The sequence below is a fragment of the Aeromonas salmonicida subsp. salmonicida genome (assembly GCF_001643305.1).
Classification (GTDB): Bacteria; Pseudomonadota; Gammaproteobacteria; order Enterobacterales; family Aeromonadaceae; genus Aeromonas; species Aeromonas salmonicida.
Genome location: NZ_LSGW01000103.1, coordinates 1 through 57217, shown reverse-complemented (window position 1 = coordinate 57217; position 57217 = coordinate 1). Strand labels below are relative to the sequence as shown.

Here is a 57217-nt window from a genome sequence, read left to right as displayed (position 1 = left end):
ATGATCGTTCACCATCCCCACTGCCTGCATGAAGGCGTAGCAAATCGTGCTGCCGACGAAGTTGAAGCCGAGCTTCTTGAGCGCCTTCGACATGGCATCCGACTCCTTTGATGTGGCCGGAATATCGCCGTTGCCCTGCCGCTGGTTGACCATGGGAGCGCCACCGACGAAGCCCCAGAGGAAGTCGGCGAAGTCGATCCCCTGCGCCTGCAACGCCAGATAGGCGCGATGGTAGCTCTCGGTACGCTTCAAGATGGTGATCCACGACAGCCCCGCCTGCTGGCCATCGAGGCAGAGCTTGGCAAACAGCTCGCGGGAGTCATAGACCGGCCGGCCCCACTGCTTGTCATGGTATTCGATATATTCCGGGTCCTTGGTCACCCAGGCGCAGCGCAGTTCCATTCTTCGTCTCCTGTTATTTTTCTCTGCCCGACTCTCTGTCCGACAAGGGGATTTCATCGGCCACATGAGGGGGCTTTCATCCCGGGCCAACCAGGCCCGGCGCAGCCCCGCCCCATGAATCCCCTACAATTTCGCCTATTATCCGACCATGCCAGACGGTATACTCCTTCGGTTCACATTCAGCAAATCTTGCTCTGATTTCACTTCGCGCGAAAAACACTATGCAAAAATTCGATGTCAAAACCTTTCAGGGCCTGATCCTGCAGCTGCAGGACTATTGGTCCCGCCAGGGCTGTACCATTATTCAGCCGCTGGACATGGAAGTGGGTGCCGGTACTTCACACCCCATGACCTGTCTGCGCGCTCTGGGCCCGGAGCCCATCGCCTGCGCTTACGTGCAACCGTCCCGCCGTCCGACCGACGGCCGCTACGGTGAAAACCCGAACCGCCTGCAGCACTACTACCAGTTCCAGGTGATCATCAAGCCTTCCCCCGACAACATCCAGGAACTCTACCTCGGCTCGCTGAAAGAGCTGGGCATGGATCCTGAAATCCACGACATCCGCTTCGTGGAAGACAACTGGGAAAACCCGACGCTGGGTGCCTGGGGTCTGGGCTGGGAAGTGTGGCTCAACGGCATGGAAGTGACTCAGTTCACCTACTTCCAGCAAGTTGGCGGCCTGGAGTGCAAGCCGGTGACCGGCGAGATCACCTATGGTCTCGAGCGTCTGGCCATGTACATCCAGGGCGTGGACAGCGTCTACGACCTGGTGTGGTCCGATGGCCCGCTGGGCAAGACCACCTACGGCGATGTCTTTCACCAGAACGAAGTGGAGCAGTCCACCTACAACTTCGAACACGCCGACGTGGACTTCCTGTTCCACTGCTTCGAACAGTACGAGAAAGAGGCCCAGCACCTGCTGGCACTGGAAACACCGCTGCCGCTGCCCGCTTACGAGCGCATTCTGAAAGCTGCCCACTCCTTCAACCTGCTGGATGCCCGCAAGGCCATCTCGGTCACCGAGCGTCAGCGCTACATATTGCGCATTCGCACCCTGACCAAGGCCGTGGCCGAGGCCTACTACGCCTCCCGCGAAGCGCTGGGTTTCCCCATGTGCAAGCGCACTGAGAACAAGCAAGGTTAAGGAACGGACATGGCACAACATACATTTCTGGTAGAGATCGGCACAGCTGAGCTGCCGCCAAAAGCCCTGCGCTCCTTGGCCGAAGCCTTTGCCGACAACTTCAAAGCTGAGCTGACCAAGGCCGATCTGGCCTTCGGCGACATCGAGTGGTTTGCCTCACCGCGCCGCCTGGCGCTGAAGGTACACGCGCTGGCCAGCGAGCAGCCGAGCAAGAGCGTCGAGAAGCGCGGCCCGGCCGTCTCCCAGGCGTTCGATGCCGAAGGCAAGCCGACCAAGGCTGCCGAAGGCTGGGCCCGTGGCAACGGCATCACGGTTGAACAGGCCGAGCGTCTGGTCACCGACAAGGGTGAGTGGCTGGTTCACACCGCCAAGGTCGAAGGCCGTCCGGCCAAAGATCTGCTGGGCGAGCTGGTCGCCTCTGCACTGGCCAAGCTGCCTATCCCCAAGATGATGCGCTGGGGCGACAAGACCATCCAGTTCGTGCGTCCGGTCTTTACCGTGACCCTGCTGCTGGATGGCGAGCTGGTGCCCGCTCACATTCTGGGTATCGACTCTGCCCGCACAATTCGCGGTCATCGCTTTATGGGCGAGCCCGAGTTCACCATCGACAACGCCAGCCAGTACCCGCAGATCCTGCTGGAAAAAGGCAAAGTGGTTGCCGACTTCATGGCGCGCAAGGCCAAGATCAAGGCTGACGCCGAAGCGGCCGCTGCCGCCTTCGGTGGCGTTGCCGATCTGGACGACGCCCTGCTGGAAGAGGTCACCGCACTGGTCGAGTGGCCGGTCGTGCTGACCGCCAACTTCGAAGAGAAGTTCCTGGCCGTGCCGGCTGAGGCGCTGGTGCACACCATGAAGGGTGACCAGAAGTACTTCCCGGTCTACGACAAGAACGGCAAGCTGCTGCCGAAGTTCATCTTCGTCACCAACATAGAGTCGAAAGACCCGAGCCAGATCATCAGCGGCAACGAGAAGGTGGTGCGCCCCCGTCTCTCTGACGCCGAGTTCTTCTTCAAGACCGACCTGAAGCAGACTCTGGCCTCCCGCCTGCCGCGCCTTGAAACCGTGCTGTTCCAGCAACAGCTGGGCACAGTCAAGGCCAAGGTCGAGCGCATCGAGACCGTCGCCGGCTTTATCGCCGAGCGCATCGGCGCCAACGTGGCTCAGGCCAAGCGTGCCGGTCTGCTCTCCAAGTGTGATCTCATGACCAACATGGTCGGCGAGTTCGCCAGCACCCAGGGTGTGATGGGGATGCACTACGCCCGTCACGATGGCGAAGACGAAGTGGTGGCCGTGGCCCTGAACGAGCAGTACATGCCGCGCTTCGCCGGTGATGCCCTGCCGTCCGCTCTGGAAGCCTGCGCCGTTGCGCTGGCCGACAAGCTCGACACCCTGGCCGGTATCTTCGGCATCGGCATGCTGCCCAAAGGCGATAAAGACCCCTTCGCCCTGCGCCGCGCCGCCATCGGTGCCCTGCGCATCATGACCGAGAAGCAGCTGGATCTGGATCTGGTTGAACTGGTTGAAGAAGCGGTACGCGTCTACGGCGACAAGCTGACCAACAAAACCGTCGTCACCGACGTGGTCGACTTTATGCTGGGCCGCTTCCGCGCCGCCTATCAGGACGAAGGCATAGGTGCCGATGTGGTGCTGGCCGTACTGGCCCGCCGCCCGACCCGTCCGCTCGACTTCGATCGTCGCGTCAAGGCCGTCAGCCACTTCCGCAGTCTGGATGCCGCACTGGCATTGGCTGCTGCCAACAAGCGCGTCAGCAACATTCTGGCCAAGGTCGAAGGCGAACTGCCGACTGCCGTCAAACCGGAACTGCTGCAAGACGCTGCCGAGAAGGCGCTGGCCACCCAGGTTGCCGAACTGCAAGCCGAACTGGCCCCGCTGTTCGCTGCCGGTGACTATCAGGCTGCCCTCACCCGTCTGGCCGCCCTGCGCGAGCCGGTCGACACCTTCTTCAACGAAGTGATGGTGATGGCCGACGACGAAGCCCTCAAGGCCAACCGTCTGGCGTTGCTGAACAACCTGCGCAACCTGTTCCTGCAAGTCGCGGATATCTCCCTGCTGCAGTGATTCTGGTTGAGTAAGTGATATAAAAAACGGCGCCGCGAGGCGCCGTTTTTTATTATCAATACCGGGAAGCAAGTTCCTCACAAAAAGGCACCAGTGGCACCTCTCAATTAAATATTTTACTCTGGAGTGTATTAACTACTGCAAATACCTGATTTAGCTAGTTGCACGCTTTCCTTGGAAACTACACGCTTACCTTCACTTTCGGAAACCGCTTCAAGGTTGGCACCACCAACAAAAACGCCCATCTTGATATATTGACGGAAGAAGTAGTTTTTCCCAGGCTCAGGGATAATAGAAATCTTGTTATCGGAGAACTCGGATTCGGTGGAAATATCATGTTTGTTTCCGCCGGTAATTTGCTTATAGAGGAAAGTGCGATCGGCAGTCTCACCCAGACATGCGGAGTCGACATAAACATCTTTCTTCAGTGCCTTCCCAACAAAGCTGTCTCGGTAGATATAAAGACCCGCCATATTATTTTCCGGCACTGGGAATGCCTTGAGTTTGGCATTTTCCTGAGCATTTTCCATTGGAACACTGGCGCAGCCAGCGAGCAGAAAGGCTCCCAGCACAGATGAAACCAGTGCCAGTTTTTTTAAAATCATGAAGGATTCTCCGTACAAAATTTAGCCTTAAAGTTATTTTTAATTATCAAGAAATGCTATCCCTGACGGCCAAGGATTTGACCATACGAATCTTCATCTCACCAGTGGCATTTCAAATTTAAGTCTCTGAAATAATCACGATGTGACACACATCAAACTGGAATATAGAAAATTGTACAACATCCGAAACAACAGGCGATTAGAACTACAAGCGGTACTGGCATAGTTCACACCAGCGGTGTCATGCCATCTAATGATGCGTGAGTTATAGATCTTTATATAAGGCTATTTTAGGCAAACTAGAATAGCCCTGACGTTCGATTGGCGAAGTGCAATCGAACTTCCTTCTACCTCAACGCGGCGACAATCTTTTCCACGCTCTGGGCTACCGACAGGGTGGCGCTATCCAGTATCAGGCGATCCCTGTCCCAGGGTTCATAGTCGCGGGCGAGCACCGCCTGCCAGTCCGGCAATGCAAATCCCGCAATATCGGCCGTCCGGCTCTCGACCCGTTCGCGGTGCACACTCGGATTGGAGCAGACAACCTCTATATCGAGACAGGGAGCCCCGACCGAGAGGGCGATGTCGTGGTAAGCATCCCGGGTGATCTGTATGGGGTTAACGGAATCCGTGATGACGGTCGAGCCGAGTTTCAGGTTTTCTCTGGCCAGCCCATAGGCAACGAAATAACCGGCCGGCCCCATCTCTTCCCCCGTCCGTTCGGCGTCACGAATGGCCTGCTCTATGGTATCGATGCGCAGATAGACGGCACCCAACCGCTGGGCCAAGGCACGCGCAATGGTGCTCTTTCCGCTGCCCGGCAAACCACTGAAGATAATCAGCATCGTGTTCCCTTGTGATGAAAAAGCTTGCCGGCATTTTCCCCGCGATGGAGGCCCTGAGTCCAGCGCCGGTGTGCCGGCACACTCGCCCGATCACCACGACACAAAGCTGACCAAAACGGGGACACCCACCTAGTTCCAGCCTTTGACAACTCACTCCCCCTCCATGTCCTGCCGAGCCGGATCACGCCAGTCGCGCCGAGCCGTGACCGGGCGTAACATAGCTGGCCCACTCATCGCTTTTTCAGGCACGGTTAACCCCCGAAAAATCTGAATCGGCGACGACCGTGGACTAGGATGATGAAAACAACCTCCTGTTAATAGCCGCTGACCATCAGGGAAATTCATGCTGCAGAGACCCAGCTTCTGCCTCTTCTTTTCTGCCATGCTGCTCCTGCTGCACGCTTCATTGGTAATGGGCGCACCGACCAAAGGCACCATCACCCTGGTGAGTTCGCTGGATACCAAGGAGTCCATGTACGGACGCTGGCTGAAGCTGATTTATCAGGATGCCTTTGCACGCCTTGGCTACGACTTCATCTATGCCGGTTACCCGGGCGGGCGAGCCCCCCATATGGCCGAAAGCGGCGAGGTCGATGGCGAGATACATCGTGCCACCGAATATCAACTGCAAACCCGCCATCTGCTGAAAGTCCCCGAATCCCACTTCACCCTTTCCTATGAGGCGTATGCCGCCATTCCGGGTATTCAGCTCAAGGGGTGGAGCAGCCTGCTCGGCACCTCTTATCGGGTGGAATACCGCCGCGGGGCCAAGTTGCCAGAGTTGGCACTGTCCAGAGTGGTGGCGCCCGCCCAGCTGTTTGATATCAGCACTGTGGATCAGGGAATGGGCAAACTGCTCAAGGGGCGCAGCGATCTCTATATTGAGCAAACCATGGTAGCCAGACAGGCTATAGCCGCGCTGATCACCAGGTCTGAAGCCGGCACCAGGATCTATTCCGCAGGCATCATGGATACCCTTGACTCATATGTTTATCTGCACGAGAGACATAAAACCCTGGTGGCCCAGCTGGCGCTCGTTATCCGCCAGATGAAACTGGAAGGCGCCATAGCCCGTTATCAACAACAAGCGCTGCAAGAGAGCACACCCTGGCAACCGGCCTGGCCTCTTTCCGGCAGATAGCGTTTAGTGTTCAATGACAGCAAATTCACCTGTTGGCAGACCGTTTTCCGGGCGCCATCCAGGCTTGTTATCATTTGAGGCTGGATATAGGCTTGATATCGCGCTCCGGCTCACCAGTCCCCCTGTATGAGGAAAGCATGGACATACCTTCTGCTCCCCCCCAGCTATCGTGCCAACAGTGCCAGGAAAGCGGGGATCTCGGCTTCGATTTCACCATGGCCTTTCAACCCATAATCCGCTGTCGTACCCGTACCATATTTGGCTATGAAGCGCTGGTCAGGGGGATCAATAACGAACCCGCCCACTCAGTGATTTCACGGGTCAACGATGACAATCGCTACCGCTTTGATCAGCTTTGCCGGATCAAAGCCATTGCACTGGCGGCCAAACTCAAGATGCAGGGAATGCTGAGCATCAATTTCCTGCCCAATGCGGTTTATCGTCCGGAGCGCTGCATCCGCACCACCTTGCAAGCCGCGCGGGAGCACCAGTTTCCCATCGAGCAGATCATGTTCGAGTTCACCGAAGTGGAGCGCGTGGCGGATAACCAGCATATTCGCCACATAGTGGATCACTATCAGGCACTCGGTTTCAAGACGGCGATGGATGACTTTGGCGCCGGATATTCCAGTCTCAATCTGCTGGCAGATTTTCTGCCAGACATCATCAAGCTGGATATGCATCTGTTGAGAGGGATCGATAAAGACAAGGTCCGCCAGGCCATTGTGCGCCACTGTCTCGCCCTCTTTGAGGAGTTGAACATCACCCCCCTGGCGGAAGGGATCGAAACCCGGGATGAAATGGCATGTCTGCAGGAGATGGGGATAGACCTGATGCAGGGTTATCTGTTTGCCCGCCCCGGCTTTGAAACCCTGCCCGAGGTGGATTTCGTCAGCCTGTAAGTCATATCGGCCTGCACTGAGCACCCTCTGCCCCACTCCCGCCAGCATAAAAAACGGACACCCGAGGGTGTCCGTTCCCATAAGCTTTCGTGCTATCTGGTCACGCCAAATCGAGCCCGCGCATCTTCAGACGGATATCTTGCTCTTGCGGCTTGTCGGCACCGCCCGCTCCTCTTGCCAGATCCAGCCCGTCCAGCAGCCCCTTGCTGTGGCCGCTTTGTTCCCCCAGCGAGGCCTCTTCCAGTACCCGCCGGGTGACGCCCCGTTCATCTTTGGCACTGAGCAATACCCGCATATCAGTCTCTTTGTTATAGAGGATCTCCTGCTCGTCACCTTCAACGGATATGTCGCTGACATCGATCCCCGAGCGGCCAAATATCGTGGATATGGAGCCTGAACCACCAAAGTTGGTTGCCACCTTGGGATCCCGAGAGGTGGAAAGATAAGCGACATCATGACCGACTTGCCCCTCTGCCACCTCGTTGAACGCATCGCCGCCGTGGGTACCGCGGAAGGTCTTGATCAACTGCTCGGTGGGGGTACTTTTCTCAAAAGCGGTGGACATACCCTGATCGATCAACGCTTGCCCTGCATCCAGCTGCTTTTCCTGACGCAGCGAGCGATTCAGGTGCTGGTATTCGCCGTTGGTGTAGAGCCCAAGCGCCATCACTTCAGCATCGCTGTAAGTACCGTGGGGCTGTTCACCCAGATATTGCTCGGCCTCCAGGCCGAATTGCTCCTGCAAGCCCTCTGCCAGCGCCTTGTCGGCAGGCTCAACGTTAACTTCGCTCTCACCGCTTTGGAGCGGCGCCACAGCGGCCGCTGTGGTCGCGCTTCGCGCCGGTTCGCCAGCAACTTCTGCCTTTACAGCGCGCTGCAGGTCGGCAACTTCACCCATCGCGGTGTGTAGCTGGCTCATAGCCTCCTTCAACAGTTCGGGGGGGGCGCTGGTGAGCAGCTCGGTCACCTTGCCGCCTACCGACCCCCACTGCTGGAGCGGGATACCGGCGATGGGGCGGGCCAGCAGCCCGGTAGCCAACTCCCGGAGTTGCGGTTGCTGAGATCCTATGACAACGGCCTGCAACGCGGTGCAGAGAGAGCGCAGGGGGCCATTGCCGGTCGCCAGACTGGCGTGATCCTTGCCCAATTGTTCGCCTGTGATGTTGTTCAACACGTCCGCCTTGGCGAAGCCACCCAGCGAGCTACCAAATGCAGCCTGCTTCATCAGTCGCTGAAGATCCTCGGGGGAAACGGCGGTTTGCGCCTTCGGCGCAGCGGCACGCTTGTCCGTCCCCAGCAGGTTGCTGATCCACTCTTTGATGGCCACGAACGGGCGGGCCAGCTGGGCCCCCAGTCGCGAGAGCAGCCCCTGCCCTTTTTGCGGTTCGCTGCGACTGCCCAGCAGGATCGCATCTTGTCCGGTGGCGACCTGACGCGCCTCCATCTGACCCATCCGGCCAACTCCGGTCGTGGCATCACTGTGGTGAGCGACGGCCTGTGTGCCGACGGTGTTTGCTTGAATCTGCATGATGATTGTCTTCTTGTGATGTTTCGCCGCCAGTCTAGGAGAGGGTATCAACAGGGACTATCGGGATTGGTCGCGATTTTTGTACTGAGCGCGGCGCGCCATCCTGCTGACCGAAAAGCTAAAAAATGAGAGCCACCATTAACAGTGCCGCTGGCGGCGACCTGCTCTAATGGCGCCATCATCAATCTGGAGCCATCAATGAACTCTCTTTATCACGCCGCCATCCACCAGCTGTTTCTCTCCCTCTCGCTTCCTCAGCCGCAGCAGGAGGAAAGCGTCACCAGCCTGCAGATCGGCGAACTGACCTGCCACCTGACCGAGCACCCAGCCGACTATCTGCTGATGTTTACCCGTCTTGAGGTAGCTAGCGGCGCCCAGGCCGCCGCGCAAAACCTGTTTAGTCAGGACCCTTGCAAACCCGTTCTGGGTTTTGACCCCGACGATCTGACGCCGGTGTTGTGGAGTCGCCAGCCGTTGCAGCAGCTGGATCGCGCCCAGATCCATCACCAGCTGGAGCAACTGGTCTCTGCCGCTGACGAGCTAAGCAGGTGGTAACAGGCACGCCCGCAACCAGACCACATAGAATCCAGGGCAACTCTCAAAACTAAAGTACGGGTCTTCCATCAGCGGCACCTACAACAAAACGGCGCCCGAAGGCGCCGCTTTGTTGATCCCCACAAGTAAAAGCGGGGCTGGCCATGCTTGATCAGCCGGTATAGACAGGCAGCAGACCCGCCATATTGAGCAGGTGGAAGAGGGCGGTCAGCACACCGAACAGCAAAACCCCCACTATCATCGGCAGGCCGCCCGGCGCGCGGAAGCCATCGCCTTTGCCGCCTTGCTCGCTCTTGCCGGCGCGCACCTTCCAGGCCAGCAGGGCCGGTATGATGCAGGTCCAGAGGGTCGCCACTGCGCCTGCGTAGCCGATGGCCATCAGGAAACCGAACGGGAACAGCAGGGAGAGCAGCAGCGGTGGCAGGAAGGTCACGCCCCATGACTTGGCACGGCCCTTGGGGCTGTTGTCGAACTTGAACAGATCCGCCAGATAGTCGAACACACCCAGACCCACACCGATAAAGGAGGAGAGGATGGCGGCCATGGAGAAGAGGTTGAGGGCGCTGGAGACGGCCTCCGACTCGATCACCGAAGCCAAGGCCTTGAGCAGCACGTCGACGTTACCGCCCTGGGCCACCACGGGCCCGAACTCGCTGCGCGGCAGGTTGCCGAACACGCTCACCAGCCAGATGAGGTAGAACAGCAGCGCTATGGCGGTACCACCGAGAATGGCGTAACGGGCGCGGCGCTCCTCACCGTAATAGGCGCGCATGGAGGAGACAGAGTGGTGATAACCGAACGAGGTCAGTGCCACCGGCAGCATGGCAAGCGCATAGGGTGCATAGCTGGCGTGCTCGCTCAGGGTATCGAACAACAGGGTCGGCTTGATGTTGAGGGAGAGACCCGAGATACCGAACACGAAGCTCAGCCCCATGGCGATGACCAGCACGACCGAGATGCGATCCACAGCCCGGGTCGAGTGCCATACCAGCCAGGAGAAGCCCAGGGTGAACAGAACTGAGGCCCAGTGGCTGCCGATCCCCGTCATCCCATCTATGATGAGACCGGCCGAGGTGATGTAGGCATAAAGCAGTATGCCACCGACGAAGTAGACGGTGATGTTGTTGAGGGCGTTGACCTTCTCTCCCAGCAACTCCCGGGTCACGGTATCGAACGACACGCGCAGCGGATAGCCCTGATAGGATTCCAGCAGCATCCAGCCGGAGACCGTCATCACCACCATAGTCAGGGTAATTGCCAGGATGGACCAGATGGTCCAGGCACCCGCCCCGGCACTCGGCAAGCCCAGCATGCCGGCCCCCACACAGACGCCGGCAATGATGCATGCCCCGCCCACCAAAGATGGTTTCTGTCCCATTTACTTCTCCAAAGACGATTGTGGATCTGGTCGCGACCGCGGACCGTTGCATTTGCTACGCCGGTTGTCATGGTAGATCGCGCTCATCTATGCTGCCGGCGCCCAGTGCTTGCTGCTTCGAAAGCGCAGCAAGGTGTGACCAGGGCTAGCTGCCGGCACGACATGGCAGCAGGGCCATCATGTCGGGGAGGGGACTTTACCCTGCTACCCCTCAGGTATCAAATGCGGATGCATCCTCAGACAGCCCGGCGACCCCCTCAAAGGAGCACCTGCCACTGACTCATCTGTGCTCAATGAGCCAGTTGGGGCAACAGCTGCAGCAGCTGGGCCCGCACCGCCAGCGGTGTCTGGCTAACCCAGATATCCAGCAGGCCGTAGGAGAGCAGCGGCAGTATCAACAACAGCAGGCAGAGCATACCCAGCAGCCAGCGAGGCGTGAGCCGGCTCGTTTTGCTGCCAAGGTGCAGCGCATCGGCGCTTTTGGGGCAGGCGGCGACACAGCTCATGCAGCTGCTGCACTCCAGACTGCGCACCGCGATCAGCTGATGTACCTGAATGCGGGACGGGCAGGCCCGGCTGCACTTGTCGCAGTCATGGCCAGCGCTGCGCAGGCAGCGGGCCGGGTCGCGGCGAATACGCAGCGGGGTCAACAAGCCCAGCAGGGCGAGCCAGGCGCCGTAGGGGCAGAGATAGCGGCAGAAGCCCTGCCGAAAGAGGGTTGTGAGCAGCAGTACCCAGCCCAGACAGAGGCCGGAGATGAGGTTCAAATTGAAGAAAAAGGCGCCCATCTTCATGTCCGCCGCCTGATGATAGGGACTGGCGAGATAGCCGGGCAGGGCGGCAGCGGGCACCGCCAGCAGAATGATGAAGAGCAAAAAGCCGAGCACCAGGAATTTCTGGGAACGCAGCACGGCATCGAGCCAGCGCGGCGGCGTCCACTCCCCCGCCATCAATCGACTGCGCAGACGATGCAGCCACTCACCCACCAGCCCGATCGGGCAGAACCAGGCGCAGAAGGCCCGCCCCAGCAGCAGGGCCGACAGGCAGAACACCAGCACAGTGACGGTCGCCGCCGGATGATGGGGATCCACTATGCCCTGACTGAGCCAGGCCCGCAGCCCGAGCCCGCCGGCGATGGGCAGGAAGCCATCCACCACGTCCGGACGTACCAGCCAGGGGCTCATCCCCTGCCCCAGCTGCCAGATATGCAGGCCGTACTGCACAGTCACCAACCCCCAGCAGAGCAGCAGCAGATGGCGAGTCCGGGCCCGCAGCGGCTGGCTGTTGATCTCGCTTGGCATCGGTAGCGGCTTGTAGCGATGAAACAGGCTGAGGGTACCAACCACCAGCCCCAGTGCGAGCCAGAGGGTGAGATCCGCCGCCACCAGCCAGCCGGCGAACAGCAGGCCGAGGGCAAGATGCCACCGCCAGCCGGACCGCGCCTGCCACGCCAACAGGACCAGATAGACCAGGCCAGCCACCATGGTCATCGCTTCAATCAGGCTCATGCATCTCCCTCATAGCACTCATTCGGATAAGGGGGCAGGATAACGAACATCCGAGTTGATTATTTTGATCTGCATGGGCAGAGGGGGCCATTCACCCGGATTGGCCCCCACCCGTTCTCACCCTTTGCGGCTGTTGAACAGGGGCTGATCGGATTCTGCCTGCTCGGCCCAGAAGTGGATGTTGAAGCGGGCATCCTCCGACAGTTCGACCCTGTGCCAGTACCGGGGCTGGCTGGTGGCAAACTCCCCAGCCCGGATCACCAGGCTGACTTCGGGCTCCTCGGCCTGCTCGTCGGCAAAGCCGTGATAGGTGACTGTGCCCGCCATCACGCAGAGCTGGCCGAACACCCCGGCCGCCGTGTTGTGGTGGCTGAGCAGGGCCTGGGGCACATTCTCGCGGGTGAAGAAGGGGGTGGAACGACGCACCACCCAGTGAGACGGAATAAGTTGCATGGACATATCAGTTCTCCTCAAGTGGCCGGGTCAACCCGGCCTGGTGTTATCAATGAATCAACGGGGTAGCTGGCGCAGCAGCGGAAAGGCGGCACTCATCTGATCGCCCCCCACCACGAAGCCGCACAGCTCGCCATCCTCAGCGCGCGCCTCGGCCACCAGGCCATGGCTGTTCCAGCGGCACTGCCAGGCGAGATCCTCGCCCTTGGTGCGGCCCGCCAGCTGCAAGGGGTAACGCGGGGTCTTCACCTTCACCAGCATGGGCGGCAGGGTCAGTGGGGTCGGCGTGCCAAGCAGGGTGCGCGCCAGCGCATTGGCCCCCAGCACTATTGGTTGCAGGAAGGGGAGCAGCTGCCCTCGCCACTGGGCGCAATCACCCAGTGCGAAGATATGGGGAGCGCTGGTCTGCAAGCTGTCGTCGACCAGGATGCCGCGCTCGACCGCGAGCCCGGCGGCTTGTGCCAGTACCAGATTCGGCTTCAGGCCGATGGCGGCGATCACCAGATCCTGCTCGCTGGTGCGGCCATCGGTCAGGGTCACCCGCCAGCCGTCGCCGGGCTGGGCATCTATCCTAGCGATGCCCAGCCCGAACTGCAGGCTGACCCCCTGACTGCGCAGTGCCTGCTGCAGTGGCTGACTCAGCACTGCCGGCAACAGGGCGCTGAGCGGGCTGTCGGCCAGATCCACCAGAGTGACCTCGCGACCATCGCTCGCCATGTCCATCGCCAGCTCGCAGCCAATCAGTCCTGCCCCCAGCACCAGGATGCGGCGGGCCTGCTGGATTGGCCCCTCGGCAGCGGCGTACTCCTGCTGACTGTTGAGGGTCACCAACTGCTCACTGCCAGGCAGGTCGGGGCGGGCCGCACTGGCGCCGGTGGCCAGCACCAGCTGACCATAGGCAAACTCCCCCTGCACGGTCATCACAATACGACGAGCGGGATCGATGCCAAGCACGGGGCAATGGGGCACCAACGCGATGCGCTGCTGCTCGGCAAAGTCGCTGCCGCTCAGCCGGGTCATGGCCGCTGCGGTGCAACCTCGACTCACCACGTGGCTGAGATCCGGCTTGTTGTACTCGTCGCCGCTGTCGGCCGTGATGAGACGAATGGGCTGCTCGGCATCCAGCTTGCGCAGGCTTTTGACCAGTTGCTGGGCAGCGAAGCCGCTGCCGATCACCAATATCTCCCGGCTGACACCGGCCTCACTCAGAGTCGCAGCCTTCATACACAGGCCTCCACCGCGCAGGGCTCGAATACCTCCTTGCCGATGCCGCAGCCGGGGCAGAGGAAGCTGTCTGGGACCCGGGCCCAGGGAGTTCCCGGCGCCACCAGCTGATCCGGCTCACCGAGGGCCGGGTCATAGATCCACTGGCAGACGGTGCAGAGCATGGGCTGGTCATCGTCCTGCTCGCAGGTGGTCGGGGCCACGCCGCGAGATACCGGGAGCTCCATCGCACCAGAAAAAGCGGGGACACCCACCTCAACCACACCAGCAGAAGCTGGGACACTCATCTCAACCACAACTCCTGCCTCAACTACCGGAGCCGCTGCGGCGCTAGTTGTGATGATCGGACAGGGCGCCTCAAGCGGGTGCAGCGCCCACTGGCGGGCCAGCTGGCGACCATGCTCGCGGCACAGGGCCAGCGCCGATCCGTCGGGGCGCCACTTGGCCTTGAGGGAGATGCTGATGTCGAATCCCGCATCCATCAGCCGGGTCTGGATCCGGTCAACAGCACCACCGGTCCAGCCGTAGCTGCCGAAGGCCGAGGCGCGCTTGTTTCTGAAGCGCAGGCCGGTGATCTCTTCGAGCATGCCCGCCACCTTGGGCATCATGACATTGTTCATGGTGGAGGAGCCCACCAGCACCCCCTTGGAGCGGAACACCTGGGTCAGGATTTCGTTCTTGTCATGGCGCGCCACGTTGTAGATCTTCACCGCCACCCCGGGGTCCACCTCGTGGATGCCCTGGGCAATTGCATCGGCCATCATGCGGGTATTGTTGGACATGGAGTCGTAGAAGAGGGTGATGCGATCCTCCTGGTAGTGGTCGGCCCACTCCAGGTATTTCAGGATGATCTGGGTGGGATCGTCGCGCCAGACGATGCCGTGGGAGGTAGCCACCATGCTCACCGGCAGGTTGAAGCCCAACACTTCCTTGATCTTGGCGGTCACCAGCGGGCTGAAGGGGGTGAGTATGTTGGCGTAGTAGCGCTGGCACTGCTCCATCAGCTCGGTCTGATCCACCTCGTCGTTGAACAGGTGCTCGTCGCAGTAGTGCTGGCCGAAGGCGTCGTTGGAGAAGAGCACCGCATCCTCCGTCATATAGGTCATCATGCTGTCAGGCCAATGCAGCATGGGAGTCTCGATAAACACCAGCTGCTTGCCGTTGCCGATATCCAGGCTGTCGCCGGTTTTCACCGGGTGGAAGTTCCACTCTGGATGATGATGGTGGCCGGTGATGGAGTCGATGGCGTTGTGGGTGCAGTAGATGGGGGTGCCCGGGATGCGGGCCATCAGCTCGGTCAGGGCACCGGCATGATCCTCCTCGGCGTGGTTGATCACGATAACGTCGATGGAGGCGAGATCGATCTCGGCCGCCAGATTCTGCACAAACTCGCGGCTGAACTTGTGATCAACGGTGTCGATCAGCACGTTCTTCCCTTCGCGGATGAGATAGCTGTTGTAGCTGGTACCCTTGTGGGTCTTGTACTCGGTGCCGTGAAAGTCGCGCACCTCCCAGTCCCGTTGGCCGACCCAGTGAATGTTGTTTTTGACGTGAATGGTCATCAAGTTGTTCCTCAGAATGCAATAGCGAATGTGCGACTGAACGGACTATTGCAGTTGACGTGCCAACTCATAACTCATTGTTTTTATAGAAAACAGATTTCAGGCATTGTCATTTAGACAACTACCACTCATAGTCAAAAACACAAAGACACTGTCATTTGGACAATTCTCGTGATTTCAACCGACAGCCTGGCGCGCATCGCCCTCGACCTGCAACTCGGCATCTCCCATCAGGACAGGTTCCACCGTCTGATCCAGAGCGTGCGCAGCCTGCTGCACTCGGACGCCTCGGCCCTGCTGCGCTACGAGGGGGGCCAGTTCATACCGCTGGCCATCGACGGCCTGATGCAGGACGTGCTGGGCCGCCGCTTCGCGCTGGCGGACCATCCGCGCATGGAGGCCATCGCCCGTGCCGGTGACGTGGTGCGCTTCCCCGCCGACAGCAACCTGCCCGACCCCTATGACGGCCTGATCCCGGATCACGACGACTTCAGGGTGCACGCCTGTGTCGGCCTGCCACTGTTTTCGGATCAGACGCTCATCGGCGCCCTGACCATAGATGGCATGAACCCGACCCAGTTCGACGGCATCAGCGACGAGGAGCTGCGACTGGTGGGCGCCCTGGCCGCCGCCGCCCTCAGCAACGCCCTGTTGCTGGAACGGCTCGCCCGCCAGAGCAGCGAACCCCTCGCCCCCTCCACCCAGAATGGGCCGGGCCGGGCCGAGATGATTGGCCGCTCCCCGGCCATGGACCGGTTGCGCCACGAGATAAACGTGGTGGCGAGCTCCGAGCTGAACGTGCTGATCCTGGGGGAGACAGGAGTCGGCAAGGAGCTGATCGCCAAGGCGGTGCATCAGGGCTCACCCCGTGCCAGCGCGCCGCTGGTCTATCTCAACTGCGCCGCCCTGCCGGAATCGGTGGCGGAGAGCGAGCTGTTCGGCCACGTGAAGGGGGCTTTCACCGGCGCCATTCACAACCGGGCGGGTAAGTTCGAGCTGGCCGACAAGGGCACCCTGTTTCTGGACGAGATCGGCGAACTCTCCCTGTCGCTGCAGGCCAAGCTGCTGCGGGTGCTGCAATACGGCGATCTGCAGCGCATCGGTGACGACACGCCCCTCAAGGTGAACGTGCGCATCCTGGCCGCCACCAACCGGGATCTGAAACAGGCGGTGGTCGAGGGGCAATTTCGAAGCGATCTCTACCACCGCTTGAGCGTCTTCCCGATCCACGCCCCCGCCCTGCGGGAGCGGCCGGACGACATCCCCCTGCTGGCTGGTTATTTTTGCGAACGCTGCCGGGTCAGCCTGGGGCTGGAGCGGCTGCGCATCGAGCCCAGGGCGCTGCAACTGCTCGGCAGCTATGACTGGCCGGGCAACGTGCGGGAGCTGGAGCACGCCATCCACAGAGCCGCCGTGCTGGCGCGGGCCGAGCAGGGCAGTCAGGCCCCCGCGCTGGAATGCCACCACTTCAACCTGGCGGCCGCCGGCGCCCCCTCATCCAGCCGCATCCCTGTGGAACAGGTAGCGCAGCAGATGACGGCAGGCATGGGGCTGCGCACGGCTACCGATGCCTTCCAGCTCCAGCTGATCGAGCAGACCCTGGCAGCCCAGCATGGCAACTGGGCCGCCACCGCCCGAGCGCTGGAGATGGACGGCGGCAACCTGCACCGGCTCGCCAGACGGCTCGGCCTCAAGCCCTGAGACGCACCCCGCCCATAAACAAAATCCCCCTCTGACGAGGGGGGGGTTCGTGGTGCCTATGCGATGACAGGTGCAACGGCATGGTCCATCAGTCGCGGGCACGGCGCAGGTGGTAGTCCACGTGATAGTCGTTGGCGTTGCGAAACATGATGGAGTAGTTGAGAAACTCCCCGTTCTCGCCATAAGAGAGGGAGGTCAGCCGCAGGATGGGCGCCCCCTGCTCGATATGCAACAGCTCGGCCATCTGCCGGTCGGCCAGCACGGCGCTGAAGCTCTCGTAGTTGCCGGCGATGGGGAGCTGGCACTCGTTCTCGATATAGGCAAACTTGGATCCCTCCAGATGGGCCACCGACAGGGTGCGAAATAGCCGCACCGGCATGTAGCTCTCCTCCACCAGCAGGGCCCGACCATCCACAGAACGCACCCGGCTGGAGTAGTAGACGGGCTCGTTCACCTTGACCCTGAGCTGGCTGGCAATTGCCGGTGGGGCCGGCATGGTGCGAAACTCCAGCACCTTGCTGGTGAGCTCCCGGCCCTGATCGCGCATCAGCTCGGTAAAGCCGCTCAGCCCCTTGGTCTCATGCTGGACATCCTTCTTGGTCACATAGGTGCCGCTGCCGTGGCGCCGCGCCACCAGCCCCCATTCGATCAGCATGTCCACTGCCTTGCGCACCGTCATGCGTGACACGCCGAACTGGCTCGCCAGCATCTTCTCGCTCGGCAATACGTCTCCTACCCGGCAATCCGCGCCATTGACCCGGATACGCAGCCGATCTGCCACCGATTTATAGATCACTGCTAGACCTCTCCCGGCCTGTACCTACGGCCCCCTCATTCAGGGGCTCCAGGCTCAACCAATTGAAAATAAACAATTTTAAATTCAAATAAAACGACAAGAACGTCACAAAAACAAGATGTACAACAATATCTCAAAATTTAGATCTCTTTGTCTAAATAAGAGCATGCGCCGGATCACATAACCACCACATATTTCATGAGGGCTTTACCCATTGTTGTTAGGTTCAATTCAGCAACACAGACAACACCCTATCAAAAACTCTTTTAATAAAGGGACAATATATGCTCAGTCAAATTCAACGCTTTGGCGGAGCAATGTTTACTCCTGTACTACTGTTTCCATTTGCAGGTATGGTAGTGGGCATTGCAATCATGCTGAAAAATCCCATGTTTGTGGGAGAGGCGCTGGCAAACCCGCAAGGTTTGTTTTTTCAAATAGTACATATTATTGAAGAAGGTGGCTGGACCGTATTCAGAAACATGCCGCTTATATTTGCCATCGGCTTGCCGATTGGGCTGGCAAATAAGGCGCAGGCACGAGCCTGTCTCTCCGTATTGGTCAGCTTCATGACCTGGAATTATTTCATCAATGCCATGGGGATGACCTGGGGCGACTATTTCGGGGTCGATTTCAATCAGGCGGTCGGCGGCGAAAGCGGCCTGGCCATGGTAGCGGGGATCAAGACGCTGGATACCAGCATCATAGGGGCCATCGTTATCTCGGGTATCGTCACCGCCCTGCACAACCGCCTGTTTGATCGACAGCTTCCCGTCTTTCTCGGCATCTTTCAGGGCAGCTCGTTTGTCACCATCATCGCCTTCTTCGTCATGATCCCCTGTGCCTGGCTGACCCTGCTGGGGTGGCCCAAGGTACAGATGGGTATCGCCTCCCTGCAGGAGTTCATGCTGATTTCGGGCCCGCTCGGTGTCTGGGTCTACACCTTCCTCGAGCGCATTCTTATCCCGACCGGCCTGCATCACTTTATCTATGGCCCCTTCATCTTCGGCCCTGCCGCGGTGGAAGGCGGCATCCAGCTCTACTGGGCCCAGCATCTGCAGGAGTTCAGCCAGAGCACGCGTCCGCTCATCGAGCTGTTCCCCCAGGGTGGCTTCGCCCTGCACGGCAACTCGAAGATTTTCGGTGCCATGGGGATTGCCCTGGCCATCTACGCCACTGCCGCCCGTGAGAACAAGGCCAAGGTGGCAGGCCTGCTGATCCCAGCGACCCTGACCGCCATGCTGGTGGGCATCACGGAGCCGCTGGAGTTCACCTTCCTCTTCATCTCGCCTCTGCTGTTTGCCATCCATGCCCTGCTGGCTGCCACCATGGCCACCGTCATGTACCTGTTCGGCGTCGTCGGCAACATGGGCGGCGGCCTGCTCGACCAGTTCCTGCCGCAAAACTGGATCCCCATGTTCCACAACCATGCCAGCATGATGTTTACCCAGATAGCCATAGGCCTGGCGTTCACCGGACTCTGGTTCCTGATATTCAGAAGCCTCATTCTGAGATTAAATTTAAAAACCCCGGGACGGGAAGACAGCGAAATAAAGCTTTATTCAAAAGCAGATTATCAGACAGCCAAACAACAGCGGGGTGGTGATATTGCAACTCAAATTATTGAAGCACTCGGCGGCAGCAAAAATATAAGAAGCCTGAATAATTGTGCCACCCGATTAAGAATATCGCTGATAAATGCCAGCCAGGCTGCGGCAGATGAAGTTTTCAAACAACTGGGCGCCCATGGAGTGGTTCGTCATGGCGACAGCATTCAAATAATCATAGGTCTGCATGTGCCACAGGTACGTGAAAATATGGAATCGATAATGAACAACCCCACTCAATCCTCTTCTCTCGTAACGGAGTCATGATCATGAAAAAATTCTCTGTAGTCATCGCCGGCGGCGGCAGCACTTTCACACCGGGTATCGTCCTCATGCTGCTCGAGAACCAGCATCGTTTCCCGCTCAAGGAGATCAAGTTCTACGACAACGACGGTGCCCGCCAGGAAGTCATCGCCGAGGCATGCAGGATCCTGCTCAAGGAGAAGGCACCCGAGATTGCCTTCAGCTACGGTACCGATCCCAAGGCCGCATTCAGCGAAGTGGATTTCGTCATGGCCCACATCCGGGTCGGCAAATACCCCATGCGCGAGCTGGACGAGAAGATCCCCCTGCGTCACGGCGTGGTCGGTCAGGAGACCTGCGGCCCGGGCGGCATCGCCTACGGCATGCGCTCCATAGGTGGCGTGCTGGAGCTGGTCGACTATATGGAGCAGTACTCCCCCAACGCCTGGATGCTGAACTACTCCAACCCGGCCGCCATAGTGGCGGAGGCGACCCGTCGCCTGCGCCCCAACGCCAAGATCCTGAACATTTGTGATATGCCGATCGGGATCGAGGGCCGCATGGCCCAGATCGCCGGCCTTAAATCCCGTAAAGAGATGCGGGTGCGCTACTACGGCCTCAACCACTTCGGCTGGTGGACCCGCATCGAGGATCTGGCAGGCAACGACCTGATGCCCAAGATCAAGGAGCACGTCGCCCGCCACGGCTATGTGCCCGATCACGCCAGCCATGCCGAGGCAAGCTGGAACGATACCTTCGCCAAGGCCAGGGATGTGTGGGCACTCGATCCGGATACCCTGCCCAACACCTACCTCAAGTACTATCTCTTTCCGGACTATGTGGTGGCCCATGCCAACCCGGAACATACCCGCGCCAACGAGGTGATGGAGCACCGTGAGAAACAGGTGTTCAGCGCCTGCCGCGCCATCGTCAAGGCGGGTCACTCAGAAGCGGGCGAGCTGGAGATCGACGAGCACGCCTCTTATATAGTGGATCTGGCCACCGCCATCGCCTTCAACACCCAGGAGCGGATGCTGCTGATAGTCCCCAACCGGGGTGCCATCAACAACTTCGACCCCGAGGCCATGGTCGAAATCCCCTGCCTGGTGGGCAGCAGCGGGCCCGAGCCCTTGCAGGTCGGCGATATCCCCCTGTTCCAGCAAGGCTTGATGGGCCAGCAGGTGGCCGTCGAGAAGCTGGTGGTGGAAGCCTGGGTCGAGCGCTCCTACCAGAAGCTGTGGCAGGCGATCACCTTGTCCAAGACGGTGCCGAGTGCCTCGGTGGCGAAGGCCATCCTGGATGACCTGGTGGCCGCCAACAAGGATTTCTGGCCAGATCTGCAATAAACCGCCCATAAACAAAAACCCCCTCGGTAAAGAGGGGGTTTTTCGTTGTGCCGACTATGCCGTGCAATACGGCATGGCGGTCAGCGCAGGGATTTGACCGAGCGACGCACGATAAGCTCGGGCTCTACCGTCATGGACTCGACTTCCAGCGCCTTGTTGCGGATCCGGCTCACCAGATGCTTCACCGCCAGCAGGCCGAGCTCGGCCTTGGGGTGGCGTATGGTGGTGAGCGGCGGGCTGGAGAAGCGCGCCATTTCCACGTCGTCATAGCCGATCATGGAGATATCATCCGGCACCTTGACCCCGGCTTCCCAGGCAGCGCAGATAGCACCTATGGCCATGGGATCATCGAAGGCAAACACAGCCGTCGGGCGAGGCGTGAGGGCCAGGATGCGCTGCATGGCATCGAAACCGCTCTGGCTCTCGTAATCCCCTTCGAAGATCTGCTCCTCTTTCAGAGTCAAACCCTGCTCGCCCAGGGCATCGCGTACCCCGGCCAGTCGCTGCTGGGTGGTCGGCTTGGAGATTTGGCCCGTGATACAGACGATGTCCGTGTGACCCTGCTCCAGCAGATGGCGCACGGCCAGACGCGCACCTATGCGGGCGTTGTCATTGATCACGTTGGCGAAATCGCACTCGGTTCCCCAATCCAGCACCACTTGTGGCACATTCTTGTGGATGCGCAGCATGTCGCGCAGCGGGGTGTCGATGTCGGTCCCCAGCACCAGCAGGCCATCGACCCGCTTCTCCATCAGCATTCTCAGGTAATGCTGCTGGCGGGGCGGCTGGTTTTCGGTGTTGCACAGGATCAGGCTGTAGCCCTGCTCGAAGCAGTAAGCTTCGACTCCTTGCACCACTTCCGCAAAGAAGGGGTTGGCACTGGTGGTCACCAGCATGCCTATGGTCTTGGTTGAGTTTATCTTGAGGCTGCGCGCTACCGAGTTGGGCGCGTAGTTGAGTTCTGCCACCGCCTCAAGCACTTTTTGGGTTGCATCTTCGCTAACCCGACGGGTGTGATTGAGTACATGTGAGACGGTGGAGATGGATACGCCTGCGCGCGAGGCGACATCCTTGATAGTGGCCATCTCTGTCTCCTGAATATCAAAGGCGGAACATTAGCAGATTTCCCGAATAAAGGCTTGGTTTTAACGGGCACTGCCAATGATTTGTCAATGCTGGCTAATCTAGGCGGTCACCTCCATTTGCGCAAACGGATTTTGGTCAAATTGGGAGCAGCGTCAGAGTAAAATATCGTCAGTTTTTTCCTCTACTATTTGCCACCAGTACACCTTGTTGTGAAGATGTTAACTTGATAAATCAGCATCAACACCCACACGAACTAACAATATCAGTTATTTGTTTCAAAAAAGTCCTATTCCCCCCTCTCTGGTTAGTATCTTTAACAGCTTGTTATTGCCCAGCGAGGAATGATAGAACCATACCTATTGCCGGACTGGCGGGATCCTGGTTCGGAATGACACACGGAAAATGAAACAATCCACTGATTAAGGGACGAATCGATGAATAAGTTGAGCAAAATTGCAGTCAGGACAGCGGTTTCTATGGCTCTGTTCGGATCGGTATCGCTGGCCCATGCGGCGGACACCATCAAGATCGGCATCGCCGGCCCTGTGACCGGACCGGTCGCCCAGTACGGTGACATGCAGTTCACCGGTGGCAAGATGGCGGTCGAACAGATCAACAAGGCTGGCGGTATCGCAGGCAAGCAGATCGAAGCCGTCATCTATGACGATGCCTGCGATCCCAAGCAGGCTGTGGCGATCGCCAACAAGGTGATCAACGACGGGGTCAAGTTCGTGGTCGGCCACCTCTGCTCCGACAATACGCTGCCAGCCTCCGACATCTATGAAGATGAAGGCGTGCTGATGATCACCCCTGCTTCCACCAACCCCAAGATCACCGAACGTGGCTACCAGCTGACCCTGCGCACCATTGGTCTGGACAGCGATCAGGGCCCGACTGCCGCCAAGTACATCATCGAGCAGGTCAAGCCCCAGCGCGTGGCCGTCATCCACGACAAGAAGCAGTACGGTGAAGGCATCGCCTCCAGCGTGAAAGCCTCGCTGGATAAAGCCGGCGTGAAAGTGGTGGCGTTCGAAGGCATCACAGCCGGTGACAAAGACTTCTCCGCCCTGATCGCCAAACTGCAGAAAGAGAACGTCGACTTCATCTACTACGGCGGCTATCACCCCGAGCTGGGTCTGATCCTGCGCCAGGCGGCCGAGAAAGGGCTCAAGGCCAAGTTCATGGGTCCGGAAGGGGTAGGTAACAAGGACATCTCCGCCATCGGTGGCCCGGCTTCAGAAGGCCTGCTGGTCACCCTGCCGAACAAATACGATCTGGTGCCGGCCAACGCCCCGCTGGTCGCAGCGTTCAAGGCCAAGGGCCAGGACTCTTCCGGTCCCTTCGTCTGGACCACCTACGCCGCGGTGCAAACCCTGGCGGCCGGTATCGCCAAGGCGGGTGAAGATGACCCGGCTGCCGTCGCTGCCGCCATCAAGGCCACGCCGATCGAGACCGTCATGGGTACCCTGAGCTGGGCACCGAGTGGCGACCTGAAAGGCTTTGAATTCGGTGTGTTCCAGTGGCACGCCGACGGTACCTCCACTCAAGTCAAATAATCTGCCGGTCGGGGTGACGTGAGTCACCCCTCCCTTCTTGCGGGCAAGCACAGGGAACGTAGTATGTCCGAACACCTCCTTTACCTGGTTCAGCAACTGCTGAACGGGTTAACCATAGGTAGCACCTATGCGTTGATCGCCATCGGCTACACCATGGTCTATGGCATCATCGGCATGATCAACTTCGCCCACGGCGAGGTTTACATGATCGGCTCCTATGTCGCCTTTATGGTGATGGCCGGGCTCATGATGATGGGCATCGACAGCACCTTCCTGCTGCTGGGAGGCGCCTTCCTGGTCAGCATCATCATTACGGGAACCTATGGCTGGACCATAGAGCGGGTCGCCTATCGCCCGCTGCGGGGCGGCAATCGCCTCATCCCCCTCATCTCCGCCATCGGCATGTCGATCTTCTTGCAAAACATGATGCGAATGGCTCAGGGCTCGCGCGATATCGCCATGCCCACCCTGATCTCCGGGGGCTGGACCCTGGGTGGAGAAGACGGCTTTCAGGCCAGCCTCTCCTACATGCAGCTCATCATCTTCGTGGTGACCTTCATCACCATGCTGGCACTCACCCAGTTCATCGGCCGATCCCGCATGGGACGGGCCTGCCGGGCCTGCTCGGAAGATATCAAGATGGCCAACCTGCTGGGGATTGATACCCATGTGGTCATCTCCATCACCTTCGTGCTGGGGGCTACCCTGGCCGCCGTCGCCGGCGTGCTGCTCGGCATGTACTACGGCGTCATCAATCCCTATCTCGGCTTTATGGCCGGGCTGAAAGCCTTCACCGCGGCCGTCTTGGGCGGCATCGGCAGCATACCCGGCGCCGTGCTCGGCGGCCTGCTGCTGGGGGTAGTGGAAGCCCTCACCGCGGGCTATCTCAGCACCGAATACAAGGATGTGATGGCCTTCGTCCTGCTGATCGGTGTCTTGCTGTTCATGCCCACCGGCATTCTGGGTCGTCCGGAGGTCGAAAAAGTATGAAACATCAATTTATTCATGCCTGCATCGCCAGTCTGGTGCTGATGGTGCTCTCCTTCTGGTTGCTTGGTTTTCGGCTCGAGACGGAAGGCAGCCAGTTGCTGGTCGTGAGCCGCCTCGATATATCGCTGGCCTGGCTGGTGGGTGGCGCGGCACTGGTGTTCTGGTTCCAGCTGTTACGTGGCCAGATCGGCAGATTGTTTCAGGCCTCCATCAGCGGCTTCTCCACCGGTTTCACCAAGCTGGTGCTGCCAAGCCCGGAAGAGGCGCCACGGCTCTACAATGTCACCGCCATTCTGGTGCTGCTGTTTGCGGTGAGCTGGCCCTTCATGGCCTCTCGCGGTGCCATCGATCTGGCAACCCTGGCGCTGATTTACATCATGCTGGGGCTGGGCCTCAACGTGGTGGTCGGTCTGGCTGGCCTGCTGGATCTGGGCTATGTGGGCTTTTACGCAGTCGGCGCTTACAGCTATGCCTTGCTCAACACCTATTTCGGCCTGAGCTTCTGGGAGTGCCTGCCCATAGCGGGACTGATGGCCGCCACCTTCGGCTTTTTGCTCGGCTTTCCGGTATTGCGGCTACGGGGGGACTATCTGGCCATCGTCACCCTGGGGTTTGGCGAGATCATCCGCATCCTGCTCAACAACATGACCAGCCTCACCGGCGGCCCGAACGGCATCTCCGGCATTCCCAAGCCGACCCTGGCTGGACTGGAATTCAACCGTACCGTCAAAGATGGGGGCTTTGGTACCTTCCACGACTTCTTTGGCATCGCCTACAACGCCAACCACAAGGTGATCTTCCTCTATCTGATGGCACTGGTGCTGGTTGTCGCCACCCTGTTCGTCATCAATCGCCTGCTGCGCATGCCGCTGGGTCGAGCCTGGGAAGCGCTGCGGGAAGACGAAATCGCCTGCAAGTCCCTGGGGCTGAACCCCACCATCATCAAGCTGACCGCCTTCACCATAGGTGCCACCTTTGCGGGGTTCGCCGGCAGTTTCTTCGCCTCCCGTCAGGGGTTTATCAGCCCTGAATCCTTCGTCTTCATCGAGTCGGCCATAGTGCTCGCCATCGTCGTGCTGGGCGGCATGGGCTCCCAGATAGGGGTGGTGCTGGCGGCCATCGTCATGACTGTGCTGCCGGAGCTTGCCCGTGAATTCAACGAGTACCGCATGCTGATGTTCGGCCTCTTGATGGTGTTCATGATGATCTGGCGGCCACAAGGACTGCTGCCGATGACCAGACCTCACCTGGAGCTACAAAAATGAGCGCGAATCAGAAGAAGTTATTGGAAGTCTCTGATCTGTCGATGCGCTTTGGTGGACTGCTCGCAGTCAACGGCGTCAAGCTGGATGTCGACAAAGGGGAGGTTATCTCCATCATAGGACCGAACGGCGCGGGCAAGACCACCGGCTTCTACCGCCCGAGCGGCGGCACCATCCGCTACAAGGGCGAGGAGATCCAGGGGCTGCCCGGTCACCTCATAGCGCGCAAGGGAATTGTGCGCACCTTCCAGCATGTACGGCTGTTCAAGGAGATGACAGCGGTGGAGAACCTGCTGGTCGCCCAGCACAGGCACCTCAACACCGGCTTTATCGCCGGTCTGTTCAAGACAGCGGCCTTTCGCCGTGCCGAGCAGGAGGGGCTGGAACAGGCCGCCTTCTGGCTGGAGAAGGTAGGGCTCAAGGATCTCGCCAATCGGGCCGCCGGCAACCTGGCTTATGGTCAGCAACGCCGCCTCGAGATAGCCCGCTGCATGGCGACCCGGCCCGACCTGCTGATGCTGGACGAACCGGCCGCCGGCCTCAACCCGAACGAAACCGATGAGCTGAACGATCTCATCATCAGCTTGCGGGACGAGTTCGGCGTCTCCGTGCTGCTGATTGAGCACGACATGAAGCTGGTGATGGGCATCTCCAACCGCATCTTCGTGGTCAATCAGGGGACGCCGCTGGCCCACGGCAAGCCGGATGAGATCCGCAACAATCCGGCTGTGATCAAGGCCTATCTGGGCGAATCGTAGGACCCAAGGAGTCACGATGTTAGAACTTCGCAACGTATCGACCCACTACGGCAAAATTCAGGCGCTGCACGACGTCAGCGTCGAGGTAAAAGAGGGGGAAATCGTCACCCTGATCGGCGCCAACGGTGCCGGCAAGACCACCTTGTTGATGACGCTGTGCGGCGAGCCCAAACCCAGCAGCGGCAGCATCTGGTTCGAGGGGGAGCAGATAAGCTCCCTCAGCACGGCCCGCATCATGCGCAAGGACATAGCCGTGGTGCCGGAGGGGCGCCGCATCTTCGCCCGCCTGACGGTGGAGGAGAACCTGCTGATGGGCGCCTTCTTCGTCGACAAGGAAGAGCAGCACGGCCTGCTGGATCAGGTGTTCACCCTGTTCCCCCGCCTGCACGAGCGACTGCAGCAACGGGCCGGCACCATGTCCGGCGGCGAGCAGCAGATGCTGGCCATAGGCCGCGCCCTCATGAGCAAGCCGCGCCTGCTGCTGCTGGACGAACCCTCGCTGGGGCTGGCCCCCATCGTCATCCAGCAGATCTTCGACACCATAGAGCAGCTGCGCCAGAAAGGGATGACCATCTTTCTGGTGGAGCAAAACGCCAACCAGGCGCTCAAGCTGGCCGACCGGGGCTATGTGCTGGAAAACGGCCACGTGGTGCTGCAAGACTCGGGGGCTGCTCTGCTGGCCAACCCGGCCGTTCGGCAGGCCTACCTGGGTGGTTAACCCATGAGCAGGGCCAGGGCAGAGGCGGATCACCGCAGCTTCTGGCGTGACCCTGCCCTGCCGTTCATAGAGGCGCGAGCGGTGCAGGATGGCCGCCGCGTCTGCTATGAAAAACACAGCCACGCCCATTTCTCCATTGGCGCCATCACTGGTGGTCACAGTCACTATCTCAACCAGCAGACAAAACAGGAGGTCAACGCAGGCACCCTGGTACTGATGAACCCGGAAGAGGTACATGCCTGCAACCCCATCGCCGATCATCCCTGGTCTTATCTGATGTTCTACCTCGATACCGACTGGCTGCGCGGCCAGCAGGAGGAGGCCGGGCTGGGGGCCCATTTTCGTCCCTTCGACATGACGGCCAGCCGGGATCCCGTGCTGTATGCAGGTTTGCTACGCCTCTATCGTACTTTGCAAGATGACCAGCAAGATCGCCTCGCCAAGGAGGTCGTCTGTCACCAGTTCAGCCACCAGCTGCTGGCAAGGCTCACGCCCGCCAGATGGAGCGAGCCACCGCCCCTGCATCTGAAGCGCGCCGCCGAGCTGATAAAGGACGAGTATGCGACGCCCCTCACCTTGCAGCACCTGAGCACAGTCGCCGGGCTGACCCCATCCCATTTGGTGCGAGTATTCAGCCGCCATTACGGCATGACCCCGCACGCTTACCTGCTCAACCAGCGGATACGCCAGGCCCGAGCCCTGCTCGCTCAGGGACGGCCCCTGGTCGAGGTGGCATTGGCGACGGGCTTCTCCGATCAGGCCCACTTCCAGCGCCAGTTCAAGCGGCTGGTCGCCGCGACCCCGGGTCAATACCAGTCGCAGTGCCTTCCTCAAGGTTCCAGAACAAGGTAACCGGCACTGAGCAACAGCAACATGGCCATCGCCCGGTTGAACCAGCGCAAGCGGTGAGGCGAGAGCAAAACTGCCTGCAGACAGCTGCCGACATAGGCCCCCATCCCCATGCTGGCCGCCAGCCAGGCCTTGGGATTGAGCCACTGCATCAGGGCGCCGTATAAAAAAGCGGGTGGCGTGCCACCTTCACTCTCTATCTCTCCGCTGTCCATCATCAGCAGCCAGGCCATGTAGCACAGGAAGAGGATGCCTCCCCAGCGGATGCCACCGAGCGCCACTGGCCAGTGCGACAGGACAGCGCCAAGACCCAGTCCCATCAGCAGCAACAACAGGATGAAACCCAGGGTGGCCCCCACCACATGGCGCAGGCTGGCGCGAAAACCATATTGCGCCCCCGCACTGAGGGCGACCAGATTGACCGGGCCGGGAGAGATGGACATGGCCAGGGCAAACCCGGCCATGGATAACAACAGACTCATTTCCATGGATAATGCTCGTTGAAGATATCGAGATCTCACCCTACCCATGAGCCTGGTTCTGATATTGAAGAAAATTGCGATCTTCCCGGCGGGACGACCGGACACATTGCGGGCTTAGCACCAGCGCAGGCTTGCGGTAAACTGGCCTCCAGTTACCTATTCGCAGGACATGCAAATGGACCAGTTTGCCCATATCAGTGCCCATGATGCCCACCAGAAGCTCGCTGCCGGTGAAGCCCGCCTCGTGGATATTCGCGATCCCCAATCCTTCGAGACAGCCCATGCGGTCGGTGCCTTCCACCTCACCAACGGCACCCTGGTGCGCTTCATGGACGAGGTGGACTTCGACACCCCTGTCATCGTGATCTGCTATCACGGCAACAGCAGCCAGAGCGCTGCCCAGTACCTGCTGCAGCAGGGGTATGACGAAGTCTACAGCCTGGATGGCGGCTTCGAGGCGTGGCGCCAGGAGTTTCCCATCGAGGCAGGCGACGCATGATCCAGCTGCTGGTGCTCGACAACGCCCGCATGGCGCAAGCCCTGGTGGACTATCTCGCCACCCTCGGCATCTCGTGCGAGCTGACCCAGTCAGAGCTCGGCGTCTCGGTCTGGCTGGCGGATGAACAACGCCTCGCCCAGGCCCAGCTGGAGGTAAAGCGATTCCTGGCCGATCCGTCCCATCCCCGCTACATGGAGGCCTCCTGGCAGTCAGGTCAGGCGGATGCCCGCATCGATTACAGCAAGGGGATGACGGATCCCGTCACCGATTTCCTCCATCAGGCGGGCCCCCTGACCCTGGTGGTGATCATCGCCTGTCTGGCCATCTATGCCCTGGATGCCATCGGCCTGCCCATCTTCGACGAGCTGGCGTTCTACCCGACCCTGGCCCAGTTCACCGACTGGCAGGCGTGGCGTTACTTCACCCCGGCCTTTATCCACTTCTCGATACTGCACCTGGTGTTCAACCTGCTCTGGTGGTGGTATCTGGGGGGCCAGATAGAGCAACGCCTCGGCGGCGGCAAGCTGCTGGTCCTGTTGCTAGTGGGGGCGGCCCTGCCCAATATCGCCGAGTTCTTCGTCAGCGGACCGCTGTTTGGCGGCCTCTCCGGTGTTGTCTATGCTCTGCTGGGCTACTGCTGGCTGCGCAACAAACTGCAGCCGGCCTGCGGTCTCACCCTGCCACCGGCCCTGATGGGTTTCATGCTGTTCTGGCTGGTGCTCGGCTTCTTCGACATGCTTGGCACCAGCACCGCCAACATGGCCCATCTGGTGGGCCTGCTGGTAGGTCTGATCCAAGGCTGGCTGGACAGACACCACCAGCCTGCCTGACGGCCGGGCCCCGCCCCGCTCGCAGAAACGAGAACGCCGCCCCGAGGGGCGGCGTTTTTTATGGTCTGCAGCGTTATTGCTTGAGCAGAGAACTGTCGGTGACCTGCACCGCAGTACCGCCACTCATAAAGAAGCTGCCGAACTGGGTCTGCATCTCGGTAGTGACATCGCCGGTCGGATCGAAGTTCTCGTCCGGTGCCAGCAAGGAGCTGTGACCGCCAGCCACGAAACGAGCAGCATGGTGGTTGGCTGCGCCGGTGGCGGTCAGCGGTTGCAGGGCCAGCAGCTTAAACAGCGGCTCTGTGCCCCCCAGCGGAGCGGACGCTATGCTGTTCGGGATCACCTGATCCGACAGACTCAGGGCACCGTCACCCACTATCTCGGTGGCAAACAGCGGGAAGTCCGCTTTGATGCCGCTGGCGAGGTTGATCGGATCCGCCGAATCCAGTACCGACTGGGCCGCAAAGCTGTAGCTCTGCAGCGTGCTGGCTGCGGCCGCCTGAGTGGTTGCACCCAGGCTAGGCAGGAACTCGTTGACGAAGCAGGTTGGCACTGCCGTCTGGCAGTTGGGCGCATAGGCGGTGAAGGCCGCCTTCAGCTCGGCACTGCCACCGGTCAGCACGCCCATCTTGATGGTCGGGCCGAAGGTCGGCGAGTTCAGCAACAGCGGTGCTATGCCGCCACCCGGCATGGCCAGACCACCGGTATCGAACTTGAACAGGGCATCCGCCGTCGGGTTGCCGATCGGCTGGTTGGCAACCGCCAGCAGGTTGGCCCCTGCGATGGCGCCCAGGGAGTGACCCAGGAAATGTACCTTGAGGTTGCCGGCACTGCCGATGGCGTTCTGGCTATTGGCCAGACCCACCGCCATGCGCAGACCCAGCAGATCCGCCACGCTCTGTTTCAGGTTGTCCCGCGCCACTGTCAGGTAGCTCAGGTTCAGATACGGCGTCGGATTGTCGGAGGTGGTCACTGTAGCCATGCTGCCACTCAGGGCGAAGCCACGCTCACCATGCAACGGATGATCGATCACTACCACTGCGACATTTTTGCTGGCTGTGATGCCAGCGCCAATCTGCCCCAGTGCCAGCGCATAGGCGTTCTCTTTCACCGAGGTGACGCCGTGCTGATAGATGATCACGTCCGTGATGGTGTTCAGTGCATCCTTGGCGAAGATGCGCATCGGCACGGATTGCACCTCTTCCAGTGCCGGCAACGGATTGAAGCGACCAATGTTCTGCTCGGCATCCAGCGGCTTGCCGCCGGAGGTGAGGGTCACCCCGACCAGCTTGCTCGCCTCGGCCAGCAACTCGCTCTGACGAGTCGGATCGGCCATCAACTCTGCCAGCAGGGCTGGATCCACACCCGCGCCCACCAGACCGGCGATCACTTCGCTGTCAGATGCCTTCAGCGCATTGGCGATGGCGTACAGGCTGGGGATGGCACCGTGCCAGGACTGGGTCTTGGCCTTGCTCCAGGAACCTGCGGTCGCCGGTGAGGAGAGGAAATAGGGCAGTTTGACCGTACCGGTGTAGACCTTCGTCATGCCGGCGATGCCGGTCAGAGTCGGGCTGGCGTCGACGGCGGCGGCAATGGCATCCTTCTGCTCCTGCGGCAGGAACTGCTCATTGTCCAGCTGGGTCAGGAAGTCATCGTTGCCGGTCACGGCCAGGGTATAGGTGCCGGGCAGGCTGGTATTGCCCAACGCATCCTGCTTCCATACCTTGGCGGCATCCAGCCCCTGCAACACGACAGATGCAGCGGCGCCTTTCACGGCCACCAGCACATCGGCGCCGGACTGGGTACCGAACCAGTCGGAGAAGATCACGTGATCCGTGGCGATACCCGTTGCCGCCTTGAACAACCCTTCCTGCAGCGCGATCAGACCATTGATGGTCTGCTCCTGCGCATTGCTGCCCGCGTTGTTCTTGTAGTTGCTGTAGTCGCTACCTGCCCGTACCGGACTGCCGGTACTGTCTTTCAGCGAATCGGTGGCCACTATCATGTAGTAGGAAGAGGGATTGAGCGGCTTGAGCGGCACCAGATTCAACTTGCCAGCCGATGCGGCCACCACGAAGTCCACCCCGTAGGTCAGCACCTTCTTCACGCCATTCGGGCGCAGCGCAGCGCTGTCGAAGGCAAGCTCCAGCAGGTAGAGCGGCGCCACTGAGGCACTGAACTCGGCCGCAGTCGGTGCCTGAACCTGAATGCCGGACGAGGTGACGGGCACAATCTGGATAGCCTGGGTCGTGGACCAGCCATCCAGCGTTGACATGGCAGAGACCGGATTGGAGAGATCTGCCGTCTCGGTAGAGAACTTCAGGGTGCCATCGCTGGCCCGTGCCGCCAGGGCACTGGGGCGCACCGCATTGGAACCGGTCAACAGATAGTCGAGATAGCTTGAGGTATCGCCTTTGTTATCGTCACTGCCACCACAGCCAGCCAACAGGGCACTGACAACTGCGGCGTAAATTAGCTTCTTTTTCATATCCTTATCTCTTTTTAGTTGTTATCCATGATGTGCTGACGGGGGAGGGTGAAAACCCGACCGAACCATCTTAACAGCAACGCAACAATTGTTAAGCGTCTGGTCGGTCATCTGATCTGCTTTTTTTGTGTACAACATCAAGGAATTGGAATAGAAACGGGACTCGATAGGTTAACAGCTTCATTCCGGATACCAGACCCGACCAGCACGCCCTGTGCTCCTGATGGCAAAAAGCCACCCCGATCTCGGCAAAGGGGATGAATTGTCGGTAGAATGGCGCCATTGCTTAAGGAGAATCACATGATCGACCCGAAGAAACTGGAAGAGATCGCCAAACAGGTGCACAACTCCCTGCCGCCCGGCATTCGCAGCATGGGTGAAGAGGTTGAAAAGAAGATCCGTCAGGTGTTGCAGTCTCAGCTCAACAAGCTGGATCTGGTCAGTCGCGAAGAGTTTGACGTGCAGACCAAGGTGTTGCTGCGCACCCGTGAGAAGCTGACGGCCCTCGAGGCCAAGCTGGCACAGCTGGAACAGCAGTTTGGCGCCAAGGGCGAATAACCCGGCCGTCGCCGCTGGCCCGCACAGCACATAAAGCAAACCCCAGCCTGGCTGGGGTTTGTTGTTTCTGGCTCGCCGAGGAGAAGCCGGCAGGGTCGATTAGCTAAGCGTAATCGGCCGACATGTACGACTGCCGCCGGTTTGATACCTACCGATTCCCATTCTGAACTCAGATGAACTCGTAGGCGTCGCCGAAGATGCGCTCAGGCTCGGCACCGAGGATCTTGAACTCCTCCCGCGCAGCGCCCGCCATCTCGAAACGGCCAGCTACATAGATGTCGTAGTCATGCAGACTGACGAAATCATCCATGATGGCCTTGTGTACCAGCCCGCTCTTGCCGGTCCAGCCGCTTTCCGACTCCTGCACCACAGGGATGAAGGTCAGCGGCGCATAATCGCTCGCCCACTGCTGCATCTGCTCCAGTTCGTAGAGCCAGTGGGCCTGACGCACACCCCAGTAGAAGAATACAGGACGCTTGCTGCCGGTATCGATCAGATACTCCAGGATGGAGCGGGCATAGGAGAAGCCGGTGCCACCCGCCATCAGGATCAGTGGACGCGGCGACTCTTCCCGCAGGAAGGCTTTGCCTGCCGCCAGTTCAACCTCTATTTCCCCCTGTTCGCGCATACGGGCCAGCACCTGGCCTGCGTAGGCATTCTCCGGGGTTGCACCGATCTGCAGCTCCAGCACACCGGGGCGAGTCGGTGAGTTGGCGATGGAGAAGGGACGCTTGTCCGAATCACTCATCACCACCAGCAGATACTGACCGGGTTTGAAGCTGATCTCTTGCAGCGGCGTCAGGGCCACGTGCCAGATGGTGTCGACATATTCGCGCAGTTCCTCTACGCGGCACTTGATACGTTGCATTCTTATCCTTGTGACGGGCTCGCTCGGCCCGCTTTCGCTCATTGATTCACTGTGGACTGACGACCAGTGCATCTGGTCAGGTTCCCCGAGCATACCCAATTCCGCCCGGAGATCCTCAACCTTTTGCACCATGGCAGCCGTGTTTAGCCGAGAATATTCAGCTCGGCCCAGATGGAATCCACCTTCTGCTTCACCGCTTCGTCCTGGACTATGGGCTGACCCCATTCACGGTTGGTCTCCCCCGGCCACTTGTTGGTGGCATCCAGCCCCATTTTGGAACCCAGACCCGACACAGGCGAGGCAAAGTCGAGATAGTCGATGGGAGTGTGTTCGATCAGTGTGGTGTCACGGGCAGGATCCATCCGGGTGGTGATGGCCCAGATCACGTCCTTCCAGTCACGGGCGTTGATGTCGTCGTCACAGACGATAACGAACTTGGTGTACATGAACTGGCGCAGGAAGGACCAGACACCCAGCATCACCCGCTTGGCATGGCCGGGATAACGCTTCTTGATGGTGACCACCGCCATCCGGTAGGAGCAGCCTTCCGGCGGCAGGTAGAAGTCCACGATTTCGGGGAACTGCTTCTGCAGCAGCGGCACGAACACCTCGTTCAATGCCACCCCCAGCACGGCAGGCTCGTCGGGTGGACGGCCTGTGTAGGTGCTGTGATAGATGGCATCGCGGCGCATTGTCATGTGAGTGATGGTAAAGACCGGGAACTCATCCACCTCGTTGTAGTAACCGGTGTGATCCCCATAGGGTCCTTCCGGCGCCAACTCCCCCGGCTCCAGATAACCTTCCAGCACGATTTCGGCACTGGCGGGTACTTCCAGATCGCAACTGAGGGCCTTTACCACCTCGGTACGGCTGCCACGCAGCAGACCGGCAAACGCATACTCCGAGAGGGAGTCGGGCACAGGGGTCACAGCACCGAGTATGGTCGCAGGATCGGCGCCAAGCGCCACCACCACGGGGAAACGCTCCCCCGGGTGTGCCTCCTGCCACTCGCGAAAATCGATGGCGCCACCGCGATGATCGAGCCAGCGCATGATCAGCTTGTTCTTGCCGATCTTCTGCTGGCGGTAGATACCGAGGTTCTGGCGCTTCTTGTAAGGGCCACGAGTAATGGTGAGACCCCAGGTGACCAAGGGCGCCACATCACCGGGCCAGCAGTGCTGGATCGGGATCTGGTCCAGATCGACCGCCTCCCCTTCCAGCACCAGTTGCTGGCAAGGGGCGGAGGAGAGCCGCTTGGTCGGCATGTTGAGCACCTGCTTGAAAATGGGCAGCTTCTCCATCAGCTCCTTGAGCCCACGGGGCGGCTCGGGCTCCTTCAGGTAGGAGAGCCAGGTGCCCACCTGGCGCAGGGCGCCGACGTTGGGCTGACCCATTCCCATGGCGACCCGATCCGGGGTGCCGAACAGGTTGGTCAGCACCGGCATGGAGTAGCCTTTGGGATTCTCGAACAGCAGGGCCGGGCCACCCGCACGCAGGGTGCGATCGCTGATTTCGGTCATCTCCAGATAGGGATCTATCTCGCGAGTGATGCGCTTTAGTTGTCCGTTTTGTTCCAGCTGCGCGATGAAATCACGCAAATCCTTGTATTTCATGCAGGTACCCTACCGGGTTCAGGAGGTGCCGCATTATAACCCTGGCTGGGCAGCGGGTGTACCCGTATCAGGCAGCATCACTGAACTCGAATGGCGCTTTTCCTGTCGTGTGAGCCGATCGGCGAACTGGGCAAGCAACCTGGGTTCATCCATCTGCAGCAAGAGGCTGGCGACCTGACCGCTGTAATGGCGATTGCCAAGCTCGGCCAGCAGGAATTGCTGCGCCGCCTCGGGCAAGGGGGAGAGCTGGCTGAGCTGGTGCAAGGCTGGCTGCTTCAGGCGACTGTTGCGGCTGGCGGCGATCAGCAGGCTGCTCGCATCCTGACCCTGGTGAAAACGAGCCACGCTTTTCAGGGCGGCCACGCTGTCGTGATCCACAGGTTGACGCCACAGCTTTAGATAGAGAGCGCTATCGCCGGTGCGTTCTACCAGTTGTCGCAGCAGCTGGTTATCGGGCAGGAAAATGTTCATGGCGGCCAGTCGATGGGCTTCACGCTGCAAAACAGAGGCAGGCTGCTGATCGAGCACCGCCAGCAGCACCTCTTGCTGCAAGGCAAGTTCAGGGTTGCGGCTGTTGTATATCTGCTTGAACTGGAAGCTGTCCTGCGCCAGCAACTGGCGATAATTGCCCTGCCAGGCCTGCTGTTGCCAGCGGTTCAGCACCAGCCGCGCCGCAGCGGCAAAATCGTAGGCGGGCAGCTGGACCAGAAAGCCATCCACCTCTTTTTCTACCAGCCATCGGGGTGCCTTGACCGCCTGGGCGCGCACCCAGGCAAGCTGCTCCGGGGTACTGGCCCCGGAAGTCTTGTCGAGGGTGGCCAGCAGCTGGCACAGCAGATATTCCCGCTGGCCCACGGCCAGGGAGTCCAGCAGCGTATCGATGGCGGCAAACTGCCCCTGCTGCAATCGGCCAGCCAGAAAATCGAGATGGCCCTGCAATCCTTCATCGGCCACCAGCGCAGCCCTGGGTGGGGAAGGAGGCGAGGCATGTGCCGGCAAGGCCATCAAGCAGCCCAGCCATATCCAGAATACAAGCTTCATGACGTCCCTATCCTTGTGACATCGAGGTTTCATACTACTCAGGCGACCGGAAAATAGATAAACAAAAACCGCGACATGAGCTGCGGTTTTTCATTTTCCAACCAGATTACTTCTGCTGACGCCGCATGGAGTCGAAGAATTCGTCGTTGGTCTTGGTGGCCGCCAACTTGTCGATCAGGAACTCTATGCTGTCGATCTCACCCATGGGATGAATGATCTTGCGCAGGATCCACATCTTCTGCAGCTCATCACCGGTGGTCAGCAACTCTTCCTTCCGGGTGCCGGAACGGGTGATGTCGATGGCCGGGTAGATGCGCTTCTCGGCAATCTTGCGCGAGAGGTGCAGTTCCATGTTGCCGGTACCCTTGAACTCTTCGTAGATAACCTCGTCCATCTTGGAGCCGGTATCCACCAGCGCGGTCGCTATGATGGTCAGGCTGCCGCCTTCCTCAACATTGCGAGCGGCGCCGAAGAAGCGCTTGGGTCTGTGCAGGGCGTTGGCATCCACACCACCTGTCAGTACCTTGCCGGATGACGGGATGACAGTGTTGTAGGCGCGGGCCAGACGGGTGATGGAGTCCAGCAGGATGACCACATCCTTCTTGTGCTCGACCAGACGCTTGGCCTTCTCGATAACCATATCGGCAACCTGAACGTGACGGGAAGCAGGCTCGTCGAAGGTGGAAGCAATCACTTCACCCTTCACCATGCGTTGCATCTCAGTCACTTCTTCCGGACGCTCGTCGATCAGCAGGACGATCAGTTCACAGTCCGGGTGGTTGTAGGCGATGCTCTGGGCGATGTTCTGCAGCAGCATTGTCTTACCGGCCTTGGGCGGCGCCACGATCAGGCCACGCTGGCCTTTACCGATGGGGGAAGCCAGGTCCAGCACACGGGCTGTGATATCTTCGGTAGAACCGTTACCCCGTTCCATGCGCAGACGTTCGTTGGCATGCAGGGGGGTAAGGTTTTCAAACAGGATCTTGTTGCGGACGTTTTCCGGACGGTCGTAGTTGACCTCGTTGACCTTGAGCAGTGCGAAATAACGTTCGCCCTCTTTCGGTGGCCGGATTTTGCCGGAAACAGTATCGCCGGTTCGCAGGTTGAAACGGCGGATCTGGCTCGGGGAGACATAAATATCGTCCGGGCCAGCCAGATAGGAGCCATCTGCACTACGCAGGAAGCCAAAACCGTCGGTCAGGATTTCCAGCACACCGTCGCCAAAGATATCCTCGCCACCCTTGGCGTGCGCCTTGAGGATTGCGAAAATAATATCTTTCTTGTGCGCCCGAGCCAGATTTTCTAACCCCATGGATTCGCCAAGCTTTACCAGCTCGGACACAGGAGTGTTCTTTAATTCAGTCAGATTCATAGTGGTGAAAGTCTGTAAGCAAGGATTGAAATGAGGAGACAGTCTGCTGGATTGATGCTGATCGGATTTGACTTGCCAGGCTGCTGCTAAGCAAAGAGTCAGGCAAAAAGGTTAGCAAACGAACGATAAGCTAGCACCAATCGGGATGAGCGTCTAGGTGATAAAACACAAGGAGCGCATTATTGCAATGCGCTCCTTTTTGATTATTACAGGTTAACGTCCAGAAACTCTTTCAGCTGAGTCTTGGACAGGGCGCCGACCTTGGTCGCAGCCACTTCGCCATTCTTGAACAGCAAGAGGGTCGGAATACCGCGAATGCCATACTTGGGCGGCGTGTCGGCGTTATGATCGATGTTCAATTTCGCCACTGTCACACGACCGGCATACTCTTGGGCGACTTCGTTCAGGATAGGGGCAATCATCTTGCACGGACCACACCATTCGGCCCAGAAGTCGACCAGAACGGCGCCATCGGCTTTGATTACATCTGCCTCGAAGCTGGCATCGCTCAGCTGAACAATCTTGTCACTCATCTCCAACTCCAGTCAGTAATTAAGGCTTTATTGACGTATCAACAAAGGCAATAGTTGCCCTATTTGAAATGATCCTGTTTATTATTGCAAGCCTAACCTGATAACCTACCGCCATGAGCAAAACACACTTAACGACCGAAAAATTCGCCCAAATGGGCCTCGAACCCGAAGTTCTGGCTGGTCTGGAATCAAAGGGATTTCACTATTGCACGCCCATCCAGGCGCTGTCTCTGCCACTGCTGGTAGAAGGTCATGACCTCGCCGGTCAGGCTCAGACAGGGACCGGCAAGACCATTGCCTTCCTGGCTGCGACATTCAACTATTTGCTGACCCACCCGCTGAGCAATCCCCGTCTGGTTAACCAACCCAGAGCCATCATAATGGCGCCCACCCGGGAACTGGCAGTGCAGATCTACAACGATGCCGACACCATTTCCGCATCCACCGGCCTGAAACTCGGCCTCGCCTACGGTGGCGAAGGTTACGACAAGCAGCTGGCCGTGCTGGAGCAGGGCGTCGACATCCTGATCGGCACCACGGGTCGCATCATCGACTACTTCAAGTCCAAGGTGATCGATCTGAGCAACATTCAGGTCGTGGTGCTGGATGAAGCGGATCGCATGTTCGATCTGGGCTTCATCAAGGACATCCGCTTCCTGTTCCGCCGCATGCCTGCCCCGACCGAGCGTCTGAGCATGCTGTTCTCCGCCACCCTCTCCCTGCGGGTGCAGGAGCTGGCCTACGAACACATGAACCACCCGGAACATGTGCAGATAGAGCCGGAGCAGATGACAGGCATCCGCATTCAGGAGGAGCTGTTCTACCCCTCCAACGAAGACAAGATGCTGCTGTTGCTCTCCCTGATGGAAGAAGAGTGGCCGGAAAAAGCCATCGTCTTCGCCAACACCAAGCATGTCTGTGAAGACGTGCATGCGTGGCTGGAGAATGACGGTCACCGCGTCGGTCTGCTGACCGGTGACGTGCCGCAGAAGAAGCGGATGAAGATCCTGGAAGACTTCACCAAGGGAACCCTGGACATACTGGTCGCTACCGACGTGGCTGCCCGTGGTCTGCACATTCCTGATGTGACCCACGTCTTCAACTACGACCTGCCCGACGATGCCGAAGACTATGTACACCGTATCGGTCGTACCGGTCGTGCCGGCAAGAGCGGTCACTCCATCAGCCTGGCCTGTGAAGACTATGCCTTCAACCTGCCGGCCATCGAGGAGTACATCCACCACCCGATCCCGGTCAGCAAATATGACCGTGAAGCGCTGCTGGATGACGTGACTGCCCCGAAACGGGTCGTTCGCAACCGTCAGCCAGTGAACCGCAACATGCGGGATCGCCAGGGCGGTGGCAACAGCAACAACCGTCGTCGTCCGCCACGCAAGAGCTGAAGGACAGGCCCAGTTGCACAACTCGCCTCTCTATGCCGCCATTGACCTCGGCTCCAACAGCTTTCACATGCTGGTGGTGCGCGAGGTCGCCGGTGCCCTGCGCACCGTCACCAAGGTCAAGCGCAAGGTTCGCCTCGCCGCCGGGCTCGATCCGGAATTTCGTCTCAGCCGTGCCGCCATGGAGCGGGGCTGGGACTGCCTGCGTCTGTTCTCCGAGCAGCTGCAGGACATTCCGGCCGACAATATACGGGTGGTGGGCACGGCCACACTGCGCCTTGCCACCAACGTCGACGAGTTCCTGAGCGAAGCGGAACGGGTGCTCAACCACAGCATAGAGATCATCTCTGGCGAGGAAGAGGCCAAGACCATCTACGAGGGTGTGTCCTGGACCTCGGCCGGGGAAGGCAACCGGCTGGTGATCGACATCGGCGGCGCCAGCACAGAGCTGGTGATTGGCGAGCACAGCGAAGCGAAACTGCTCAACAGCCTGCACATGGGCTGCGTCACCTGGCTCAACAACCACTTCGGTGATGGCGAGCTGAGTGAAGCCCGCTTTGCGCAGGCGATTGCCGCTGCCAAGGCGGTGCTGGAGAAGGTGGCGGAAGATTACTGCGTCCTTGGCTGGCGCACCTGCGTCGGCGCCTCCGGCACTGTACAGGCGCTGCAGGAGATCATGCTGGCGCAAGGGAAGAGCGAGCGGGTCACCCTGCCCAAGTTGCAGGAGCTGATGGGTCAGGCCATCGCCTGCGGCAGGCTGGACCGGCTACAGCTGGAAGGACTGGCGGCCGAGCGGCTGACCGTGTTCCCCTCCGGTCTCGCCATCCTGATCGCCATCTTCGAAACCCTGAACATAGAGAGCATGACCCTGGCGGGCGGTGCCTTGCGCGAAGGGCTTATCTACGGTCTGCTTGGCAACAATCACGACTGCGATGCCCGGGATCGTACCGCCGACAGCCTCATCAGCTGCTATCAGCTGGATAAAGAGCACGCCGAGCGGGTACGTGACACCGCCATAGAAGCGTTCAATCAGCTGCAACCGGCCTGGCGCCTATCCAAACGTTACGGTCGCCCTATCCTGCGTTATGCGGCCCTGCTGCACGAGATTGGCCTCTGTATCGAGTACAAGAAGGCCCCACAACACGCGGCCTATATCATAGACAACATCGACATGCCGGGTTTTACCCCTGCACAGAAGAAGTTGTTGTCGGCCCTGCTGTTCAACCAGCGGGATGAATTCAAGCTGGAAACCCTGGAAAAACAGGGTGCCGTCACGGGTCGTCAGGCGATCCGGTTGGCCCGCATCCTGCGCATCTCGCTGATCCTCTGCATGCGCCGTACCCAGGGCACAGTACCCAACTTCACCCTGCAGGCCGAGGAAGAGGCGTTGACCCTGACCCTGCCCAAGGGGTGGATGGACGAACACTACCTGCGCGCCAGCGAATTGCGTCTCGAAGTGGAACGCCAGCAGAAGATGGGCTGGCCTACTCGCTTGCTGGAAGCCTGACACAGAAACTTGCTCGTTTGGGAGCCGATCATGCCGGATTACCAACCCATCAGCTGCGATCTCTACGACTGGCTTGAAATTGCCGCCAGCTGGCAATTACCGGTGACCCTCGCCAGTCGCGATGGCCACCAGTGGGATGACAAGATCCGCACCATCGAAGCCAGCGAGGGTGTCGAGTATCTGCTGCTGCACAGTGGCGAGCGACTCAGCCTGGGGGATCTGGCGACTCTGCGCCTGAGATGGCAAGGGGAAGAGAAGCTGATCCGCTTCGCCCCAACCAACTGAATCCGGTACGAAAAAAGAGGGCCAACCTTGGGTTGGCCCTCTTTTTTTTCATCAGCGGCTCACACTGGCGGTTAACCCGCCGCCAGCGCAGCCATCACGTAGACGTCGAAGCGGTTGCTCTTGGTCTCGATGGCCATGCTGGGCTTGTGCTCGTTGAGCCAGCCTGCGTAGTCGGGGCGCTTCACCACCACCCGCTTGTCCGCCATCTGCAGCGCGGCCGGCAGCAGGGCATCGGCGTCGAGATCCGGCCCCACCAGCGACTGGAACACCCGCATCTCTTTCTTCACCAGCGCCGACTTTTGCTTGTGAGGGAACATGGGATCGAGGTAGATGACATCGGGCCGCTCCGGCAACGCCAGCAGGTTGTCCACCGCCGGCCCTTGCAGCAGGCGCATCCGCTCGCTGACCCAGGGACCTATCTCGGGATCCTGTGCCGCCCGCATCAATCCATCTTGCAACAGGGCCGCCACCACGGGACTGCGCTCAATCAGGGTCACCTTGCAGCCGAGGGAGGCCAGCACGAAGGCGTCGCGGCCGAGCCCGGCGGTGGCATCCACCACGGTAGGCATTGCACCGGCCTTAAGCCCGACCGCCTTGGCAATGGATTGACCGCGCCCGCCGCCAAACTTGCGGCGATGGGCCACCGCCCCTTCCACGAAGTCCACATAGACGGCCCCCAGCTTGGGTTCGTCCAGCTTGCGCAGCTCCAGCCGCTCAGGAGTAAACACCAGCGCAAACTGGGGATAGTCGGTCTGGTTCAGCTGGCTGGCCAGCACTTGTGCCTGCGCGGCCTTGGTGGGGTCTTCGAGGAGGATTTGCATGGTCTTTGAAGGCGTTCTAAGTTCAGTGAACCGAGTGTACCACAGCCCCTTTCCATCGCTGTAGGGAGGAAAACCCCATGCACCTGCTCATCGCCCTGCTGCTCGCTGCTCAGAGCAGCACAGACCTGAAGGTATGCGGGGTAGACTGGCCCCCCTTCTCCTATGCGGAGCAGGGACGTCTGACCGAGGGGATATCGGTGGAGATCCATCGGGAGGTTGCCCGACGTCTGGAGATGAATCTCACCCTGATCGAGTTACCCTGGGGGCGTTGCGAGCAATATGTCAGAACCCGGCTCGCCGACGGCATTCTGGATAATGCCCCGCTGTCCGAGTGTCATCACTCGAATCTCGCTACCGCTTTTTATCCACTGGCCGCCTATGTGCGCGCCGACAGCCCCTTGCAACGTTTCTCATGGGACTTGGCCAAAGGGATGAAGGTCGGCATGGTCAGGGGTTATGACTACACGGAGAAAATCAAGAACCATACCGGCTGGGTGCCAATCAAGGCGCACTCGGACAAGCAGCTGCTGTTGCTGCTCGAAAAGAGCCGGGTCGACATGATCATCCTGGATTACTTCTCTGCCCCCATCTTGTCGAAGGAGCAAGATGTCCAGATCCGCGCCCTCTCTCCCTTCATCGACTCGACTCCGCTCTACCTCTGCTTTGGCGAGCAGAGGGCAACACTGCTGCCCGCGTACAACAAGGCCCTGCAGCAGATGCTGGAAGAGGGGATTCTGGATCGTATCTATCTGCGTTATCTCGGTGAAGACTATCAGACACTGAAGGGCAGGCAGGACAAGCTGAAACCGGCAGAGTGATCATCTGCTAGCTGATCTGCAGGAACATGCTCTTGTCGTTGAGTTGCAGATATTCGACCAGATCGTCATAGGCCAGCGGGCGGCTGAGCAGGAAACCCTGAGTGAAGGCACATCCCTTCTGGCAGAGGAAGTTGAGCTGCTCGCGGGTCTCCACCCCCTCGATCACCACCTGCATGCCGAGGTTGTGCACTATGTTGATGATGCCGTCGAGCAGCAGCCTGTCCTGTTCGTTGAACGGGATATGGCGCACGAAGGCCCTGTCAATCTTGACCAGATCCACAGGGAAGTTGCGAAGATAGTTGAGGGCCGAATAGCCGGTGCCGAAGTCGTCGATGGCCAGCTTGCAACCCGCCTCGCGCAGGGCATCGATCCGTACCCTGTGCTGATCGCTGGTCTCCATCAGCAGAGATTCGGTGATCTCGATGACGATGTCACAGGGGTCGAGCCCGAAGTGGTGGATCACCTTGAGCCACTCGCTCGCCTCCGGGTCTATAGTCTGGAACTCCAGGGTGGAACGGTTGATGGACATCTGCAGATCCGGGAAGCCGGATTGCTGCAACCGCGCCAGATCCCGGCAGGACTGCCAGAGCACCAGCGCCCCCAGCCCCTGGATGAGCCCCGCCTCCTCCGCCAGCGGAATGAAGTCCGCCGGCGAGACCTGACCCCAGTGCGGGTGATACCAGCGCACCAGCGCCTCCAGCTTGGCGACCCGGCCGCTGCGGTTGTCCCAGATGGGCTGATAGGCCATGGTCAGCTGCTCCAGCTTGATGGCCTCCGCCAGATCCTGCTGCATCTGGTGACGCTGGCGCACCTCTTCGCGCATGGAGGCGCAGTAGCTGCCGAGCAGGCGTCCCTGCCGCTTGGCGGCAAACAGCGCTTGTTCGGCGTTGCGCAGCAGCTCGTCGCTCTCGACACCATCCCCCGGGCAGAGGGTGATGCCTATGGTCGCCGTCACATAGAGGTGCTGGTTGGCCAGCATGAAGGGGCGGGCAAAGCCGCCGATCACCTGTTTGGCGAATACCTCAGCCTGACGGCGGTTGACGATGCCGGGCACCAAAAACGCGAACTCGTCGCCGCCGATGCGGGCCACCAGATCTTCGGTGCGCACCCGGCTCACCAGCCGATCCGATACCTCTCGCAGCAGGGCATCACCAGCGTGGTGATCCATGCTGTTGTTGACCGCCTTGAAGTTGTTGAGATCCAGTACCATGAGCGCGAAGCGCTCGCCCCGCTCGCAGAAACGGGTGAGGCAGCGACCAAACAGCCAGCGGTTGGGCAGGCCGGTGAGGTTGTCGTAGTTGGCCTGGGCAGCGATCTTCTGCTCCGCCAGCTTGGTCTGGGAGAGATCGCTGAAGATGCCTATGTACTGGCTGATCTTGCCCCCTTCCCGCAAGGTGCTGATCATCAGCTGCTGGGGGTAGAGCTTGCCATTCTTGCGCTTGTTCCACACCTCCCCCCGCCAGACGCCCACCCGCTCCAGCGCATGGTACATGTCGGCATAGAAGGCCTGATCGTGCAGCCCGGATTTGAGCATGCTGGGACGCTGGCCGCACACCTCCTCCCCGCTGTAACCGGTGATCTGCTCGAACGCCGGATTGACCGAGATGATGCGACTGTCGGCATCACATACCAGAATGGCTTCAGAGAGGTTGTCATAGACCCGGTGGGAGAGCTTGAGCTGCTCGGCATGGCGCTTGAGGGGATCGATATTTTCCAGCACCACCATCAGGTAGTCGGGCTGCAAATGTTCATCCCGCACCAGAGTGACTGTCACCCGGCCCCACAGCACCTGGCCATCTCTATGCAGGTAACGCTTCTCCTGGGTGAAGGCGGTGCGCTCGCCACGCTTGAGCTCCGCATAGCAGGAGACGCTGCGCAGCCAGTCTTCCGGGTGGTTGAGCTCGGCGGCGGTACGGTGCAGCAGCTCGCTCTGGCTGTAGCCCAGCATCTTTTCGATGGCCGGGTTGGTCCAGAGGATCTTGCCATCCAGATCCAGCTTGCCGATCCCCACAGGGGCGTGGGACATCATGGTGTGCAGGAAATGGTGATACTCGGGCTGGCTCTGCACCGGCTGCTGCTGAAACATCAGCGCCAGCTCACGGCCGGCCAGTGGGGCCAGCAGTCGCAACAGCCCCATCACCTTGTCCATGTTGGCGAGCGGCCGTTTGAACAGCACGCTGCAGATGCCGATGGTCTCGCCCTGGGCATTCTTGAGGGCGATCCCCGCATAGGCCTGGATGTGCCAGGCCTGCAACACAGAAGCATGGGGGAACAACTGCTGGACGCGGTCGCTGAACCAGGCCTCCCCCTCTTGCAGGGTGATTTCCCCCGGGGTGGCGCTGACCGGAAAAGTGAAGCTTGTGGTGTCGAGAGATGCCGGATGGGCGGCGTGGACCTTGAAAAACAGCCCCGCTTGATCCCTACCTGAAATCAGGACGAAGTCGGCCCCGATCGCTGCTGCGATTTCACTCACAAAGGTATCGAAATATCCCTGACCACTCGAATGAGACAGACTTGAGATGATTTGATAGACAGACTCGAGTGCTCGCCTCATGGCAAGGTTCTTTCTCTCCCTGGAAGGTAGAACCCGACTCTACTCAAGAGGCGGGGACAGTGCAAACATGCACTCCGCAAGATATTAAAAAGCCTTGAGAAAAGGGACCAAAAGGTCCCTTTTTATCTCAAAAATCACGCGGAGATCCCACTATGCCGCAAAAGTGTACCTGCTTGAAGCTCAAGGCCGCCTGGGGCACTGAGTCTCACGCGGCAATCCCGCTATGGCGCAGCAGAGCATCCACTTGGGGCTCGCGGCCACGGAAGGCTCGGAACAGCTCCATCGGCTCCTTGGAACCGCCCTTCTCCAGGATGTTCTTCAGGAAGGATTGGCCTGTGGCCGGATTGAAGATCCCCTCCTCCTCGAAGCGGGAGAAGGCATCTGCCGAGAGCACTTCGGCCCATTTATAGCTGTAGTAACCCGCCGCATAGCCGCCCGCAAAAATGTGGGAGAAGCTGTGCTGGAAACGGTTGAACGCAGGCGGCGTCATCACGGCTACCTGGCTGCGCACCTCGGCCAGCAGGGTCGGGATCTGATCCGGGTTGGCCGGGTCAAACTCCTGGTGCAGACGGAAGTCGAACAGGGCGAATTCCAGCTGACGCAACATCTGCATGGCGGCCTGGAAGTTGCGGGCGGTCAGCATCTTCTCCAGCAGATCGGCAGGCAATGGCTCGCCGGTCTCATGGTGGCCGGAGATAAAGGCCAGCGCTTCGGATTCCCAGCACCAGTTCTCCAGGAACTGACTCGGCAGCTCCACCGCATCCCAGGCCACGCCGTTGATGCCAGCGACACCGGCCACGTCGATCTGGGTCAGCATGTGGTGAATGCCGTGGCCAAACTCGTGGAACAGAGTCACCACCTCGTCGTGGGTAAACAGGGCCGGTTTGCCATCCACAGGGCCGTTGAAGTTGCAGGTCAGGTAGGCCACCGGCTTTTGCAAGGATCCATCCTGACGGTAGCGACGACCCAGGCAGACATCCATCCAGGCGCCGCCCTGCTTGTGCTCACGGGCATAGAGGTCGAGGTAGAAGCTGCCGCGTAGCTCATCCTCGGCATCGAAGATGTCGTAGAAACGCACGTCCGGATGCCAGGTGTCGATGCCGAGACGCTCGCGCACCTTGATGCCGAATACCCGCTTCACCACCTCGAACAGCCCTTTCACTACCTTGTTGGCAGGGAAGTAGGGGCGCAGTTGCTCGTCGGAGATGGAGAACTTGTGCTGCTTGAGCTTCTCGGCGTAATAGGGAAGATCCCAGGCCGCCAGCTCGCGCTGACCGTGATGCTCGGCGGCAAAGGTGCGGATCTCTTCCAGCTCGGCCTTGCCTTGCGGCAGGGATTTGGCTGCGAGATCAGTGAGGAAACCCACTACCTGTTCGGTCTTTTCCGCCATCTTGGTGGCGAGCGACAACTCGGCATAGTTGCCAAAGCCCAGCAGTTGGGCCAGCTCGCGACGCAAGGAGAGCAGCTCTGTCATGATGGCGGAGTTATCCCATTTGCCGGCGTTCGGGCCCTGATCCGAGGCGCGAGTCGTGAACGCCTCATACAGCTCGGCACGCAGCTCGCGGTTGTCGGCATACATCATGACCGGCAGATAGGAGGGGATATCCAGGGTGAACAACCAGCCCTGCTGACCCTTCTGCTCCGCCAGCTGACGGGCGGCAGCCAGTACGCTTTGTGGCAGACCGGCCAGTTCGGCCTCGTCGCTCACCAGCTTGGTCCAGCCCTGGGTCGCATCCAGCACATTGTTGCTGAAGCGGGAGGCGAGCTCGGAGAGGCGGGCCTGGATTTCACCGTAGCGCTGCTGCGCCTCGGCGGGCAGACCGATACCGGACAGACGAAAATCGCGCAGGGTATTCTGGATCTCCTTGCGCTGGGCACCATCGAGGCGAGGGAAATCATCGCTCTCAAAGAGGCCCAGATAAGCCTGATAGAGGCCTTCATGTTGACCGACATAGGTCTGGAATTCGGACAACAGCGGCAGGCAGGCGTCGTGGGCCGCGCGCAGCGCTTCGCTGTTGAGGACGGAGTTGAGATGGCTGACCGGCGACCAGACTCGTGCCAGGCGGTCATTCACCTCTTCCAGCGGGGCAATCAGGCTGTCCCAGGTATGGGAATCGCGCTGGGCCAGCACATCGGTGATCTTCTGTTTGCAATCGGCGATGGCCTGCGTCACGGCAGCTTGCACCTGTTCGGGCTGGATCTGGCTGAAGGGGGGCAGCGAGTCCATTGTCAGCAAAGGGTTGTTCATCCTGCGGTACCTCTAAATTCTCTTACAGCCCCTGCCGTCCAGAAGCCTGCTTGGACTACCTAAGATGTAGGCAGGAACCTCATTAATCAAGCCTTTGCCGCCGTGAACCGGGTCAGTTGCCCACTTTTCGCGAAAACATGCTCATTAAAGCAGCGATCCAGCTGTCAGAGACGACAATGCCGACCCAGGGGCCGGCATTGTGAGCGAAATGAGACGGCGGACATCAGCGTCTGGCGTCTTCCTGCAGCCACTGGGCAACCCGTTTGGCGAAGTAGGTGAGAATGCCATCGGCACCGGCTCGCTTGAAGCAGAGCAGGGACTCCATGATGCTCTCCTTCTCCTTCAGCCAGCCGTTCTGGATCGCCGCCATGTGCATGGCGTACTCGCCGCTCACCTGATAAGCAAAAGTCGGCACGCCGAACTGATCCTTCACCTGACGGATCACGTCCAAGTAGGGCATGCCCGGCTTGACCATGACGCTGTCAGCCCCTTCCTGAATATCCAGCGCCACTTCGTGCAGGGCTTCGTTGCTGTTGGCCGGATCCATCTGATAGGTGGCCTTGTTGCTCTTGCCGAGGTTGCCGGCAGAGCCCACCGCATCGCGGAACGGGCCGTAGTAGCAGGAGGCATACTTGGCGGAGTAGGCCATGATCTGGACATTGATGAAGCCGTTCGCTTCCAGTGCGGCGCGAATCGCGCCGATGCGGCCATCCATCATGTCGGACGGCGCAACGATATCGGCCCCGGCGGCGGCGTGGGAAAGCGCCTGCTTCACCAGGATGTCCGTGGTGATGTCGTTCAGCACATAGCCTTCATCATCTATGATGCCGTCCTGGCCATGGGTGGTGAAGGGGTCGAGCGCTACGTCCGTAATGACCCCCAGCTCGGGGAAACGAGCCTTGAGGGCGCGGGTCGCCCGCTGGGCCAGACCGTCCGGGTTGTAAGCTTCTTCCGCCAACAGGCTCTTGCTCTCCAGCGGGGTCACCGGGAAGAGCGCAATGGCGGGCACGCCGAGGGCGACCAGCTCTTCGGCTTCCGCCAGCAGCAGGTCGATGGAGAGACGATCCACCCCCGGCATGGAGGTGACGGCCTCACGACGGTTCTCCCCCTCCAGCACGAACACGGGATAGATGAGATCGTTGGCGGTCAGTACGTTCTCGCGCACCAGACGACGGCTGAAATCATGTTTGCGCACCCGGCGCAGACGGCGACCCGGAAAGGCGCCCGGAAGAGTTGTAGCCATGAATCACTCCTGAAGAGGAAGTTGGAAGAACACGGCGGAGGTGGCCCGGGTATGGGCCAGCAAGGCCTCGGGCGCTTCACCACGGCAAGCCGCCACCACCTTGGCGATATGCGGCAAAAAAGCGGGTTCGTTGCGTTTGGGTCTGGGTTTCAAATCCCGCGGTACCAGATAGGGGGCATCGGTTTCGATCATCAGCCGACCGGCCGGAATGCGCGCCACCTGCTCGCGCAGCAGCTGACCACGGCGCTCGTCGCAGAGCCAGCCAGTCACCCCGATATGCAGTCCCAGCGCCAGACACTCGTCCAGCTCCTCGTCGGAACCGGTGAAGCAGTGCAGCACGGCCCCCGGCAATCTGGGCAGCCAGGGACGCAGGATCTCGACAAAACGGGCGTGCGCATCGCGACAGTGCAGAAACACCGGCATCGCCAGTTCGGCAGCCAGCGCCAGCTGGGCGTCGAATACCGCATTCTGCACCGGACGGGGGGAGAAATCGCGGTTGTAGTCGAGACCACACTCGCCGATGGCGACCACCTGCGGCAGTGTCGCCAGCTCGCGCAAGGCTGGCAGGGTTGCATCATCGACGCTTTTGGCATCGTGAGGATGAACCCCGGCGGTGGAGAAACAGTAACCCGGCCACAGCGCAGCCAGGTCAGCGCTTTCGCGGCTACCGGCCAGATCGGTACCGGTCAGGATCAGTGCCTCCACCCCGGCGGCACGGGCGCGTGCCACCAGTTCAGGCTGTTCACCGGCAAACTGGCTGCTGGTGAGGTTGAGACCAATGTCGATCATGGGATGAGACGTTCCGAACAAAAGGAAGACATATCAGGTATTTGAAAACCATCTACTCGATGGGGCATCACCATACGCCTCGAACGGGGGCATGAAAAGAGGAAGGGAGCCTCAGCTCCCCTCTTCCGTTTGTTCCTGTTGCTCCTCATCCTCTTTCTTCACATAGAAACGGGCGAAGAACAGACCTATCTCCCACAAGGCCCACATGGGAATGGCGAGCAGGGTCTGGGAGAAGACATCGGGTGGCGTCAGCAACATGCCGACCACGAATACCCCGACGATGACGTAAGGACGCTTCTCCCGCAGGCTCTTGGGAGTGGTCACCCCTGTCCAGCACAGCAGTATGGTGGCCACAGGTATCTCGAACGCCACCCCGAACGCGAAGAACAGGGTCAGCACGAAATCCAGATAGCTGGCGATGTCGGTCGCCACCGTCACTCCGGCGGGCGCCGTACTGGTGAAGAAGCCGAACACCAGCGGGAACACCACGTAGTAGGCAAACGCCATTCCGCTGTAAAACAGCACTGCGGTGGAGACGACCAGCGGCATGATGAGACGCCGCTCATGCTTGTACAAACCAGGGGCGATGAAGGCCCAGGCCTGGTAAAGCAGATAGGGGATCGCCACAAAGAAGGAGACCACCAGAGTCAGCTTGATGGGTGTCAGGAAGGGGGTCGCCACATCCGTCGCTATCATGCTGGTGCCTGCCGGCAACTGGCTGAGCAGCGGCTGGGCTACGAAGTCGTAGATATTGTTGGAAAAGTAAACCAGACAGACAAACACCAGCAGGATGGCCGAAATGGCATGCAGCAACCGGGTTCTCAGTTCGATCAGATGACTGATCAGAGGTTGTTCGGCCTGACTCATGGCTTCACCTCCTCTTTTTTGTCAGCAAGGACATCCGTGCTCTGAACGGTTGTCACCATGGGCGCCTCATCATGAGTCATGGCCGCGGCTGGTTGTGCAGGTTCAGCCTTAACCTCGGCAGCAGCCGGGGCAGGATGGATGGTATTTTGCTGTTCATAGGGACGGGTCACCGATTGTGCCGCCGCCTTCAACTGCTCGATAGACTCCTGCAACTCGGGGCTCAGGTTGCTCATCTGCAACTGTTCGGCCTTCTTCAGGTCGTTGTGCAGCTCTTGCAACCTCAGCTCCTGCTCCAGCTCGGACTTGACCGAGTTGGCAGTGCTGCGGATCAGCCTGATCCAGTGGCTGGCGGTACGGATCGCCACGGGCAGCCGCTCGGGACCGAGCACCACCAGGGCGACGATGCCGATGACAACCAGCTCCCAGAAACCGATATCGAACATGGCTTAAGCCTGATCTTTGTCTTTCTGCTTGGCGGCCTCGGCTCTGGTGGCCGCATCGTTCAGCTGTTTCGGATCGAAATCTGCATCCTTCTCGGCCGGCTTGGCCTCGGGTTCATCAGACATGGCTTTCTTGAAGCCTTTGACGGCCGCGCCCAGATCACCACCGATCCCGCGCAATTTCTTGGTGCCGAACAGCAAGACTACGATGGCCGCGATGATCAACAATTGCCAAATACTGATACCACCCATGATATTTCTCCAAAATTGGCGCCAAGGGGCGCGAGTGTGTTATTGACGAGCACGATACTGATACCAGTACGCAATCTTTCCCAAACTGGCACTTGAGGTGTGCAAGCAGGCAATTAGTGTGAACGGGCCTTGAACCAACCCAGCAGCCAGCATAATCCGGCACCAGCCAGGCTGATTTGTCCCCATTCAATGTGTTGTTTTTGGGTCAGCAAGAATACACCCACCAACAGCAGGCTGGCTCCAACCCCTAAGAGGTAGCGTGCCTGCCCCTGCCGCCGGCTATGACGGCGAAAATCGGCAAACATCTGGTCGAAGTGGCGCTGCTGGTGACGGGTCTGGCGCAGTGTCTCGTAGACCAGCTCGGGCAACTCCGGCAGCTTCTCCGCCCAGAACGGCGCCTTCTCCTTGATGGCATTCCACACCGCTTTGGGCCCGACCTGCTCGTGCATCCAGTTTTCCAGATAAGGCTTGGCGGTCTGCCACAGGTCCAGCTGGGGATAGAGTTGACGACCCAACCCTTCCACATAAAGCAGAGTCTTTTGCAGCAGCACCAGTTGCGGCTGCACCGCCATGTTGAAGCGACGGGCTGTATTGAACAGGTTGAGCAGCACGTGGCCGAACGAGATCTCGGACAGCGGCTTCTCGAAAATGGGTTCCAGCACGGTGCGAATGGCAAATTCGAATTCATCCACCTTGGTATCGGGTGGTACCCAGCCAGACTCCACATGCAGCTCCGCCACCCGGCGATAGTCACGGTTGAAGAAGGCGAGGAAGTTCTCGGCCAGGTAGCGCTTGTCTTCCCGATTCAGGGTGCCGACTATGCCGCAGTCGATGCCGATCCAGAGCGGATTGTCGGGATGCTCATAGGAGACGAAGATGTTGCCCGGGTGCATGTCGGCGTGGAAGAAACTGTCACGGAACACCTGGGTGAAGAAGACTTCCACACCCCGCTCGGCCAACAGCTTCATGTTGGTGCCGTTGGCTTCCAATGCAGGAATGTCGGAAACCGGTATACCGTAGATGCGCTCCATCACCAGCACATGCTCACGGCAGTGTTCGGTGAACACCTCGGGCACGTAGAGCGCATCAGAACCGGTGAAGTTGCGGCGCAGCTGGATGGCATTGGCCGCTTCTCGCATCAGGTTCAATTCGTCGAGTATGGTCTTGCGATACTCTTCCACCACCTCGATGGGTCGCAGACGCGCGCTCTGGGGTACGAAACGGGCCACCAGGCGAGCCAGGGTCTGCATCAGACGCAGGTCGGCCTCGATGACCGGCTCTATATCCGGGCGGATCACCTTGATGACGATCTCGCGGCCATTCTCCTTCAATCGACCGGTATGAACCTGCGCGATGGAGGCCGATGCCAGCGGTGTCTCGTCGAAATCGTCGAACAGCGTTTCGACGGGGCAACCCAGGCTCTCCTCGATCTTGAGACGGGCCGCCTGACCGCAGAAGGGGGGAACTCTGTCCTGCAACATGGCCAGCTCTTCGGCGATATCCGGCGGCAGAAGATCGCGCCGGGTCGACAGCATCTGACCGAACTTGATGAAGATGGGGCCGAGAGCCTCGAAGGCGAGGCGAATGCGGGCGCCCCGGCTAAGGTCGGGTTGCTTTTTCTTGAGCCAGAACAGGCTTCGACGAGCCAGACGACCCGGCCAGGGTTGATAGCGGGCAGGCACCAGTTCATCTATGCCCTGCTCCAGCAGTATGGTGATGATGCGATAGAGGCGCTTGAACTCCTTCGGGGTCATCAGGCTACCTGCTGTTCGAAGCGTGCCAGCCGCAGCTCGACTGCTTTCATCTGTTGCGCCAGTACCTCGACGTCATCGTTGAAACTCGCCACTTCCAGCGGACCGGGCGCGAGGCGGACCTCTTCGGTCAGGTATTCGGCCAACTGACGCTGGGAGCGGCACAGCTCGCGCCCCAGCACGCGGCGCGCCTGACGGGCACCGCTGAACAGGGTGTGGGCCAGCACGTCGCCGGTATAGCGCGACAGCTCCTCTTCCCAGTCGATATCCAGCTCGCCAAGCAAGACACTGAACGCCTGCACCAGCTGGGGATCGCCGCTCAGGTCGAGCTTCTCCTCGCGGATATAACGGGTAAGAGCGGACGGGTCTTTCAGCAGGCCAAGCGCCGTCAGCGACAGGCTGAGCACCGCATCGGCCTCACCCTCATGCTGAGCCAGCACATCGAGCCGGCGATCGGAGAAGACGAACCAGAGCGGTTTGAGCTCACGCAATTCCAGCTTGAGCACCTTGCCCGTCAGCTTGCGCAACCGCTCCGGGCTCTGCTTGTCGAACGTCAGCAGCTGATTGAGGCTGGTTTCGATCACGGCAGTGACCATGGCATCCATCGGCATAGGCAACCTTAAAACTTGTAACCACGGTGCAGGGCAACCACACCCTGGGTCAGGTTGTAGAACTCAACCTGCTCGAAACCGACATTTTCCATCATCCCCTTCAGGGTCTGCTGGTCCGGGTGCATGCGGATGGATTCTGCCAGATACTTGTAGCTTTCACCGTCATTCGCGACAAGTTCGCCCATTTTTGGCAACAACTTGAAGGAGTAGAGATCGTAGAGCTTGGCGATCACCTCGCTGGCCGGCTTGGAAAACTCCAGCACCAGCAGACGGCCACCCGGCTTGAGCACACGGAACATGGAGGCCAGCGCCTTGTCCTTGTCGGTCACATTGCGAAGGCCGAAGCCGATGGTGATGACATCAAAGTGATTGTCCGGGAACGGCAATGCCTCGGCGTTGGCCTGCACGTAGGAGACGTTGTTCGCCACCCCCAGGTTGCGCAGCTTGTCGCGGCCCACCTTGAGCATGGAGTCATTGATATCTGCCAGCACTACCTGGCCTGTCTCGCCGACGATACGGGAGAACTTGGCGGTCAAATCGCCAGTGCCACCGGCCAAGTCCAGCACCTTCTGGCCCTTGCGCACACCGGAACAATCGATGGTGAAGCGCTTCCACAGGCGGTGGATGCCGAACGACATCAGATCGTTCATCAGATCATACTTGGCTGCCACCGAATGGAAGACGCCGGCAACCAGAGTTTCCTTCTCGGTCGCGGCCACGGTTTTAAAGCCAAAATGCGTTGTCGTAGTCTGTTCTGACATCCCTTAAACACCCATAGAGCAAAGAATGGTCGCCAGTTTACCAGAGCCAATGGCGTGCGGACACCTTAAACCCGGCTGGCGACCAACTGCATCCCCAGCAACACCATGGCCAGGCAGAGGGACAGGTTGAGACCCATATTCAGCACCGCCTTCAGGTAGGCCCCCTGCTGCGCCAGCACGACTGTATCCAGCGCGAAGGAAGAGAAGGTAGTCAGGGCCCCGAGGATCCCCACCATCAGCAACGGCTTCATAGGGTGTTCCACCACATGACCGTGACTGATGAGGGCAAAGGCGATACCCATGATGAAAGAGCCCACCACATTGACCACCAGGGTGCCGTAGGGGAAATGGCGACCCAGCAATAACGCCATCAGCTCGGATATACCAAAGCGCAGGCAGGCACCGATGGCACCACCGGCTGCAACAAATAACCAGGTTTGCATGGGGCAGACTCCGTAATATCAGGCCGACATTATGCAAAATATCCACAGTAGAGGACAGACAGGCAATTAATCGACACGGCAGTGCCGTCTTAGCGGCGAAAATCGACCGGCTCGACCCGATCCAGATGGAGTGAGGTCTGGGCTGGCCTAGTCTCGGCAATCACCCGACCATGGCGAATGGAGTAGCGCACCGGCACCTGACGGCGCACCGCATCAAAGCCATTCTCGGCGGGCAGGATCAGCAGATTGGCCGGCTTGCCCACCTCGATGCCGTAGCGATCCTGCACATTCAGGGTACGGGCGCTATGGTTGCTGATCAGTTTCAAACTGTCGTTGATCTGCTCATAACCCATTATCTGGCACACATGCAGCCCCATGTGCAGCACCTGCAGCATGTTGGCGGTGCCCATGGGATACCAGGGATCGAACACATCATCGTGGCCGAAGCAGACATTGATATTGGCCTCCAGCATCTCCTTCACCCGGGTAATGCCACGACGCTTGGGATAGGTATCGAACCGTCCCTGCAGGTGGATGTTCACCAACGGATTGGCGACGAAGTTGATCTCCGCCATCCTGAGCAGCCGAAACAGGCGGGAAGCATAGGCCCCGTTGTAGGAGTGCATGGCTGGCGGTCACCCTATGGCCCATGCCGCGCTCGTAGGCCAGGGTCGCCAGTGTCTCGATAAAGCGGGACTGCTCGTCATCAATCTCGTCACAATGAACATCCACCAGAACCTGATACTTCTCGGCAAGATCGAAGATGTAATGCAGACTTTCGACCCCGTATTCCCGGGTAAACTCGAAATGGGGTATGGCGCCGATCACGTCGGCTCCCAGCCTGAGCGCCTCTTCCAGCAAGGCCTTGCCGTTGGGGTAGGAGAGGATCCCCTCCTGCGGGAAGGCGACGATCTGCAGCTCGACCCACTCCTTCATCTCTTCCTTCACCTCCAACATGGCTTTCAGGGCGACCAGATTCGGATCGGAGACATCGACGTGAGTGCGGACAAACTGTATGCCGTTGGCAATTTGCCACTTCAGCGTATAGATGGCGCGCTGTTTCACATCTTCATGGGTCAGCAACGCCTTGCGCTCAGCCCAGCGCTCAATCCCCTCGAACAGGGTACCGGACAGATTCCAGCTCGGCTCCCCTGCGGTCTGGGTTGTGTCGAGGTGAATATGAGGCTCGATAAAAGGTGCAATAGCCAGGCCTGCTTCCCCATCCAGCTCCCGGGTAGACAGGAGAGGCTGGCTCATGGGGGCTATGGTCCGGATCAACCCATCCTGACAGAGGATTTGCCACAACCCTTCCCTGTCAGTCAGACACACATTCTTTATCAGCATGTTTTTCATCCTTTTTCTGACACCTATTACCTTTCCAATCGACAACTTAGCTCGGATCAATTTAATAGAACAGCATTCACGTTGAATACATATGAAGCTGACACTATTGGCAAACGGCAACAATAAAGGGAATTGACCGGAATGAAGGCAGGATTGACCGAAATAGGGGCCTCGGATCAGACCCGTCTCTATCTGGATGCCAGAAAAATCTCAGTAAACTGAGAAACGCAGATGCAAAAAAGCCTCCCGATTGGGAGGCTTTAATATTTAATGGTGCTGATACCCAGAGTCGAACTGGGGACCTCATCCTTACCAAGGATGCGCTCTACCAACTGAGCCATATCAGCACACTAACCGGTAAAGACCGCACTGCGTGCGTTATCTAAATCTCTCGTCCGCAACAACCTTACGTTGTCACACGACCAACCACATCGCTGTGATTGCTTAATTAAAGCCTGGCAGTGTCCTACGCTCGCATGGCGAATGCCACACTACAATCGGCGCTACAGCGTTTAACTTCAGAGTACGGCATGGGATCAGGTGGTTCCACGGCGCTATGG

The 57217-nt window shown here is 59.6% G+C and carries 51 protein-coding genes, 1 tRNA gene, 1 rRNA gene and 1 pseudogene (1 of these 54 cut by a window edge); 21 read left to right on the top strand and 33 right to left on the bottom strand.

Annotated features, from left to right (window positions below; translation table 11 throughout):
- Window positions 1-402, bottom strand: the 5' portion of a protein-coding gene (locus tag AXW79_RS19865; protein WP_005320595.1) for a DNA-3-methyladenine glycosylase I. Its footprint begins 45 nt before the window's first position; only the first 402 of its 447 coding nucleotides appear in the window; its start codon is at window positions 400-402; its stop codon lies beyond the left edge, outside the window.
- 221 nt (window positions 403-623) lie between these two features.
- On the opposite strand from AXW79_RS19865, the gene glyQ reads away from it, so the two are divergent.
- A complete protein-coding gene (glyQ, locus tag AXW79_RS19860) occupies window positions 624-1547 on the top strand; it encodes a glycine--tRNA ligase subunit alpha (protein ID WP_005320598.1) in 924 nt (307 codons plus the stop codon).
- A gap of 9 nt (window positions 1548-1556) precedes the next feature.
- Window positions 1557-3626 (top strand): glycine--tRNA ligase subunit beta, encoded by a 2070-nt coding sequence (gene glyS, locus AXW79_RS19855; RefSeq protein WP_005320601.1) that lies wholly within the window; start codon window positions 1557-1559, stop codon window positions 3624-3626.
- 131 nt (window positions 3627-3757) lie between these two features.
- Here the strand turns inward: glyS and AXW79_RS19850 are convergent, their stop codons facing one another.
- Both AXW79_RS19850 and AXW79_RS19845 read right to left on the bottom strand, forming a co-directional pair.
- Complete coding sequence (locus AXW79_RS19850; RefSeq protein ID WP_005320602.1) at window positions 3758-4231, bottom strand: DUF2846 domain-containing protein; 474 nt, start codon at window positions 4229-4231, stop codon at window positions 3758-3760.
- 347 nt (window positions 4232-4578) lie between these two features.
- The gene (locus AXW79_RS19845; RefSeq protein WP_005320605.1) at window positions 4579-5076 is read right to left on the bottom strand and encodes an AAA family ATPase; all 498 of its coding nucleotides are present in this window, start codon (window positions 5074-5076) and stop codon (window positions 4579-4581) included.
- A 343-nt stretch (window positions 5077-5419) separates the two neighbouring features.
- On the opposite strand from AXW79_RS19845, the gene AXW79_RS19840 reads away from it, so the two are divergent.
- Together AXW79_RS19840 and AXW79_RS19835 are read left to right on the top strand one after the other, a co-directional pair.
- Window positions 5420-6217, top strand: coding sequence for a hypothetical protein (locus tag AXW79_RS19840; protein ID WP_005320607.1), 798 nt, complete (start codon window positions 5420-5422; stop codon window positions 6215-6217).
- A gap of 137 nt (window positions 6218-6354) precedes the next feature.
- Window positions 6355-7119, top strand: a complete 765-nt coding sequence (locus AXW79_RS19835; protein WP_005320608.1) for an EAL domain-containing protein — start codon at window positions 6355-6357, stop codon at window positions 7117-7119.
- Window positions 7120-7219: 100 nt separating this feature from the next.
- Here AXW79_RS19835 and aexT read toward each other — a convergent pair whose 3' ends face one another.
- A complete protein-coding gene (aexT, locus tag AXW79_RS19830) occupies window positions 7220-8647 on the bottom strand; it encodes a T3SS effector ADP-ribosyltransferase toxin AexT (RefSeq protein WP_005320615.1) in 1428 nt (475 codons plus the stop codon).
- 198 nt (window positions 8648-8845) lie between these two features.
- Between aexT and AXW79_RS19825 the strand changes: the two genes are divergently transcribed.
- On the top strand, window positions 8846-9202 hold the full coding sequence (locus tag AXW79_RS19825) for a CesT family type III secretion system chaperone (RefSeq protein ID WP_005320617.1): 357 nt from the start codon (window positions 8846-8848) through the stop codon (window positions 9200-9202).
- A gap of 151 nt (window positions 9203-9353) precedes the next feature.
- Here the strand turns inward: AXW79_RS19825 and AXW79_RS19820 are convergent, their stop codons facing one another.
- The 5 genes from AXW79_RS19820 to norV form a co-directional block, all read right to left on the bottom strand.
- A complete protein-coding gene (locus AXW79_RS19820) occupies window positions 9354-10580 on the bottom strand; it encodes an aromatic amino acid transporter (RefSeq protein ID WP_005320619.1) in 1227 nt (408 codons plus the stop codon).
- A gap of 290 nt (window positions 10581-10870) precedes the next feature.
- Window positions 10871-12088: a 4Fe-4S binding protein gene (locus AXW79_RS19815; RefSeq protein WP_005320621.1), complete on the bottom strand. Its 1218-nt coding sequence runs from the start codon at window positions 12086-12088 to the stop codon at window positions 10871-10873.
- Window positions 12089-12205: 117 nt separating this feature from the next.
- On the bottom strand, window positions 12206-12547 hold the full coding sequence (locus AXW79_RS19810) for a DUF1971 domain-containing protein (protein WP_005320622.1): 342 nt from the start codon (window positions 12545-12547) through the stop codon (window positions 12206-12208).
- Between the two features lie 51 nt (window positions 12548-12598).
- The gene (gene norW / locus AXW79_RS19805) at window positions 12599-13765 is read right to left on the bottom strand and encodes an NADH:flavorubredoxin reductase NorW (RefSeq protein WP_005320623.1); all 1167 of its coding nucleotides are present in this window, start codon (window positions 13763-13765) and stop codon (window positions 12599-12601) included.
- A complete protein-coding gene (norV, locus tag AXW79_RS19800; protein ID WP_005320624.1) occupies window positions 13762-15327 on the bottom strand; it encodes an anaerobic nitric oxide reductase flavorubredoxin in 1566 nt (521 codons plus the stop codon). Before norV ends, norW begins: the two co-directional genes overlap by 4 nt.
- A gap of 171 nt (window positions 15328-15498) precedes the next feature.
- Here norV and norR point away from each other — a divergent pair, with 171 nt between their 5' ends.
- Window positions 15499-17028: a nitric oxide reductase transcriptional regulator NorR gene (gene norR / locus AXW79_RS19795; protein WP_005320633.1), complete on the top strand. Its 1530-nt coding sequence runs from the start codon at window positions 15499-15501 to the stop codon at window positions 17026-17028.
- A gap of 88 nt (window positions 17029-17116) precedes the next feature.
- On the opposite strand, the gene AXW79_RS19790 is transcribed toward norR, so the two are convergent.
- A complete protein-coding gene (locus AXW79_RS19790; RefSeq protein WP_011899241.1) occupies window positions 17117-17824 on the bottom strand; it encodes a GntR family transcriptional regulator in 708 nt (235 codons plus the stop codon).
- A gap of 284 nt (window positions 17825-18108) precedes the next feature.
- Between AXW79_RS19790 and AXW79_RS19785 the strand changes: the two genes are divergently transcribed.
- Window positions 18109-19698 (top strand): alpha-glucoside-specific PTS transporter subunit IIBC, encoded by a 1590-nt coding sequence (locus AXW79_RS19785; RefSeq protein WP_005320638.1) that lies wholly within the window; start codon window positions 18109-18111, stop codon window positions 19696-19698.
- The gene (locus AXW79_RS19780) at window positions 19695-21020 is read left to right on the top strand and encodes a 6-phospho-alpha-glucosidase (RefSeq protein WP_196764795.1); all 1326 of its coding nucleotides are present in this window, start codon (window positions 19695-19697) and stop codon (window positions 21018-21020) included. The genes AXW79_RS19785 and AXW79_RS19780 overlap by 4 nt, the downstream gene beginning before the upstream one ends.
- An 80-nt stretch (window positions 21021-21100) precedes the next feature.
- On the opposite strand, the gene AXW79_RS19775 is transcribed toward AXW79_RS19780, so the two are convergent.
- Window positions 21101-22105 (bottom strand): substrate-binding domain-containing protein, encoded by a 1005-nt coding sequence (locus tag AXW79_RS19775; protein WP_005320642.1) that lies wholly within the window; start codon window positions 22103-22105, stop codon window positions 21101-21103.
- Window positions 22106-22540: 435 nt separating this feature from the next.
- On the opposite strand from AXW79_RS19775, the gene AXW79_RS19770 reads away from it, so the two are divergent.
- From AXW79_RS19770 to AXW79_RS19745, 6 genes are all read left to right on the top strand, one after another.
- Window positions 22541-23662 (top strand): branched-chain amino acid ABC transporter substrate-binding protein, encoded by a 1122-nt coding sequence (locus tag AXW79_RS19770; RefSeq protein WP_017411787.1) that lies wholly within the window; start codon window positions 22541-22543, stop codon window positions 23660-23662.
- A gap of 63 nt (window positions 23663-23725) precedes the next feature.
- Window positions 23726-24652: a high-affinity branched-chain amino acid ABC transporter permease LivH gene (gene livH / locus AXW79_RS19765; protein WP_005320646.1), complete on the top strand. Its 927-nt coding sequence runs from the start codon at window positions 23726-23728 to the stop codon at window positions 24650-24652.
- A complete protein-coding gene (locus AXW79_RS19760) occupies window positions 24649-25917 on the top strand; it encodes a high-affinity branched-chain amino acid ABC transporter permease LivM (protein ID WP_005320647.1) in 1269 nt (422 codons plus the stop codon). The genes livH and AXW79_RS19760 overlap by 4 nt, the downstream gene beginning before the upstream one ends.
- The gene (gene livG / locus AXW79_RS19755; RefSeq protein ID WP_005320649.1) at window positions 25914-26672 is read left to right on the top strand and encodes a high-affinity branched-chain amino acid ABC transporter ATP-binding protein LivG; all 759 of its coding nucleotides are present in this window, start codon (window positions 25914-25916) and stop codon (window positions 26670-26672) included. The genes AXW79_RS19760 and livG overlap by 4 nt, the downstream gene beginning before the upstream one ends.
- Before the next feature lie 16 nt (window positions 26673-26688).
- Entirely contained in the window at window positions 26689-27390 is a 702-nt protein-coding gene (locus tag AXW79_RS19750; protein ID WP_005320651.1) for an ABC transporter ATP-binding protein, read from the top strand.
- Window positions 27391-27393: 3 nt separating this feature from the next.
- On the top strand, window positions 27394-28242 hold the full coding sequence (locus AXW79_RS19745) for an AraC family transcriptional regulator (protein WP_043151278.1): 849 nt from the start codon (window positions 27394-27396) through the stop codon (window positions 28240-28242).
- Here AXW79_RS19745 and AXW79_RS19740 read toward each other — a convergent pair.
- On the bottom strand, window positions 28221-28727 hold the full coding sequence (locus AXW79_RS19740) for a LysE family translocator (RefSeq protein ID WP_011899244.1): 507 nt from the start codon (window positions 28725-28727) through the stop codon (window positions 28221-28223). The genes AXW79_RS19745 and AXW79_RS19740 overlap by 22 nt on opposite strands.
- A 169-nt stretch (window positions 28728-28896) precedes the next feature.
- Between AXW79_RS19740 and glpE the strand changes: the two genes are divergently transcribed.
- Together glpE and glpG are read left to right on the top strand one after the other, a co-directional pair.
- On the top strand, window positions 28897-29220 hold the full coding sequence (gene glpE / locus AXW79_RS19735; RefSeq protein ID WP_005320656.1) for a thiosulfate sulfurtransferase GlpE: 324 nt from the start codon (window positions 28897-28899) through the stop codon (window positions 29218-29220).
- Window positions 29217-30050, top strand: a complete 834-nt coding sequence (gene glpG, locus AXW79_RS19730; protein ID WP_005320658.1) for a rhomboid family intramembrane serine protease GlpG — start codon at window positions 29217-29219, stop codon at window positions 30048-30050. The genes glpE and glpG overlap by 4 nt, the downstream gene beginning before the upstream one ends.
- A gap of 73 nt (window positions 30051-30123) precedes the next feature.
- Here the strand turns inward: glpG and AXW79_RS19725 are convergent, their stop codons facing one another.
- Entirely contained in the window at window positions 30124-32538 is a 2415-nt protein-coding gene (locus AXW79_RS19725; protein ID WP_005320660.1) for a VolA/Pla-1 family phospholipase, read from the bottom strand.
- A 300-nt stretch (window positions 32539-32838) separates the two neighbouring features.
- Between AXW79_RS19725 and ubiK the strand changes: the two genes are divergently transcribed.
- The gene (ubiK, locus tag AXW79_RS19720) at window positions 32839-33096 is read left to right on the top strand and encodes a ubiquinone biosynthesis accessory factor UbiK (RefSeq protein ID WP_005320662.1); all 258 of its coding nucleotides are present in this window, start codon (window positions 32839-32841) and stop codon (window positions 33094-33096) included.
- 169 nt (window positions 33097-33265) lie between these two features.
- On the opposite strand, the gene fre is transcribed toward ubiK, so the two are convergent.
- From fre to trxA, 5 genes are all read right to left on the bottom strand, one after another.
- Window positions 33266-33964: an NAD(P)H-flavin reductase gene (gene fre / locus AXW79_RS19715; RefSeq protein ID WP_005320664.1), complete on the bottom strand. Its 699-nt coding sequence runs from the start codon at window positions 33962-33964 to the stop codon at window positions 33266-33268.
- 143 nt (window positions 33965-34107) lie between these two features.
- Complete coding sequence (gene ubiD, locus AXW79_RS19710) at window positions 34108-35577, bottom strand: 4-hydroxy-3-polyprenylbenzoate decarboxylase (RefSeq protein ID WP_005320666.1); 1470 nt, start codon at window positions 35575-35577, stop codon at window positions 34108-34110.
- A 33-nt stretch (window positions 35578-35610) separates the two neighbouring features.
- Window positions 35611-36618 (bottom strand): hypothetical protein, encoded by a 1008-nt coding sequence (locus AXW79_RS19705; RefSeq protein WP_005320668.1) that lies wholly within the window; start codon window positions 36616-36618, stop codon window positions 35611-35613.
- Window positions 36619-36724: 106 nt separating this feature from the next.
- On the bottom strand, window positions 36725-37990 hold the full coding sequence (rho, locus tag AXW79_RS19700) for a transcription termination factor Rho (protein WP_005320670.1): 1266 nt from the start codon (window positions 37988-37990) through the stop codon (window positions 36725-36727).
- A 206-nt stretch (window positions 37991-38196) separates the two neighbouring features.
- A complete protein-coding gene (trxA, locus tag AXW79_RS19695; RefSeq protein ID WP_005320671.1) occupies window positions 38197-38523 on the bottom strand; it encodes a thioredoxin TrxA in 327 nt (108 codons plus the stop codon).
- A 113-nt stretch (window positions 38524-38636) separates the two neighbouring features.
- On the opposite strand from trxA, the gene rhlB reads away from it, so the two are divergent.
- From rhlB to AXW79_RS19680, 3 genes are read left to right on the top strand one after another with little or no spacing between them, the layout of a single operon-like run.
- Entirely contained in the window at window positions 38637-39926 is a 1290-nt protein-coding gene (gene rhlB / locus AXW79_RS19690; protein ID WP_011899248.1) for an ATP-dependent RNA helicase RhlB, read from the top strand.
- Between the two features lie 13 nt (window positions 39927-39939).
- Entirely contained in the window at window positions 39940-41430 is a 1491-nt protein-coding gene (gene gppA / locus AXW79_RS19685; protein WP_005320675.1) for a guanosine-5'-triphosphate,3'-diphosphate diphosphatase, read from the top strand.
- Window positions 41431-41460: 30 nt separating this feature from the next.
- Complete coding sequence (locus AXW79_RS19680; protein ID WP_005320676.1) at window positions 41461-41715, top strand: Rho-binding antiterminator; 255 nt, start codon at window positions 41461-41463, stop codon at window positions 41713-41715.
- 71 nt (window positions 41716-41786) lie between these two features.
- Here the strand turns inward: AXW79_RS19680 and AXW79_RS19675 are convergent, their stop codons facing one another.
- Window positions 41787-42536 carry a class I SAM-dependent methyltransferase gene (locus tag AXW79_RS19675; protein WP_005320678.1) on the bottom strand — a complete coding sequence of 250 codons (750 nt, stop codon included), beginning with the start codon at window positions 42534-42536 and terminating at the stop codon, window positions 41787-41789.
- 77 nt (window positions 42537-42613) lie between these two features.
- Here AXW79_RS19675 and AXW79_RS19670 point away from each other — a divergent pair, with 77 nt between their 5' ends.
- Window positions 42614-43354 (top strand): substrate-binding periplasmic protein, encoded by a 741-nt coding sequence (locus AXW79_RS19670; protein ID WP_005320680.1) that lies wholly within the window; start codon window positions 42614-42616, stop codon window positions 43352-43354.
- Between the two features lie 7 nt (window positions 43355-43361).
- Here AXW79_RS19670 and AXW79_RS19665 read toward each other — a convergent pair whose 3' ends face one another.
- The 14 genes and pseudogenes from AXW79_RS19665 to rrf all read right to left on the bottom strand — a co-directional run.
- Window positions 43362-45908 carry a sensor domain-containing phosphodiesterase gene (locus AXW79_RS19665; RefSeq protein ID WP_011899249.1) on the bottom strand — a complete coding sequence of 849 codons (2547 nt, stop codon included), beginning with the start codon at window positions 45906-45908 and terminating at the stop codon, window positions 43362-43364.
- 205 nt (window positions 45909-46113) lie between these two features.
- Window positions 46114-48156: an oligopeptidase A gene (gene prlC / locus AXW79_RS19660; protein WP_005320684.1), complete on the bottom strand. Its 2043-nt coding sequence runs from the start codon at window positions 48154-48156 to the stop codon at window positions 46114-46116.
- A 223-nt stretch (window positions 48157-48379) separates the two neighbouring features.
- Window positions 48380-49399: a porphobilinogen synthase gene (gene hemB / locus AXW79_RS19655; protein ID WP_005320686.1), complete on the bottom strand. Its 1020-nt coding sequence runs from the start codon at window positions 49397-49399 to the stop codon at window positions 48380-48382.
- Window positions 49400-49402: 3 nt separating this feature from the next.
- Entirely contained in the window at window positions 49403-50188 is a 786-nt protein-coding gene (locus AXW79_RS19650) for a TatD family hydrolase (protein WP_005320698.1), read from the bottom strand.
- A gap of 111 nt (window positions 50189-50299) precedes the next feature.
- Window positions 50300-51055 (bottom strand): twin-arginine translocase subunit TatC, encoded by a 756-nt coding sequence (gene tatC, locus AXW79_RS19645; RefSeq protein WP_005320700.1) that lies wholly within the window; start codon window positions 51053-51055, stop codon window positions 50300-50302.
- The gene (tatB, locus tag AXW79_RS19640; protein ID WP_005320703.1) at window positions 51052-51498 is read right to left on the bottom strand and encodes a Sec-independent protein translocase protein TatB; all 447 of its coding nucleotides are present in this window, start codon (window positions 51496-51498) and stop codon (window positions 51052-51054) included. The genes tatC and tatB overlap by 4 nt, the downstream gene beginning before the upstream one ends.
- Window positions 51499-51501: 3 nt before the next feature.
- Window positions 51502-51747 carry a Sec-independent protein translocase subunit TatA gene (gene tatA, locus AXW79_RS19635; RefSeq protein WP_005320705.1) on the bottom strand — a complete coding sequence of 82 codons (246 nt, stop codon included), beginning with the start codon at window positions 51745-51747 and terminating at the stop codon, window positions 51502-51504.
- Window positions 51748-51860: 113 nt separating this feature from the next.
- Entirely contained in the window at window positions 51861-53501 is a 1641-nt protein-coding gene (gene ubiB, locus AXW79_RS19630) for a ubiquinone biosynthesis regulatory protein kinase UbiB (RefSeq protein ID WP_005320707.1), read from the bottom strand.
- A complete protein-coding gene (locus tag AXW79_RS19625) occupies window positions 53501-54109 on the bottom strand; it encodes a ubiquinone biosynthesis accessory factor UbiJ (RefSeq protein WP_011899251.1) in 609 nt (202 codons plus the stop codon). Before AXW79_RS19625 ends, ubiB begins: the two co-directional genes overlap by 1 nt.
- Window positions 54110-54117: 8 nt before the next feature.
- The gene (gene ubiE / locus AXW79_RS19620; RefSeq protein WP_005320731.1) at window positions 54118-54870 is read right to left on the bottom strand and encodes a bifunctional demethylmenaquinone methyltransferase/2-methoxy-6-polyprenyl-1,4-benzoquinol methylase UbiE; all 753 of its coding nucleotides are present in this window, start codon (window positions 54868-54870) and stop codon (window positions 54118-54120) included.
- Window positions 54871-54935: 65 nt separating this feature from the next.
- Window positions 54936-55313, bottom strand: a complete 378-nt coding sequence (gene crcB / locus AXW79_RS19615; protein WP_005320732.1) for a fluoride efflux transporter CrcB — start codon at window positions 55311-55313, stop codon at window positions 54936-54938.
- 89 nt (window positions 55314-55402) lie between these two features.
- Window positions 55403-56657: pseudogene (locus tag AXW79_RS19610) on the bottom strand (cytosine deaminase).
- Between the two features lie 271 nt (window positions 56658-56928).
- Window positions 56929-57004, bottom strand: a tRNA-Thr gene (locus AXW79_RS19605).
- A gap of 106 nt (window positions 57005-57110) precedes the next feature.
- Window positions 57111-57217: ribosomal RNA gene (gene rrf, locus AXW79_RS19600) — 5S ribosomal RNA — on the bottom strand; the annotation flags it as partial.

Coding starts and splice junctions, on each gene's coding strand:
- AXW79_RS19650 (WP_005320698.1), bottom strand. CDS start 50,188: ATGATCGACATTGGTCTCAACCTCACCAGCAGCCAGTTTGCCGGTGAA.
- hemB (WP_005320686.1), bottom strand. CDS start 49,399: ATGGCTACAACTCTTCCGGGCGCCTTTCCGGGTCGCCGTCTGCGCCGG.
- AXW79_RS19780 (WP_196764795.1), top strand. CDS start 19,695: ATGATCATGAAAAAATTCTCTGTAGTCATCGCCGGCGGCGGCAGCACT.
- AXW79_RS19840 (WP_005320607.1), top strand. CDS start 5,420: ATGCTGCAGAGACCCAGCTTCTGCCTCTTCTTTTCTGCCATGCTGCTC.
- livG (WP_005320649.1), top strand. CDS start 25,914: ATGAGCGCGAATCAGAAGAAGTTATTGGAAGTCTCTGATCTGTCGATG.
- aexT (WP_005320615.1), bottom strand. CDS start 8,647: ATGCAGATTCAAGCAAACACCGTCGGCACACAGGCCGTCGCTCACCAC.
- AXW79_RS19625 (WP_011899251.1), bottom strand. CDS start 54,109: ATGCCGATGGATGCCATGGTCACTGCCGTGATCGAAACCAGCCTCAAT.
- AXW79_RS19705 (WP_005320668.1), bottom strand. CDS start 36,618: ATGAAGCTTGTATTCTGGATATGGCTGGGCTGCTTGATGGCCTTGCCG.
- glyQ (WP_005320598.1), top strand. CDS start 624: ATGCAAAAATTCGATGTCAAAACCTTTCAGGGCCTGATCCTGCAGCTG.
- rho (WP_005320670.1), bottom strand. CDS start 37,990: ATGAATCTGACTGAATTAAAGAACACTCCTGTGTCCGAGCTGGTAAAG.
- AXW79_RS19770 (WP_017411787.1), top strand. CDS start 22,541: ATGAATAAGTTGAGCAAAATTGCAGTCAGGACAGCGGTTTCTATGGCT.
- AXW79_RS19845 (WP_005320605.1), bottom strand. CDS start 5,076: ATGCTGATTATCTTCAGTGGTTTGCCGGGCAGCGGAAAGAGCACCATT.
- ubiE (WP_005320731.1), bottom strand. CDS start 54,870: ATGTCAGAACAGACTACGACAACGCATTTTGGCTTTAAAACCGTGGCC.
- AXW79_RS19680 (WP_005320676.1), top strand. CDS start 41,461: ATGCCGGATTACCAACCCATCAGCTGCGATCTCTACGACTGGCTTGAA.
- rhlB (WP_011899248.1), top strand. CDS start 38,637: ATGAGCAAAACACACTTAACGACCGAAAAATTCGCCCAAATGGGCCTC.
- tatB (WP_005320703.1), bottom strand. CDS start 51,498: ATGTTCGATATCGGTTTCTGGGAGCTGGTTGTCATCGGCATCGTCGCC.
- trxA (WP_005320671.1), bottom strand. CDS start 38,523: ATGAGTGACAAGATTGTTCAGCTGAGCGATGCCAGCTTCGAGGCAGAT.
- AXW79_RS19670 (WP_005320680.1), top strand. CDS start 42,614: ATGCACCTGCTCATCGCCCTGCTGCTCGCTGCTCAGAGCAGCACAGAC.
- ubiB (WP_005320707.1), bottom strand. CDS start 53,501: ATGACCCCGAAGGAGTTCAAGCGCCTCTATCGCATCATCACCATACTG.
- AXW79_RS19810 (WP_005320622.1), bottom strand. CDS start 12,547: ATGTCCATGCAACTTATTCCGTCTCACTGGGTGGTGCGTCGTTCCACC.
- AXW79_RS19775 (WP_005320642.1), bottom strand. CDS start 22,105: ATGGCCACTATCAAGGATGTCGCCTCGCGCGCAGGCGTATCCATCTCC.
- glyS (WP_005320601.1), top strand. CDS start 1,557: ATGGCACAACATACATTTCTGGTAGAGATCGGCACAGCTGAGCTGCCG.
- norV (WP_005320624.1), bottom strand. CDS start 15,327: ATGACCATTCACGTCAAAAACAACATTCACTGGGTCGGCCAACGGGAC.
- tatC (WP_005320700.1), bottom strand. CDS start 51,055: ATGAGTCAGGCCGAACAACCTCTGATCAGTCATCTGATCGAACTGAGA.
- glpE (WP_005320656.1), top strand. CDS start 28,897: ATGGACCAGTTTGCCCATATCAGTGCCCATGATGCCCACCAGAAGCTC.
- ubiK (WP_005320662.1), top strand. CDS start 32,839: ATGATCGACCCGAAGAAACTGGAAGAGATCGCCAAACAGGTGCACAAC.
- norW (WP_005320623.1), bottom strand. CDS start 13,765: ATGAAGGCTGCGACTCTGAGTGAGGCCGGTGTCAGCCGGGAGATATTG.
- fre (WP_005320664.1), bottom strand. CDS start 33,964: ATGCAACGTATCAAGTGCCGCGTAGAGGAACTGCGCGAATATGTCGAC.
- AXW79_RS19835 (WP_005320608.1), top strand. CDS start 6,355: ATGGACATACCTTCTGCTCCCCCCCAGCTATCGTGCCAACAGTGCCAG.
- AXW79_RS19760 (WP_005320647.1), top strand. CDS start 24,649: ATGAAACATCAATTTATTCATGCCTGCATCGCCAGTCTGGTGCTGATG.
- AXW79_RS19785 (WP_005320638.1), top strand. CDS start 18,109: ATGCTCAGTCAAATTCAACGCTTTGGCGGAGCAATGTTTACTCCTGTA.
- AXW79_RS19825 (WP_005320617.1), top strand. CDS start 8,846: ATGAACTCTCTTTATCACGCCGCCATCCACCAGCTGTTTCTCTCCCTC.
- AXW79_RS19665 (WP_011899249.1), bottom strand. CDS start 45,908: ATGAGGCGAGCACTCGAGTCTGTCTATCAAATCATCTCAAGTCTGTCT.
- glpG (WP_005320658.1), top strand. CDS start 29,217: ATGATCCAGCTGCTGGTGCTCGACAACGCCCGCATGGCGCAAGCCCTG.
- crcB (WP_005320732.1), bottom strand. CDS start 55,313: ATGCAAACCTGGTTATTTGTTGCAGCCGGTGGTGCCATCGGTGCCTGC.
- AXW79_RS19740 (WP_011899244.1), bottom strand. CDS start 28,727: ATGGAAATGAGTCTGTTGTTATCCATGGCCGGGTTTGCCCTGGCCATG.
- AXW79_RS19815 (WP_005320621.1), bottom strand. CDS start 12,088: ATGAGCCTGATTGAAGCGATGACCATGGTGGCTGGCCTGGTCTATCTG.
- AXW79_RS19745 (WP_043151278.1), top strand. CDS start 27,394: ATGAGCAGGGCCAGGGCAGAGGCGGATCACCGCAGCTTCTGGCGTGAC.
- prlC (WP_005320684.1), bottom strand. CDS start 48,156: ATGAACAACCCTTTGCTGACAATGGACTCGCTGCCCCCCTTCAGCCAG.
- livH (WP_005320646.1), top strand. CDS start 23,726: ATGTCCGAACACCTCCTTTACCTGGTTCAGCAACTGCTGAACGGGTTA.
- AXW79_RS19850 (WP_005320602.1), bottom strand. CDS start 4,231: ATGATTTTAAAAAAACTGGCACTGGTTTCATCTGTGCTGGGAGCCTTT.
- AXW79_RS19750 (WP_005320651.1), top strand. CDS start 26,689: ATGTTAGAACTTCGCAACGTATCGACCCACTACGGCAAAATTCAGGCG.
- AXW79_RS19725 (WP_005320660.1), bottom strand. CDS start 32,538: ATGAAAAAGAAGCTAATTTACGCCGCAGTTGTCAGTGCCCTGTTGGCT.
- tatA (WP_005320705.1), bottom strand. CDS start 51,747: ATGGGTGGTATCAGTATTTGGCAATTGTTGATCATCGCGGCCATCGTA.
- ubiD (WP_005320666.1), bottom strand. CDS start 35,577: ATGAAATACAAGGATTTGCGTGATTTCATCGCGCAGCTGGAACAAAAC.
- AXW79_RS19820 (WP_005320619.1), bottom strand. CDS start 10,580: ATGGGACAGAAACCATCTTTGGTGGGCGGGGCATGCATCATTGCCGGC.
- AXW79_RS19675 (WP_005320678.1), bottom strand. CDS start 42,536: ATGCAAATCCTCCTCGAAGACCCCACCAAGGCCGCGCAGGCACAAGTG.